At 72.5% G+C, this 56,163-nt stretch carries 55 protein-coding genes (2 of these 55 cut by a window edge); 14 read left to right on the top strand and 41 right to left on the bottom strand.

Annotation, left to right across the window (positions count from 1 at the left end):
• Together mqnP and ACFYNO_RS27510 are read right to left on the bottom strand one after the other, a co-directional pair.
• On the bottom strand, window positions 1-279 hold the 5' end (the start) of the coding sequence (mqnP, locus tag ACFYNO_RS27515) for a menaquinone biosynthesis prenyltransferase MqnP (protein ID WP_388018120.1). 633 nt of this gene lie to the left of the window's left edge; only the first 279 of its 912 coding nucleotides appear in the window; its start codon is at window positions 277-279; its stop codon lies beyond the left edge, outside the window.
• Between the two features lie 11 nt (window positions 280-290).
• On the bottom strand, window positions 291-1,748 hold the full coding sequence (locus ACFYNO_RS27510; RefSeq protein ID WP_388017995.1) for a menaquinone biosynthesis decarboxylase: 1,458 nt from the start codon (window positions 1,746-1,748) through the stop codon (window positions 291-293).
• Window positions 1,749-2,232: 484 nt separating this feature from the next.
• Between ACFYNO_RS27510 and ACFYNO_RS27505 the strand changes: the two genes are divergently transcribed.
• Both ACFYNO_RS27505 and ACFYNO_RS27500 read left to right on the top strand, forming a co-directional pair.
• Window positions 2,233-3,819, top strand: a complete 1,587-nt coding sequence (locus ACFYNO_RS27505) for an acyl-CoA carboxylase subunit beta (RefSeq protein ID WP_388017992.1) — start codon at window positions 2,233-2,235, stop codon at window positions 3,817-3,819.
• Window positions 3,820-3,893: 74 nt separating this feature from the next.
• Entirely contained in the window at window positions 3,894-4,097 is a 204-nt protein-coding gene (locus tag ACFYNO_RS27500; RefSeq protein ID WP_388017989.1) for an acyl-CoA carboxylase subunit epsilon, read from the top strand.
• A 52-nt stretch (window positions 4,098-4,149) separates the two neighbouring features.
• On the opposite strand, the gene ACFYNO_RS27495 is transcribed toward ACFYNO_RS27500, so the two are convergent.
• The 7 genes from ACFYNO_RS27495 to hemL form a co-directional block, all read right to left on the bottom strand.
• The gene (locus ACFYNO_RS27495) at window positions 4,150-4,560 is read right to left on the bottom strand and encodes a hypothetical protein (protein WP_388017986.1); all 411 of its coding nucleotides are present in this window, start codon (window positions 4,558-4,560) and stop codon (window positions 4,150-4,152) included.
• 145 nt (window positions 4,561-4,705) lie between these two features.
• Window positions 4,706-5,860 (bottom strand): c-type cytochrome biogenesis protein CcsB, encoded by a 1,155-nt coding sequence (gene ccsB, locus ACFYNO_RS27490; RefSeq protein ID WP_388017983.1) that lies wholly within the window; start codon window positions 5,858-5,860, stop codon window positions 4,706-4,708.
• Between the two features lie 3 nt (window positions 5,861-5,863).
• On the bottom strand, window positions 5,864-7,603 hold the full coding sequence (locus ACFYNO_RS27485) for a cytochrome c biogenesis protein ResB (RefSeq protein ID WP_388017980.1): 1,740 nt from the start codon (window positions 7,601-7,603) through the stop codon (window positions 5,864-5,866).
• Window positions 7,604-7,605: 2 nt separating this feature from the next.
• Window positions 7,606-8,370 (bottom strand): cytochrome c biogenesis CcdA family protein, encoded by a 765-nt coding sequence (locus ACFYNO_RS27480; protein ID WP_388017977.1) that lies wholly within the window; start codon window positions 8,368-8,370, stop codon window positions 7,606-7,608.
• Complete coding sequence (locus ACFYNO_RS27475) at window positions 8,367-8,975, bottom strand: TlpA family protein disulfide reductase (protein ID WP_388017974.1); 609 nt, start codon at window positions 8,973-8,975, stop codon at window positions 8,367-8,369. The genes ACFYNO_RS27480 and ACFYNO_RS27475 overlap by 4 nt, the downstream gene beginning before the upstream one ends.
• A 110-nt stretch (window positions 8,976-9,085) precedes the next feature.
• Window positions 9,086-9,763, bottom strand: coding sequence for a histidine phosphatase family protein (locus ACFYNO_RS27470; RefSeq protein ID WP_388017971.1), 678 nt, complete (start codon window positions 9,761-9,763; stop codon window positions 9,086-9,088).
• A gap of 23 nt (window positions 9,764-9,786) precedes the next feature.
• On the bottom strand, window positions 9,787-11,112 hold the full coding sequence (gene hemL, locus ACFYNO_RS27465; RefSeq protein ID WP_388017968.1) for a glutamate-1-semialdehyde 2,1-aminomutase: 1,326 nt from the start codon (window positions 11,110-11,112) through the stop codon (window positions 9,787-9,789).
• Window positions 11,113-11,498: 386 nt separating this feature from the next.
• Between hemL and ACFYNO_RS27460 the strand changes: the two genes are divergently transcribed.
• Window positions 11,499-11,981 (top strand): hypothetical protein, encoded by a 483-nt coding sequence (locus ACFYNO_RS27460; protein ID WP_388017965.1) that lies wholly within the window; start codon window positions 11,499-11,501, stop codon window positions 11,979-11,981.
• A gap of 63 nt (window positions 11,982-12,044) precedes the next feature.
• Here the strand turns inward: ACFYNO_RS27460 and ACFYNO_RS27455 are convergent, their stop codons facing one another.
• From ACFYNO_RS27455 to ACFYNO_RS27395, 13 genes are all read right to left on the bottom strand, one after another.
• On the bottom strand, window positions 12,045-13,130 hold the full coding sequence (locus ACFYNO_RS27455; protein WP_388017962.1) for an aspartate-semialdehyde dehydrogenase: 1,086 nt from the start codon (window positions 13,128-13,130) through the stop codon (window positions 12,045-12,047).
• A 23-nt stretch (window positions 13,131-13,153) separates the two neighbouring features.
• Window positions 13,154-14,542 (bottom strand): methylaspartate mutase, encoded by a 1,389-nt coding sequence (locus tag ACFYNO_RS27450; protein WP_388017959.1) that lies wholly within the window; start codon window positions 14,540-14,542, stop codon window positions 13,154-13,156.
• Window positions 14,539-15,786 (bottom strand): hypothetical protein, encoded by a 1,248-nt coding sequence (locus tag ACFYNO_RS27445; RefSeq protein WP_388017956.1) that lies wholly within the window; start codon window positions 15,784-15,786, stop codon window positions 14,539-14,541. The genes ACFYNO_RS27450 and ACFYNO_RS27445 overlap by 4 nt, the downstream gene beginning before the upstream one ends.
• Window positions 15,783-16,985, bottom strand: a complete 1,203-nt coding sequence (locus ACFYNO_RS27440; RefSeq protein ID WP_388017953.1) for a fatty acid desaturase — start codon at window positions 16,983-16,985, stop codon at window positions 15,783-15,785. Before ACFYNO_RS27440 ends, ACFYNO_RS27445 begins: the two co-directional genes overlap by 4 nt.
• The gene (locus ACFYNO_RS27435) at window positions 16,982-18,388 is read right to left on the bottom strand and encodes an aspartate aminotransferase family protein (protein ID WP_388017950.1); all 1,407 of its coding nucleotides are present in this window, start codon (window positions 18,386-18,388) and stop codon (window positions 16,982-16,984) included. The genes ACFYNO_RS27440 and ACFYNO_RS27435 overlap by 4 nt, the downstream gene beginning before the upstream one ends.
• Window positions 18,385-19,695 carry a SidA/IucD/PvdA family monooxygenase gene (locus tag ACFYNO_RS27430; RefSeq protein WP_388017947.1) on the bottom strand — a complete coding sequence of 437 codons (1,311 nt, stop codon included), beginning with the start codon at window positions 19,693-19,695 and terminating at the stop codon, window positions 18,385-18,387. The genes ACFYNO_RS27435 and ACFYNO_RS27430 overlap by 4 nt, the downstream gene beginning before the upstream one ends.
• A gap of 8 nt (window positions 19,696-19,703) precedes the next feature.
• Window positions 19,704-20,996: an acetyl-CoA carboxylase biotin carboxylase subunit family protein gene (locus ACFYNO_RS27425; protein ID WP_388017944.1), complete on the bottom strand. Its 1,293-nt coding sequence runs from the start codon at window positions 20,994-20,996 to the stop codon at window positions 19,704-19,706.
• A 70-nt stretch (window positions 20,997-21,066) separates the two neighbouring features.
• The gene (locus ACFYNO_RS27420) at window positions 21,067-21,579 is read right to left on the bottom strand and encodes a methylaspartate mutase (protein WP_388017941.1); all 513 of its coding nucleotides are present in this window, start codon (window positions 21,577-21,579) and stop codon (window positions 21,067-21,069) included.
• Window positions 21,560-22,804, bottom strand: coding sequence for an acetyl-CoA carboxylase biotin carboxylase subunit family protein (locus ACFYNO_RS27415; RefSeq protein ID WP_388017938.1), 1,245 nt, complete (start codon window positions 22,802-22,804; stop codon window positions 21,560-21,562). The genes ACFYNO_RS27420 and ACFYNO_RS27415 overlap by 20 nt, the downstream gene beginning before the upstream one ends.
• Window positions 22,770-24,137, bottom strand: coding sequence for an MFS transporter (locus ACFYNO_RS27410; RefSeq protein ID WP_388017935.1), 1,368 nt, complete (start codon window positions 24,135-24,137; stop codon window positions 22,770-22,772). The genes ACFYNO_RS27415 and ACFYNO_RS27410 overlap by 35 nt, the downstream gene beginning before the upstream one ends.
• A 695-nt stretch (window positions 24,138-24,832) precedes the next feature.
• A complete protein-coding gene (gene ahcY, locus ACFYNO_RS27405; RefSeq protein WP_388018117.1) occupies window positions 24,833-26,266 on the bottom strand; it encodes an adenosylhomocysteinase in 1,434 nt (477 codons plus the stop codon).
• Window positions 26,267-26,664: 398 nt separating this feature from the next.
• Window positions 26,665-28,323, bottom strand: coding sequence for an RICIN domain-containing protein (locus tag ACFYNO_RS27400; RefSeq protein ID WP_388017932.1), 1,659 nt, complete (start codon window positions 28,321-28,323; stop codon window positions 26,665-26,667).
• A 192-nt stretch (window positions 28,324-28,515) separates the two neighbouring features.
• A complete protein-coding gene (locus ACFYNO_RS27395) occupies window positions 28,516-28,755 on the bottom strand; it encodes a chaplin (protein ID WP_388017929.1) in 240 nt (79 codons plus the stop codon).
• Between the two features lie 251 nt (window positions 28,756-29,006).
• On the opposite strand from ACFYNO_RS27395, the gene ACFYNO_RS27390 reads away from it, so the two are divergent.
• The 3 genes from ACFYNO_RS27390 (at window position 29,007) to ACFYNO_RS27380 (ending at window position 30,010) form a co-directional block, all read left to right on the top strand.
• The gene (locus tag ACFYNO_RS27390) at window positions 29,007-29,249 is read left to right on the top strand and encodes a chaplin (protein WP_388017926.1); all 243 of its coding nucleotides are present in this window, start codon (window positions 29,007-29,009) and stop codon (window positions 29,247-29,249) included.
• A gap of 33 nt (window positions 29,250-29,282) precedes the next feature.
• The gene (locus ACFYNO_RS27385; protein ID WP_388017923.1) at window positions 29,283-29,549 is read left to right on the top strand and encodes a chaplin; all 267 of its coding nucleotides are present in this window, start codon (window positions 29,283-29,285) and stop codon (window positions 29,547-29,549) included.
• A gap of 92 nt (window positions 29,550-29,641) precedes the next feature.
• A complete protein-coding gene (locus ACFYNO_RS27380; protein ID WP_388017920.1) occupies window positions 29,642-30,010 on the top strand; it encodes a hypothetical protein in 369 nt (122 codons plus the stop codon).
• A gap of 81 nt (window positions 30,011-30,091) precedes the next feature.
• Here the strand turns inward: ACFYNO_RS27380 and ACFYNO_RS27375 are convergent, their stop codons facing one another.
• Window positions 30,092-30,775, bottom strand: coding sequence for a hypothetical protein (locus ACFYNO_RS27375; protein WP_388017917.1), 684 nt, complete (start codon window positions 30,773-30,775; stop codon window positions 30,092-30,094).
• A gap of 399 nt (window positions 30,776-31,174) precedes the next feature.
• Here ACFYNO_RS27375 and ACFYNO_RS27370 point away from each other — a divergent pair, with 399 nt between their 5' ends.
• The 3 genes from ACFYNO_RS27370 (at window position 31,175) to ACFYNO_RS27360 (ending at window position 32,356) form a co-directional block, all read left to right on the top strand.
• Entirely contained in the window at window positions 31,175-31,513 is a 339-nt protein-coding gene (locus ACFYNO_RS27370; protein WP_388017914.1) for a rodlet layer protein, read from the top strand.
• 84 nt (window positions 31,514-31,597) lie between these two features.
• On the top strand, window positions 31,598-31,936 hold the full coding sequence (locus ACFYNO_RS27365) for a rodlet layer protein (protein WP_170304936.1): 339 nt from the start codon (window positions 31,598-31,600) through the stop codon (window positions 31,934-31,936).
• A 141-nt stretch (window positions 31,937-32,077) separates the two neighbouring features.
• A complete protein-coding gene (locus tag ACFYNO_RS27360) occupies window positions 32,078-32,356 on the top strand; it encodes a hypothetical protein (protein WP_388017911.1) in 279 nt (92 codons plus the stop codon).
• Between the two features lie 80 nt (window positions 32,357-32,436).
• Here the strand turns inward: ACFYNO_RS27360 and hemB are convergent, their stop codons facing one another.
• The 6 genes from hemB to ACFYNO_RS27330 form a co-directional block, all read right to left on the bottom strand.
• The gene (gene hemB, locus ACFYNO_RS27355; RefSeq protein ID WP_388017908.1) at window positions 32,437-33,408 is read right to left on the bottom strand and encodes a porphobilinogen synthase; all 972 of its coding nucleotides are present in this window, start codon (window positions 33,406-33,408) and stop codon (window positions 32,437-32,439) included.
• Window positions 33,409-33,437: 29 nt separating this feature from the next.
• Window positions 33,438-35,090 (bottom strand): uroporphyrinogen-III synthase, encoded by a 1,653-nt coding sequence (locus tag ACFYNO_RS27350; RefSeq protein ID WP_388017905.1) that lies wholly within the window; start codon window positions 35,088-35,090, stop codon window positions 33,438-33,440.
• A complete protein-coding gene (gene hemC / locus ACFYNO_RS27345) occupies window positions 35,090-36,097 on the bottom strand; it encodes a hydroxymethylbilane synthase (RefSeq protein ID WP_388017902.1) in 1,008 nt (335 codons plus the stop codon). Before hemC ends, ACFYNO_RS27350 begins: the two co-directional genes overlap by 1 nt.
• A 41-nt stretch (window positions 36,098-36,138) precedes the next feature.
• On the bottom strand, window positions 36,139-37,485 hold the full coding sequence (locus ACFYNO_RS27340) for a glutamyl-tRNA reductase (protein WP_388017899.1): 1,347 nt from the start codon (window positions 37,483-37,485) through the stop codon (window positions 36,139-36,141).
• Window positions 37,482-38,288, bottom strand: coding sequence for a redox-sensing transcriptional repressor Rex (locus ACFYNO_RS27335; protein WP_388017896.1), 807 nt, complete (start codon window positions 38,286-38,288; stop codon window positions 37,482-37,484). The genes ACFYNO_RS27340 and ACFYNO_RS27335 overlap by 4 nt, the downstream gene beginning before the upstream one ends.
• 283 nt (window positions 38,289-38,571) lie before the next feature.
• Window positions 38,572-38,853, bottom strand: coding sequence for a glutaredoxin family protein (locus tag ACFYNO_RS27330; RefSeq protein WP_388017893.1), 282 nt, complete (start codon window positions 38,851-38,853; stop codon window positions 38,572-38,574).
• Window positions 38,854-38,999: 146 nt separating this feature from the next.
• Between ACFYNO_RS27330 and ACFYNO_RS27325 the strand changes: the two genes are divergently transcribed.
• The 3 genes from ACFYNO_RS27325 to ACFYNO_RS27315 all read left to right on the top strand — a co-directional run bounded on the left by ACFYNO_RS27325 (window position 39,000) and on the right by ACFYNO_RS27315 (window position 42,796).
• Window positions 39,000-39,932 (top strand): HAD family hydrolase, encoded by a 933-nt coding sequence (locus ACFYNO_RS27325; protein ID WP_388017890.1) that lies wholly within the window; start codon window positions 39,000-39,002, stop codon window positions 39,930-39,932.
• 546 nt (window positions 39,933-40,478) lie between these two features.
• Complete coding sequence (locus tag ACFYNO_RS27320) at window positions 40,479-41,255, top strand: ECF subfamily RNA polymerase sigma factor, BldN family (protein WP_388018114.1); 777 nt, start codon at window positions 40,479-40,481, stop codon at window positions 41,253-41,255.
• A gap of 251 nt (window positions 41,256-41,506) precedes the next feature.
• Window positions 41,507-42,796: a DUF5667 domain-containing protein gene (locus ACFYNO_RS27315; protein ID WP_388017887.1), complete on the top strand. Its 1,290-nt coding sequence runs from the start codon at window positions 41,507-41,509 to the stop codon at window positions 42,794-42,796.
• A 63-nt stretch (window positions 42,797-42,859) separates the two neighbouring features.
• Here ACFYNO_RS27315 and ACFYNO_RS27310 read toward each other — a convergent pair whose 3' ends face one another.
• The 7 genes from ACFYNO_RS27310 to proC all read right to left on the bottom strand — a co-directional run bounded on the left by ACFYNO_RS27310 (window position 42,860) and on the right by proC (window position 49,165).
• Entirely contained in the window at window positions 42,860-43,861 is a 1,002-nt protein-coding gene (locus ACFYNO_RS27310; RefSeq protein ID WP_388017884.1) for a lysophospholipid acyltransferase family protein, read from the bottom strand.
• A gap of 6 nt (window positions 43,862-43,867) precedes the next feature.
• On the bottom strand, window positions 43,868-44,944 hold the full coding sequence (locus tag ACFYNO_RS27305; RefSeq protein WP_388018111.1) for an NAD-dependent epimerase/dehydratase family protein: 1,077 nt from the start codon (window positions 44,942-44,944) through the stop codon (window positions 43,868-43,870).
• A 180-nt stretch (window positions 44,945-45,124) separates the two neighbouring features.
• A complete protein-coding gene (locus ACFYNO_RS27300) occupies window positions 45,125-45,223 on the bottom strand; it encodes a 30S ribosomal protein bS22 (RefSeq protein ID WP_003948845.1) in 99 nt (32 codons plus the stop codon).
• 121 nt (window positions 45,224-45,344) lie between these two features.
• Window positions 45,345-45,554: a helix-turn-helix domain-containing protein gene (locus ACFYNO_RS27295; RefSeq protein WP_101381292.1), complete on the bottom strand. Its 210-nt coding sequence runs from the start codon at window positions 45,552-45,554 to the stop codon at window positions 45,345-45,347.
• Between the two features lie 209 nt (window positions 45,555-45,763).
• Window positions 45,764-46,972, bottom strand: coding sequence for an acetoin utilization protein AcuC (locus ACFYNO_RS27290; protein ID WP_388017881.1), 1,209 nt, complete (start codon window positions 46,970-46,972; stop codon window positions 45,764-45,766).
• Window positions 46,944-48,188: an MFS transporter gene (locus tag ACFYNO_RS27285; protein WP_388017878.1), complete on the bottom strand. Its 1,245-nt coding sequence runs from the start codon at window positions 48,186-48,188 to the stop codon at window positions 46,944-46,946. The genes ACFYNO_RS27290 and ACFYNO_RS27285 overlap by 29 nt, the downstream gene beginning before the upstream one ends.
• 149 nt (window positions 48,189-48,337) lie before the next feature.
• Window positions 48,338-49,165: a pyrroline-5-carboxylate reductase gene (proC, locus tag ACFYNO_RS27280; RefSeq protein WP_388017875.1), complete on the bottom strand. Its 828-nt coding sequence runs from the start codon at window positions 49,163-49,165 to the stop codon at window positions 48,338-48,340.
• Window positions 49,166-49,347: 182 nt separating this feature from the next.
• Between proC and ACFYNO_RS27275 the strand changes: the two genes are divergently transcribed.
• Both ACFYNO_RS27275 and ACFYNO_RS27270 read left to right on the top strand, forming a co-directional pair.
• Complete coding sequence (locus ACFYNO_RS27275; RefSeq protein ID WP_388017872.1) at window positions 49,348-49,794, top strand: hypothetical protein; 447 nt, start codon at window positions 49,348-49,350, stop codon at window positions 49,792-49,794.
• Window positions 49,795-49,897: 103 nt separating this feature from the next.
• Complete coding sequence (locus tag ACFYNO_RS27270; protein ID WP_388017869.1) at window positions 49,898-51,184, top strand: hypothetical protein; 1,287 nt, start codon at window positions 49,898-49,900, stop codon at window positions 51,182-51,184.
• Between the two features lies 1 nt (window position 51,185).
• Here ACFYNO_RS27270 and ACFYNO_RS27265 read toward each other — a convergent pair whose 3' ends face one another.
• The 5 genes from ACFYNO_RS27265 to ACFYNO_RS27245 form a co-directional block, all read right to left on the bottom strand.
• Window positions 51,186-51,680: a hypothetical protein gene (locus ACFYNO_RS27265; protein WP_388017866.1), complete on the bottom strand. Its 495-nt coding sequence runs from the start codon at window positions 51,678-51,680 to the stop codon at window positions 51,186-51,188.
• A gap of 17 nt (window positions 51,681-51,697) precedes the next feature.
• Window positions 51,698-53,542, bottom strand: coding sequence for a dihydroxy-acid dehydratase (ilvD, locus tag ACFYNO_RS27260; RefSeq protein ID WP_388017863.1), 1,845 nt, complete (start codon window positions 53,540-53,542; stop codon window positions 51,698-51,700).
• 91 nt (window positions 53,543-53,633) lie between these two features.
• Complete coding sequence (locus ACFYNO_RS27255; RefSeq protein WP_388017860.1) at window positions 53,634-54,398, bottom strand: class I SAM-dependent methyltransferase; 765 nt, start codon at window positions 54,396-54,398, stop codon at window positions 53,634-53,636.
• Window positions 54,399-54,427: 29 nt separating this feature from the next.
• Complete coding sequence (locus tag ACFYNO_RS27250; RefSeq protein ID WP_388018108.1) at window positions 54,428-55,234, bottom strand: sugar phosphate isomerase/epimerase family protein; 807 nt, start codon at window positions 55,232-55,234, stop codon at window positions 54,428-54,430.
• Window positions 55,235-55,371: 137 nt separating this feature from the next.
• Window positions 55,372-56,163: the 3' portion of a Ppx/GppA family phosphatase gene (locus ACFYNO_RS27245; protein WP_388017857.1), read on the bottom strand. It continues 144 nt past the right edge of the window; the window shows 792 of its 936 coding nt (coding positions 145-936); the start codon falls outside the window, past its right edge — the gene reads right to left on this strand; its stop codon occupies window positions 55,372-55,374.

Genomic DNA, 56,163 nt, shown 5'->3' with positions numbered 1-56,163 from the left:
GACCAGCTCGCGGCCCGCGGTGCGCGGGTTCCGGGCGTCCAGCTCGCGGTCGATGATCCGGTTGGCGGCCATCGCGAAGGTGCGCATGCCGACCATGGCGATGGTGACGAGCAGCAGCTCGCTCCAGTGGATCCGCTTGTCGGCCAGGAACATCGCGGTGAAGGAGGCGATGTAGGCGAACGGGAGGGCGAAGACCGAGTGCTCGATCATCACCAGGCGGAGGAACGACGACACACCCCCGCTTCCGCGGGGCGACTGACCTTCGCCCTCTACGCCCAGCGTGTCGGTGCTCACAGCCCGTATTCCTTCCAGCGCTTCGTCACCAGCTCCGCGGTCGCCGGGTCCGAGGTGATCATCTCGGGCCACCCGCCGTCGCGGGTGTAGCCCTCCTCCGGGAGCTTACGGGTCGCGTCGATGCCCGCCTTGCCCCCCCAGAACTTCTGGTAGGAGGCGTGGTCCAGGTGGTCCACCGGCCCCTCGACCACGCTCAGGTCACGGCTGTAGTCCACGTTGCCCAGCGCCCGCCAGGCGACCTCCTGGTAGTCGTGCACGTCGCAGTCCGCGTCCACCACCACGATCAGCTTGGTGAGCGACATCATGTGTGCGCCCCAGATCGCGTGCATCACCTTCTGCGCGTGCTTGGGGTACTTCTTGTCGATCGAGACGATCACGCAGTTGTGGAAGCCGCCGGCCTCCGGCAGGTCGTAGTCCACGATGTCCGGCACGATCACCTTGAGCAGCGGCAGGAAGAACCGCTCGGTGAACTTGCCCAGCGGGCCGTCCTCGGTCGGCGGGCGGCCGACCACGATGGACTGCAGCAGCGGCCGGCGGCGCATGGTGACGCAGTCGATGGTGAGCGCGGGGAAGGGCTCCTGCGGGGTGTAGAAGCCGGTGTGGTCGCCGAACGGCCCCTCCGGCAGCAGCGCGTCCGGCTCCAGCCAGCCCTCCAGCACCACCTCGGCATCGGCCGGCACCTGGAGCGGCACGGTGCGGCAGTCCACCATCCGCACCCGCTCGCCGGCCACGAAGCCGGCGAACAGGTACTCGTCGATGTCGCCGGGCAGCGGCGCGGTGGCCGCGTAGGTCACCACCGGCGGGCAGCCGAAGGCGATCGCGACCGGCAGCTTCTCGCCGCGCCGGGCGGCCACCGCGGCGTGGTTGCGGCTGTCCTTGTGGATCTGCCAGTGCATGCCGATGGTCCGCTTGTCGTGCCGCTGAAGCCGGTAGAGGCCCAGGTTGCGCACGCCGGTGTCCGGGTCCTTGGTGTGGGTCAGGCCCAGGTTGAAGAAGGAGCCGCCGTCCTGCGGCCAGGTGAAGAGGGCGGGCAGCCGGTCCAGGTCCACGTCCTCGCCGGTCAGCACCACCTCCTGCACCGGGGCCTCGGCGCTCTTCACCTTGCGCGGCGGCACGTGGGTCATCGAGGCGAGCTTGCCGAAGGCGTCCCGCACACCGGTGAAGCCGTGCGGCAGCTCGGGCCTGAGCAGGCCGGCGATCTTCTCCGCGATGTCCTGCGGCGACTTCAGGCCGAGCGCCTTGGCGAGGCGCCGCTCGGTGCCGAAGACGTTCATCGCCAGCGGCATCGAGGCGCCCTTGACGTTCTCGAAGAGCAGCGCCGGGCCCTTGGCCTTCTGCACCCGGTCGACGATCTCCCCGATCTCCAGGTGGGGGTCGACCTCCGCCTTGATGCGCTTGAGGTCGCCTTCGCGTTCCAGGGCCCGCAGGAAGGAGCGGAGATCGTCGTATGCCATGGCAGCAGTATCGGGCACGCCGCCGTCCGGCCCCGCCGCACCCCGCCCGGAGCGGGCGCGCGGGCGGACCGGGGGGTGCCCGCCGGGGCTTTTGGCGTATCCCTACGATTGCCACCGTGTGAACAGCCGCTCGACCGCGGTTCGTGGCCGGATCACCGGCCTCCGGGCGAACTGCCCGATTTCGGGCCGTTCGAGGGTGGCCGCACTGGCCCTGAGCTGCGCAATCGACCCCGCCCGTGCCCCTGTGGCGGCCCCCGGCCGCCGCAGGGGCACCGAGGCCGGGGAGCACCCCCCGCCTCACCCCGCACAGGCCTCCGGAGCTGCATTTCTGTAGCTCTTCGACAGCTAATGCCCACCGACCTTGTACGGAATCAACGCCGAATCGCAGTGGCCCCGCCTCGTAATGTCGTAGGGGAAGAAGGAAATCGCAGCCGGGGCCAACACCGACGCCGACTGCTCGCGCGCTCACAGCTGGGAGTTCGAGATGACGGTGTTGCGGGAGGCTGCCGCGGGGGAGCCCGCTGACGCGCGCGGACGGGTGGCCGAACTGCTCGAACTGCGCGAGCAGGTGCGGCGCGGCCCGAGCGACAAGGCCACCGAGGCCCAGCACGCCAAGGGCAAGCTGACCGCCCGGGAGCGGATCGAGCTGCTGCTGGACGAGGGGTCCTTCCACGAGGTGGAGCCGCTGCGGCGGCACCGCGCCCAGGGCTTCGGCCTGGAGGGCAAGAAGCCGCACACCGACGGTGTGATCACCGGGTGGGGCACCGTGCACGGCCGGACGGTCTTCACCTACGCGCACGACTTCCGGATCTTCGGCGGCGCGCTGGGCGAGGCCCACGCGCAGAAGATCCACAAGATCATGGACATGGCCATCGCGGCCGGTGCCCCCCTGGTCTCGCTCAACGACGGCGCCGGCGCCCGCATCCAGGAGGGCGTCACCGCCCTGGCCGGCTACGGCGGCATCTTCCAGCGCAACACCAAGGCCTCCGGCGTCATCCCGCAGATCTCCGTCATGCTCGGCCCCTGCGCCGGCGGCGCCGCCTACAGCCCGGCGCTCACCGACTTCGTCTTCATGGTCCGCGAGACCTCCCAGATGTTCATCACCGGCCCCGACGTCGTCCAGGCCGTCACCGGCGAGCAGATCAGCCAGAACGGCCTCGGCGGCGCCGACGTCCACTCCGCCGTCTCCGGCGTCGCCCACTTCGCCTACGACGACGAGCAGTCCTGCATCGAAGAGGTCCGCTACCTGCTCTCGATGCTCCCGCAGAACAACCGCGAGATGCCGCCGGCCACCCCGGGCGACGACCCGGTGGAGCGGCGCAACGACGTACTGCTGGACCTGGTGCCGGCCGACGGCAACCGGCCCTACGACATGCGCAAGGTGATCGAGGAGGTCGTCGACCACGGCGAGTACCTGGAGATCCACGAGCGCTGGGCCACCAACGTCATCGTGGCGCTGGCCCGGATCGACGGCCACGTGGTCGGCCTGATCGCCAACCAGCCGCAGTCGCTGGCCGGCGTGCTCGACATCAATGCCTCGGAAAAGGCCGCCCGCTTCGTGCAGATGTGCGACGCCTTCAACATCCCGCTGGTCACCCTGCTGGACGTGCCGGGCTTCCTGCCCGGCGTGGACCAGGAGCACGGCGGGATCATCCGGCACGGCGCCAAGCTGCTCTACGCCTACTGCAACGCCACCGTCCCGCGGATCTCGCTGATCCTGCGCAAGGCCTACGGCGGCGCCTACATCGTGATGGACTCCCAGTCGATCGGCGCCGACCTCACCTACGCCTGGCCCACCAACGAGATCGCCGTGATGGGCGCCGAGGGCGCGGCCAACGTGATCTTCCGCCGCGACATCAACGGCGCCGAGGACCCCGAGGCGATGCGCGCGCAGAAGATCAAGGAGTACAAGAGCGAGCTGATGCACCCCTACTACGCCGCCGAGCGCGGCCTGGTGGACGACGTCATCGACCCCGCCGAGACCCGCGCCGTCCTGGCCGCGGCGCTCGCCATGCTCCGCACCAAGCACGCCGACCTGCCCTCTCGCAAGCACGGCAACCCCCCGATGTGACGGGCCGCACCGCGAGCGGACCGCGGTGCGCCCCCGCCACCACTCCCCCGACCGTCCCAGCCCAGGAGTACCCGATGACCGAACCGCTCGTCCGCGTCACCCGCGGCAGCCTGACCGACGAAGAGCTGGCCGCCCTCACGGCGGTCCTGATGGCCCGTGCGGCCGTGGCCCAGCAGGCCACCGCCGCGCCGGTCCGGCTCGAGCCGATCGCCCGCTGGCAGCGCCTGGAGCGCCGCCCGGCCTACCACTCGCCGTTCAGCTGGCAGCAGGCGGCCTGACGCCGCACCAGCCCTATCGGCCGCGTCGCGGGAGCCGCCTGGACCACTCGGATCAGGCGGCGACCAGCGGTGCGGCCGAGGAGCGTCCGGCGTGCATCAGGTCCAGGTGGGCGGCGAGCAGCTGCGGGTCCTGATCCAGCCAGAGCCGCAGCGCGGCGCCGAGCATGGCGCTGCCCGAGCCGAGCCGCACGCCGGTGGCGCCGGCCACCGCGTTGGCGGCGGGCTGCAGCAGGTCGGCCAGCGGGCCGGGCAGCCAGACGGTCAGCGCGCAGGGCGCGGGCTCGGTCAGCGCGGCCAGCAGCAGGTAGGCCCTGGCCTGGCCGTGCAGGGTGGGCAGGATGTCCAGCAGCCCGTCGGAGACCACCTCGGAGAGGTCGCTGCGGTGCCCCTGGGCCAGTCGGCGCAGCAGCGCCCGCTGTGCGACGGTGATCCGAACCGTCAGCATGATCTCCTCGCTGTCCACGGCGCGGCCTCCCTCCTCCTCGCGTATCCGCTCGACCGCTGTCACACCTGCCCAGTCGGGCAGCTCTCACACCGCACTGTGCCGGTTGTCACGCGGGTGGCGGACCGTACTGCCGTGGCCCGCCACCGGATTGACGGAGCGTCGGTCACCCCACGCCGGCGTAGGAGTGCTTGCCGGTGATGAAGATGTTGACGCCGTAGTAGTTGAACAGGAAGCAGGCGAAGGCCAGCAGGGCCAGGTAGCCCGCCTTCCGGCCCTTCCAGCCCGCGGTGGCCCGGGCGTGCAGGTAGGCCGCGTAGACCACCCAGGTGATGAAGGACCAGGTCTCCTTCGGGTCCCACTCCCAGTACTTGCCCCAGGCCGCCTCGGCCCAGATCGCGCCCGCGATGATGGTGAAGGTCCACAGCGGGAAGACCATCGCGTTGATCCGGTAGGAGAGCTTGTCCAGGGTCGCGGTGGCGGGCAGCCGCTCGAAGACCGAGGCGGGGATCCGGAACGGCCCGTTGGCCAGGCCCTCCGCCTTGCGCTTGTCGTAGGACTCGCGGCCCAGGTAGAGCGCGGTGGTGGCGAAGGCCGCGTAGAAGGCGCCGCCGCAGATGATCGCGGCGGTGACGTGGATCGCCAGCCAGTACGAGTGCAGCGCCGGGACCAGCTGCTCGGAGTCGGTGTAGAGCACGCTGGTGGCCAGGCCCAGGGTCAGGCAGGCGGCCAGCACGGCGGGCAGGCCGAGCCAGCGGACCGGCTTGCCGATCGCCAGCAGCACCAGGTAGGAGCCGACCATGGTGAGCGCGAAGGCGCAGGAGAACTCGTACATGTTCCCCCACGGCGGCCGCATCACGGACAGGCCGCGGGCGACCACGCCGCCCAGGTTGAGCAGGAAGCCGAGGGCGGTGAGCGAGATGGCGATCCGGCCGAACAGGTCGGCCCGCTCGCTGGTGCCGGCGGCGCCGGGGCCGTCCGCCTCCGGCTCGCCCTCGCCGCGGCCGCTGGTGACCACGGTGGCGCCCTCACCGGCCAGCGCGGTGCGGGTCAGCGTGGTGGTGCCGCCGTCGCCGGCGGCGACCAGCACGGTGACCTTCTTGGCCTTGGCCTGGGCCACCGCCTCGGGGCGGCCGGCCGCGGCGACCTCGGCCAGCGAGGCCTGGGCGGCCGAGCGGCGGGCCACGGCGCCCTTGCTGCCGAAGGTCCACTCGAGCATGTGGGCGAACATGGCCAGCGCGTACACGCCCATGGCCGACCAGATGCACTTGTTGGAGAGGTCCGCCAGGTGGGGATTGACCCCGGAGGCGAGGAAGGACACCGTCTACTCCTTGGGTTCGTCGGCGGGGGCGGTCTCGGGGGCGGCCGCGTCCTGCGCCTCGGGTTCGGTCGGGTCGTCCGGCTCGTCCGTGGCCGGGGCGTCGTCGGGCTCGTCCGCGGCCGGGGCGTCGTCCTGCAGGTCCACCGCCAGCTCGGCCAGCTCCTCGGCGATCCGGGCGGACTCGCTGCGGGCCAGGCCGGCCAGCTCGACCAGGGTGCGGCCCTCGGGGCCGGCCACCGCGCGGACCCAGATCCGGCGGCGCTGCACGAAGAGCGAGCCGATCAGGCCGGCGATCGCCAGCACGGCGCCGGTCAGCGCGACCGAGTTGCCGGGGCGGTGCGAGACGGTGAAGGTGGCCCACTGCTTGTAGCCGTCGAAGGTGAGCGAGCCGTAGCCGTCCGGCAGCTCCCAGAGCTGGCCCGGCTGCAGCTTCACCCGGGCGATCTGGCCGTCCTGCTGGAGCTGGGTCAGGTGGGTCAGGTCCAGCTGGTAGACGTTCTGCGGGGCGCCGGAGTCGGTGCCCAGGTCGCCGGCGTAGCCGGTCAGCACCAGGGCCGGGGAGGCGTCGCCCGGGAAGAGCGAGCGCGGGCCCATGGTCGGGCTGAAGTTGTCCGGCGCGGTGGGCAGGAAGAAGCCCTGGAAGCCGAGCTGGACCTTCTTGCCGTCCTTCTGGCCGTAGTCGCCGACCTTGACCACTCCGGTGGAGGTGAGGTTGGCGTCCTGCGGCAGGAACGGCACCGCGTCGTGGTAGACCACCTTTCCGGTGGCGTCCTTGACGGTGATCACCGGGGCGTAGCCGTGGCCGATCAGGAAGACCTTGCTGCCGCCGATCTCCAGCGGCTGGTTGACCTGGATCGCACCGTTGGTCAGCTTGGAGCTGTCCGCGCCCTGCCAGTAGCGCACGTGCGCGGTGAACTCCCGGGCCTCGCCGATCTGGTCGCCGGTGGTCTGGTACCTGGCGGTGAAGCCGTCCAGCTTGAACCCGAACGGGTCGAGGTCGTCGGCGGTGTAGAAGGCCGAGCCGGAGAAGTCGTCCAGCTGGGTCATGGTGTTGGTGTAGCCGCCGCCCTCGACCACCAGCTTGCCGCCCTGGCCGCTGGCCAGGCTGGCCCAGGCGAAGCCGGCCAGCAGGGCGAAGAGCGAGAGGTGGAAGAGCAGGTTGCCGACCTCGCGCAGGTAGCCCTTCTCCGCCGCCACCGCGCCGCCGGACAGGTGCGCGCGGAACCGCCGCCGGCGCAGCAGCCGCTGCGCGGCGGCCAGCGCCTGCTCCGGGTCGGCCTCGGTGTGCCAGGCCGCGTAGACCGGCATCCGGGTCAGGTTGGCGGGCGCCGCCGGCGGCTTGGCCCGCAGCACCCCGACGAACTGCCAGGTGCGCGGCACGATGCAGCCGGCCAGCGAGATGAAGAGCAGGATGTAGATCGCGGAGAACCAGACCGAGCTGTAGACGTCGAACAGCTGGAGCTTCTCGTAGAGCGGCGTGACGCTCTTGTGCGCGGCCTTCCAGGTCTGCACCTTGAAGGCGTTCTCGCTGGTCTGCGGGATCAGCGAGCCGGGGATGGCGGCCAGCGAGAGCAGGAAGAGCAGCACCAGCGCGACCCGCATCGAGGTCAGCTGGCGCCAGGTCCAGCGCAGCCAGCCCCAGAGCCCTATGCCGACCGGGGCGTCCGCCTCGGTCGGGGCGGTGGTGAGCCGCTCGGCGGCTTCCTCCTCGGGCTGCTCGGTGCGCAGCTCGGTGTCACTCACGGTCAGATTCCGATCTCGCTGCTCGGGGCCAAGTACTGCAGCTGGTTGACCAGGTAGTCCCAGCCGCCGGTGACCAGCAGCACACCGACGGCCACCAGCATCGCGCCGCCGATCCGCATCACCCACTGGTAGTGGCGCTTGATGAAGCCGAAGGCGCCGATCGCCTTGCGGAAGGCGAGCGCGGCCAGCACGAAGGGCAGGCCGAGGCCCACACAGTAGACCGCCATCAGGAACGCCCCGCGTCCGGCGCTGGCCTGGTTGATGGACAGCGCCTGGAGGGAGGCCAGGGTCGGGCCGATGCACGGGGTCCAGCCCACGCCGAAGACCACGCCGAGCGCGGGCGCGCCGAGCAGGCCGATGGTGGGCCGGCGGTGGCTGCGCACCTCCCGGGTGGAGAAGCCGGGCAGCAGGCCGGCGAAGGCCAGGCCCATCAGGATGGTGAGGATGCCCAGCACCAGGCTGATGGTGTGCCGGTACTGCAGCAGGGTGCTGCCGAAGTAGCCGAAGAGGGCGCCGCCGGAGACGAAGACGGCGGTGAAGCCGAGCACGAAGAGCAGCGCGCCGAGCAGCATCCGGCCGCGCCGGCGGCCGTCGGCGTCGGCCAGGTCGGCGGCCGAGAAGCCGGTCACGTAGGAGAGGTAGCCGGGCACCAGCGGCAGCACGCAGGGCGAGAAGAAGGAGACCAGGCCGGCGGCCACGGCCACCGGGACGGCGAGCAGCAGCGGGCCGCTGAGCACCGTCTGGTTCTGCCCCGCGGCGAGGATCACGGCTGCTCCGCGACGACCGGCGCGATCAGCTGGTCCAGCTCGTCCGGGGTGAGGCCCTTCATCGCCCGGGCGGCCACCCGGCCCTGGCGGTCGATCACCATGGTGGTCGGGATCGACTGCGGGTTGAGGCTGCCCTTGGGGAACTTGAGGATCTGGGTGCCGTCCGGGTCGTAGATGCTCGGGTACTGGATCCCGTTGACGTCCTCGAACCGCTTGGCGTTGGTCGGGTCGGTGTCCCGGGTGTTGATCCCGAGGAACTGCACGCCCTGGCCCTGGTACTTCTCGTAGGCCTGTTCCAGGCCCTTGGCCTCGGCCCGGCAGGGCGAGCACCAGGAGCCCCAGATGTTGACCACCACGATCTTGCCCTGGTAGTCGGAGAGCGTTACCGGCTTGCCCTCCAGGTCCTTGCCGCCGATCGCCGGCGCGGCCTTGCGGGAGGCCAGCGGGACGGTGTCCAGTCCGCCCTTGCCGATGACGAAGCCCGCCTGGGCGTCACCGCTGCCGCCGCTGCCCCCGGAGGCCGTCGAGCCGCAGCCGGCGAGGGTGAGGGCGGCGGCCGCGGCGGTCAGCGCGGCGGCCGTGCGGAGGCGAGGCGTACCAGACATGTGAAAAGTTTCGCATGGCACTTCTGGCCGGTTCAGGGGGGTCCGCCCTCGTGTGTCGGACCCCCGCTGAACTGGGGGTGTAAGGCCTTTCTAAAGCCCCGCGCCGGTGGTTAGGCCCCGAAGCTCTTCGCCACCGGCGCGTCGCCCTTGCGGCCCTTGCCGGTCAGGTGCGCGGGCAGCAGGTCGCGGGCCGGCTCCTGGTAGCCGATCGAGACCAGCCGGTCGCCCTCGTAGGTGAAGCTGGTGAGCGAGGCCAGCGAGCACTGCCGCTTGCGCGGATCGTGCCAGAGCCGGCGCTTCTCGGCGAACGAGCGGGCGATCCAGATCGGCGACTGGTGGCTGACCGCCACCGCCTCGTGGCCGCGGGCCGCGTCCCGGGCGGTGGCCAGCGCGGCCATCATCCGCACCGCGAGGTCGATGTACGGCTCGCCCCAGGACGGGCGGAACGGGTTGGTCAGGTACTTCCAGGCGGAGGGGTTCTTCAGCGCGCCGTCGCCGACGCCGAAGACCTTGCCCTCGAAGACGTTGCCGGCCTCGATCAGCCGCTCGTCCACGGCCACGTCCAGGCCGTGCACCTTGCCGATCGGGGCGGCGGTCTCCTGGGCGCGCTCCAGCGGGGAGGCGACCACGTGGGTGATGTCCCGGTCGGCCAGGTGCTCGGCCACCCGGTCGGCCATCTCCCGGCCCAGCTCGGAGAGGTGGTAGCCGGGGAGCCGGCCGTAGAGCACGCCCTCGGGGTTGTGCACCTCGCCGTGGCGCATCAGGTGCACCACCGTGATGTCGGTCATCTGACGTCCTCTCGGTTCTCGGTTCAGTGCTGCGCGGTGGCGCGGGCGGCGGCCTGGGCGGCGGCCGGCAGTGCGGCGGCGATCCGCTCGATCGCCTTCTCGTCGTGCGCGGCCGAGACGAACCAGGACTCGAAGGCGGACGGCGGCAGGTAGACGCCGTCGGCCAGCAGGCTGTGGAAGAAGGCGGTGAACCGGAAGGACTCCTGGGTCTTCGCCGTGGCGTAGTCGGTGACCGGCTGCTCGGTGAAGAAGACCGAGAACATGTTTCCGGCGCGCTGCAGCCGGTGCGCCACGCCCTCCTTGGCCAGCGCCTCGGCGACCAGGCCGGAGACGGTGTCGGCCACCCGGTCGAGGGTGGTGTAGACCTCGTCGGTGCAGTGGCGCAGCTGGGCCAGGCCGGCGGCGGTGGCGATCGGGTTCCCGGAGAGGGTGCCGGCCTGGTAGACCGGGCCGGCCGGGGCCAGCTGGGCCATCACGTCGGCCCGGCCGCCGAAGGCCGCGGCGGGAAAGCCGCCGCCCATCACCTTGCCGAAGGTCAGCAGGTCCGGCGCCCAGCCCTCCTGGGCGGCCTCCAGGCCGTACCAGCCGGCCTTGGAGACGCGGAAGCCGGTCATCACCTCGTCGGAGATGAAGAGGGCGCCGTTGGCCCGGCAGAGCCGCGCCAGGCCCGCGTTGAAGCCCGCGGCCGGCGGCACCACGCCCATGTTGCCGGGGGAGGCCTCGGTGATCACCGCGGCGATCTCGCCGGGGTGCCGGGCGAAGGCCTGCTCGACGGCGGCCAGGTCGTTGTAGGGCAGCACGATGGTGTCGCCGGCCTGGGCACCGGTGACGCCCGGGGTATCGGGCAGCGCGAAGGTGGCGAGGCCGGAGCCGGCGGCGGCCAGCAGGGCGTCGACGTGCCCGTGGTAGCAGCCCGCGAACTTGACCACCTTGGCCCGGCCGGTGAAGCCGCGGGCCAGCCGGATCGCGGACATGGTCGCCTCGGTGCCGGAGGAGACCAGCCGGACCTGCTCGACCGGGGCGACCCGGGCGACGATCTCCTCGGCCAGCTCCACCTCGCCCTCGCCGGGGGTACCGAAGGAGGTGCCGCGGACCACGGCGCGCTGCACGGCCTCCAGCACCGCGGGGTGGGCGTGGCCGAGGATCATCGGTCCCCAGGAGCAGACCAGGTCCACGTACTCGCGCCCGTCGGCGTCGGTCAGGTAGGGGCCGCTGCCGGACACCATGAACCGCGGGGTGCCGCCGACCGCCCGGAAGGCGCGCACCGGGGAGTTGACCCCGCCGGGGGTCACCGCCGACGCGCGGTCGAAGAGCGCTTGGGACTGAGGGGCTTCATAGGGGTAGCTCACGAGGCCCCATCCTCTCAAACCGGCTCCGGTCTCAAATCGTGTCCTTTACCTCTGCATGTCGGAGCCGATCATCTGGAACGATGATCCGTGTGCGGCCACGGGTAGATTCATCCCGCACACTGGATGTCACGAACCCCGGGCCCCCGGTCCCGGGTGACCCGGCGGGATCCGGTCGGCATGTCCGGATTCGGTCGCACGAAGGCGGCACAACGGGAAAATGGGGCCTCCGGCGGGACACCGGCGGCCCGGGGGTCTGTCGGTTCCGGCGAATTCCGGTGAGGATGGTCCGAGTGTCCGAGGAGCAGGACGGCTTCGAGCAGGCCGCGGGGGCACACCGCAAGGCGGCTCGTGCGGGAAGGGGAAGGCGGGGTGAAGGTCGCGTGGGGGTGACGTACAAGTACTTCGGGGCTCCCGACCGCGCCACCGCCGCCCGGGTCCCCACCGCGCTGGGCCCCGGCGGTCTCGGCCTGGACGCCGGCGAGCTGGGCTCGCTCGGCCGGCTCGGCGACCTGATGGAGACCAGCGGCTCGCCGAACGGACACCTCTCCACCAAGATCAAGCCGGAGACGATGAGCGCGATGGTGCTCACCGGCATCCAGGGCGTCCCGCTGCACCAGGTCCCGCCGCTCGAACTGGTCGTGCTGCACCCCGACTACGCCGTCGTCCAGCTCCCGCCCACGGTGGTCGAGCCGCTCCGCAAGGCCGACGAGACCGAGCTCGGCGCCGCCGCCTTCATCTGGTCCACCGTGCCGGACCGCCGCGGCCCGCGGGACGCCTTCGTCATCTACTCGATGCTGCACGAGTGGCAGGACTTCGCGAACCGGCTGCACGACGCGGGGCACCAGCTGTACTGCCTGGTCTGGCCCTGAGCACACCGACGGCGCGGCCCTCCCCGAGCGGGGAGGGCCGCGCCGCGTTTCCGGCAGGGGCGGTCAGCGCCGGGCTGCCACCGGGCGGCCACCGACCACCAGGAGCTCGGCGAGCTGCACGGTGTTCAGTGCCGCGCCCTTGCGGAGGTTGTCGTTGCTGATGAAGAGGATCAGGCCACGGTTCCCCTCCACGCTCTGGTCCTGCCGGATCCGGCCGACATAGCTCGGGTCCTGGCCGGCCGCCTGCAGCGGGTTGGGGATCTCGCTCAGCTCCACGCCGGGCGCCACCCGGAGCAGCTCCGTGGCCTGCTCGACCGACAGCGGGTTGGCGAACTCGGCGTGCACCGACAGGGAGTGGCCGGTGAAGACCGGGACCCGGACGCAGGTGCCGGCCACCCTCAGCTCCGGCAGGCCGAGGATCTTGCGGCTCTCATGGCGGAGCTTCTGCTCCTCGTCGGTCTCCTGCGATCCGTCCTCGACCAACGCGCCGATGAACGGGATCAGGTTGTAGGCGATGGTGCGGGGGAACTTCTCCCCCGCGGAGAACTCCACCGCCCGCCCGTCCAGCGCGAGTTCGGCACCTGCACCGGCGCCCTCGGCGGCCTGGCGGGCGAGTTCGCCCAGGCCTTCAACACCTCCGCCCGACACCGCCTGGTAGCTGCTGACGGTCAGTCGGACCAGCCCGGCCGCGTCGTGCAGCGGCTTCAGTACCGGCATCGCCGCCATGGTGGTGCAGTTGGGGTTGGCGATGATGCCCTTGGCGGCGTCCTTCACCGCCTCCGGGTTCACCTCGCTGACCACCAGCGGAACTTCGGGATCCGACCGGAACGCCGAGGAGTTGTCGATCACGGTCGCCCCGGCGGCGGCGAACTTCGGCGCGAGCGCCCGTGAAGTCCCTCCGCCCGCCGAGAAGATGACGATGTCCAGGCCGCTCGGGTCAGCGGTGGCGGCGTCCTCGACGACCACCTCCGCCCCCTTCCAGTCCAGCACCTTGCCCGCCGAGCGGGCGGAGGCGAAGTACCGGATCTCCGCGACCGGGAACTCGCGCTCCACCAGCAAATTGCGGATCACGGTGCCGACCAGGCCGGTGGCTCCGACGATTCCGATTCTGACACCGCCGGGAACAGCGCTCTCGCTGGCTGCGGACACCGGGGGCTCCTTTCGGGTTGAGCTCAACGGGGTTGAGACGTAGGGCGGAAGCGGTCCAGCAGGCGGGGCTCGCGCGGCTCCGCCATGTAGTTGATGTCACCGACGATGCCGTCGAGCGTCCGGCCCGCGCCGGTCCGGGTGTCCAGGAAGGCATCGTTGGCGGCCCTGGTGGCCGCCGAGAACGGCAGGCCGCCGAAGCCGGCGAACCGGATCGCGCCCTCGCCGTCCCGGCAGGGCATCACCTCGGCCCGGGCGAACCGGCTGGCCGCGAACGGCACGTCCAGCCGCCCGTCCTCGAAGGCCGCGCCGATCGCGGCGACCAGGTCGGAGCCGCCCGACAGCGGTTCGACCAGCTCGCGCACCTCCCGCTCGATCAGCTCCGCCTCGGCCTCGACCCGCTCCTCGTCGACTGGGAACCCGGCCGCGTGCGCGAAGCCGGACCGGACCAGCCGCATGCCCTCGCTGTTCTCGGCCGCGGTCGGGATGCCCCGGGCCTCGGCCGGCGACTTGCTGACCACCTTGGCGACCCCGCCCAGCGCGGCGGTCAGGCCGCCGTAGACGATCAGCTCGGCGGCCCGGTCGGGCTCGCGCGGGAAGACGCCCATGAACTGGTGCAGCACGGTGTGGACCCGAACTCCTGACGGGCCATCAGATGTGTCCAGGTACCTGGCCGCCAGCCGCGGGATGGCCCGCAGCGCGGCCAGGTCCTGCCAGAGGTGGCCGCCCTGCGGATAGGAGACCGAGATGCAGCGCACGCCCTGCTCGGCCGCCAGCACCGCCTCCAGCAGGGTGGTGGCGATGGTGATCGAGGGCGGCATCAGCACCGCCGTCAGGGTGCCGAACAGCTCCCGGTCGATGGTCAGTCCGGCCGCCGTCACCTCCCCCGCCATCCGGTCCACCTGCTGCCAGGTGCGCAGCGACTCGGTGATCGGCACGTCCTTGGAGTACGGCACGTTGTAGCCGATCCCGCCGCCCTCGTAGGAGGTGTAGCCGGAGGCCACGGCGGTGTCGAACAGCTGGCGGCCGTCCGGCGAGCCGTGCCGGACCTGGAGCGGGGCGCGGACGCTCTCGTTGAGCTCCCGCCCCCGCTCCCAGCCCTGGGTGATCAGCGGGTAGCCGTTCAGCCGGCCCGGATCGGCCGCCAGCGCCCGGCGGACGCTGTCGAACTGCAGCAGCCGGGTGTGCGAGTCGATGGTGACGGTCAGGACCTCCGGCTGCGCCCCGGCCTCCAGCGCGAGCAACAGCTCGCGCATCGCGGCGTGGTCGCCCACCCCGCACCGGGGCTGGACCAGCGGCTGCCCCGACTCCTCGGCCCGCGCCAGCAGTTCGGCGACGGTCGGCTTGCCGAGCGAGGCCGCGTAGCGGATCGACTCGTCCAGGTCCGGCAGGACCGCGAGGTTGACCGTGCTCAAGCCGTCACCGCTGACCCGCCCAGCAGCAGCGAGCTCTGCTCGGACCGGTGCTTGGCGCCCCGGAACCGTTCGCCCTCGGCCGCTCCGGCCCCGTGGTGCTCGGCGTGCAGGGCGCGGACGGTGTCGTCCAGCCGGTCCAGCGGCAGCAGCCGGCGCTCGGCCGCGCCGTCCGGTCCGACCACCGAGACCAGCCCGAGGCCGGACAGCGCCTCGGTCTTGACGCCCAGTCGGGTCAGCGCCTCGTCCACCCCGCGCTGGGTGCCGGTGAAGGCCAGCACGGTGCCGGCCTCGAACTCGACCGGCACCACGTCGAAGGCCGCGGCCCGCAGCTCGGCCAGGGCCGTGTCCAAGGAGCCTTCCTGGCCCAGCACCCCCTCGAACCGGTGCAGTTGGGCCTTGCGGTCGCCGACCACCACGGTCCGCCCGGATTCCTCCGTGCCGACCACGGTGCCCTCGGTGGCCGTCCGGCCGGCCTCGCCGCCGGGCCCCTGCAGAGCCCGGCAGACGATGGCCACCCCGTACGCCCGCCCGGCGGCGACCGAGCCGCCGTGCAGCACCTTGGCGCCGCCCGCCGACATCTGGGCGCACTGGTCGTAGCTGAGGTGGGTCATCAGCACGGCCTCGGGCACCTGGTAGGGATCGGCGGTGTAGACGCCGGGCACGTCCGAGTAGATCTCGCAGTGCCCGGCACCGAGCGCGCCCGCCAGGGCGACCGCGGTCAGGTCGGAGCTGTTGCGGCCGAGCATGGTGATCCGCCCGTCCGGGCGGACGGCCTGGCCGCCGGCCACCACGACCACCTGGTGCTCCGCCAGGGCGTCGAGCAGCGGCCGCGGGTCGATCGAGCGGATCGCGGCCCGGGTGGCGTTGTCGTCGCTGAGGATGCCGAGCTGCGGCGCCCACAGGTCGATCGCCGAGTGGCCCTCGGCGTGCAGGGCCGCGCGCAGGAACCCGGCGCTGACCATCTCGGCCGTCGCCAGCAGCTCGTCCTGCACCTCGGGGCTGAGGTCGGGGTCGATCGCCAGGGCGGCCTCCAGCAGGCGCCCGGTGGTGCCGGACATCCCGCTGACCACGGCGACCACCCGGTGGGTCGCCGCACGCCGGCCGAGGTAGCCGGCCACCGCGCGGTAGTCGGCCGGACCGGTGAAGGAGGAGCCGCCGAACTTGACCACCAGGACGGGGCGCCCGGCGCCGCCGTCCCCCTCCGGGAGGGGGCTCGACGGCACCGCGGCGGTAGCGGTGCTCACCTGGCGTTCACCAGTTCCTCCTCGGACTTGACGAGCTCCCACGAGGACTCCTCCTCCTCGCTGAGGATGGTGAAGACCCGGTCGATCGCCACGCCCAGGCCCCACACGTCGGTGTAGGCGGGCCAGCCGGGGTGCCCGGCGTCGATGTCCTGCTGGCGCGCGTAGGCGGCCTGCAGCCACTTGAAGGTGGAGGGCTTGCGGTGGTGGAAGTCGTGCTGGGAGAGGTCGCCCGGCACCACCAGGATGCGGGCCGGCAAGTGGTAGAACGCCAGCCGCAGGGTCCACCGGGTCCAGGCGCCGACCGCGGCGAGGCCGAGGCCCTTGGCGGGCAGCTCGTCGCCGTTGAACCGGCCCCAGGAGTGCGAGACGTGGAAGGCACGGCCGCCCAGGCTCTCGTCCTTGGACTTGAACCAGGCGTGCTCGCTGAGGAACTCCAGCAGCGCGACGATCTGGTAGAGCGGGATCAGCGGCACCAGCACGGCCAGCGCGAACGGCACCCAGGCGCCCTGCCAGGCGACCAGGCCGACCACCGAGCCGAGGTAGACCAGCGCCATCACCCGGCGGTACACGGCCGAGCGCCACAGGTTCTGGGCCAGCCGGGTGGCCAGGAACTCCGCGTGGAAGAGCGGCGAGACGACCGTCCAGCCGAGCTTGCGCCAGAGCGCCGGCACGCTCATACCGGGCCGGAAGCCCAGCTTGAGCAGGTGCTGGATGGTCGGGTCCGCGATGGTCGCGAAGGTCTCCTTGCGGTGGTGCAGGTTGATGTGGTCCTCGTAGTACTGGTCCGCGTCCTCGGTGCAGACCAGCGTGGAGAGGACCTGGGCGATCTCCCGGTCGTACTTGATCTTGCCGGTGAACCGGGTGTGCATGCAGTGGTGCGCGATCACCGTGGAGCAGACCCGGGAGGCGGAGACCGTCAGCACCCAGCTCAGCGGCAGCAGGAGCAGCCACAGGGTCCAGCCCTGGTCGACGATCCACCAGGCGGAGCCGATGCCGGCCGCCAGCGCCAGGACGTCGGCGATCAGGTAGGTGGTGGTGTTGAACCGCACCAGCGGCTGCTGGTCGGGTTGCGCCTTACCGGTGATCCACGTCCACAGGTGCTGCGTCCAACCGGGGAACCGGTCGAACGACGCGCGGATCGCGGCGGACTGGTCCTGTGCTTCGGCTGACGCGGACGCCCGTTCTGCCATCATGGTCATGGTTTCGTCCCTTCGCTTGCGGCACCGGGCGAGTCGGTCCCGGGGGACCGCTCGCACTCCTTGGCTGTCTCGGTGACGGCCGCGCCGAAGATCTCCAGGGCCTCGGCGGCCTCGGCGCGGCTGAGGTTGAGCGCGGGCAGGAACCGGACGACCACGTCGTCCCGTCCCGCGAGTTCGAAGAGCAGGCCCCGCTCCAGCGAGGCCCTGCGGAGCCGGTCGGCCAGCTGTGCGGCCGTCCAGCCGTTGACCGGGACGACCTCGACCCCGAGCATCAGGCCCAGGCCGCGGACGTCCCCGAGGAAGGGGTGGCGCCGCTGGAGCTCCAGCAGGCCCTCCCGGAGGAAGCCGCCGACCTCCCGGACGTTCTCCAGCAGGCCCTCCTCGGCGACCACCCGCATGAGCTCGGCGCCGGCCGCGAAGGCGAGCTGGTTGCCGCGGAAGGTGCCGGTGTGGGCACCGGGCTTCCAGCCGTCCATCCGCTCGTTGTAGATGATCACCGAGGCGGGGTGGCCGCCGCCGATCGCCTTGGACGAGACCACCACGTCCGGCTCGATCCCGTACTGCTCGAAGCTGTACCAGGTGCCGGTCCGGCCGCAGCCCGACTGCACCTCGTCGATCACCAGCGGGATGTCCAACCGCCTGGTGATCTCCCGCAGTTGCTGGACGAACTCGAGCCGGGCCGGCACCACGCCGCCCTCGCCCTGGACCAGCTCCAGGATGACGGCGGCCGGCTTGCGCACGCCGCCGTTCGGGTCGTCCAGCACATTGGCCAGGTACTGCGCGCAGTTGATCTCGCAGCTCTCCGGCTTCAGCGCCAGCGGGCAGCGGAAGCAGGAGGAGTACGGGAAGAACGAGGCGCCCGGCAGCAGGTTCACCAGGTGCTCCTTGGAGGAGCGCAGGCCGGTGATCGCGATGGTGCTCTGGGTGCTGCCGTGGAACCCGCCGTGGAAGGCGATGACGTCGCCGCGGCCGGTGTAGGTCTTGCACAGCTTGATCGCGGCGTCCACCGCGTCGGCGCCGGTCGGGCCGCAGAAGTGCACCCGGGAGCGCTCTCCCATGTCGCCCGGCAGCAGCGACAGCAGCCGCCGGGTGAACTCCTGCTTGGCCTCGGTCGGGAAGTCCAGCAGGTGGGTGGAGACGTCGAGTTGGCGGTGCGCGGCGGCGACCTGCCCGGGGTGGGAGTGGCCCAGCGCCAGCACCCCGGCCCCGCAGAGGAAGTCCAGGAAGCGGTTGCCGTCCAGGTCCTCCAGGTAGGAGCCGCTGCCGCCGGCGATCGCGATCGGCACGTTGCGCGGGTAGGTGCGGGCCGAGGACTCGTTGGCCGCCTGCTCCGCCAGCAGCTTGCGCGAGAGCGGGCCGGGGAGCTCGGTCAGCACCGCGGCGCGGTTCTCCCGCCCGGTCACTCGGACACCTCGTCAGCGGAGTTGGCGAGCAGCTTGCCGGCGCCGCGGGCGACCGTCTCGGCCCGCAGCGAGAGCAGGCTGAAGGAACCGGCGTCGGCGATGCCGTGCGAGGACTCGTTGAGGTTGAAGAGGAAGAGCGGCGGGATCTCCCGGCCGTCGGCGGCCGAGACCAGGTAGTCGTGCGAGACCGCCACCGCACCGCGCTCGGTGTGCGCCAGCTGTCCGGCCACCGCGGACAGGATCGGCGGGTGCGGCTCCTGGCCGGGGCCGCCGCCGAAGTTGCGGAAGCCGGTGGCGAGCACCACCAGGTCGAACCGCTCGCGGTCCTCCTGGCCGTAGTGCCGCTCGCGGACCACCAGTTCGACGCCGTCGCCGGCCACCGCGGCCGCGGTGACCACCGAGTTGTTGCGGACGTGCACCTTCTGGGCGCCGTCGAGCTTCTGCTCGTACATCATCAGGTGCAGCTCGCGCAGCACGTCCATGTCGACCGCGGAGTAGTTGGTGAACCGCAGGTCGGCGTCCAGCTCGTCCTTGCTCTGCTGGGAGGCGTGGAAGTAGTAGTCCACGAACTCCGGCATGATGCTGGCCTCGCTGAACGGCGAGGTGTCCTTGAGCCGGTGGGCGAAGCCGCGGGTCAGGTTGACCACCTCGGCCTGCGGGAACCGCCGGGCCAGGTCCAGGGTGAGCTCCACCGAGCTCTGGCTGGCGCCGACCACCGCGATCCGGCCGGTGCGCAGCTCGCCGGCCAGGCGCTCCACCGTGCTCTTGTAGCGGGTGAGGTGGATGACCCGGTCGGACTCGACCGCGTCGAAGGGCGCCGGGACGAACGGGGTGCGGCCGTGTGCCACCACGACGGCGCGGGCCAGCTCGGTCCCGCCGCCGGCCACCGTCACCCGGTAGCCCTCGGTGCCGTCCGGCAGGGCGGCGAACTCCACGGCGGTGACCGGCGAGGAGGTGCGCACCCGCTCGGCGAAGTGCGAGCCGACCCAGGTGATGTACTGGTTGTACTCCTTGCGGAGCGGGAACTCCAGGCCGAGGTTCAGGTACTCCAGCAGCCGGCCCTGCTCGTGCAGGAAGTTGAGGAAGGTGTAGTGGCTGCGCGGGTTGCGCGGGGTCACCAGGTCGCGGACCGGGTTGTTCTGGATGTCGGAGCCGTCCAGCAGCATCTCGGGCTGCCAGACGACGGTGTCGCGGGCCTCCAGGAAGAGCGGGCTGATCTCCGGGTGCAGCTCCTCCAGGGCCACCGCCAGCGAGATGTTGGCGGGGCCGAAGCCGATGCCGATGAGGTCGTGGATCTGCTCGGTCATGGTCTCGCTCAGTTCTCGGTGACGGTGAACAGCTCGGTGCTGCGGCGGGCGGCCAGCTCGGTGGTCCGCTGCTGGACGGCCTCGGCGGCCTCCTGGGCGGCACCCGGCTCGAAGACCTCGATGACGCCGTTGCGGCCCAGGTAGGAGGTGGCGGCGCGGGAGGTGTCGCCGACCTTGCTGGTGACGTACCGGGCGATCTCCGGACCGTCCTGCGCGGGCACGTCGGCGATCGCGGTGATCGCGCCGGCCGGGGCCTTCAGGAAGCCGATCGCCCCGACGCCTTGCAGTTCGGCGGGGATCTCGGGCAGCCGGTCGATGGTCCGGCGGTAGGCCGCGATGTGCAGGTCGTACGGGTTGAAGCCGTAGACCCGGTCGATCAGGTCCATGATGCCGTCGCCACCGGGGCGGGCCGCGACCTCGACGACCTTCATCTCCTCGGAGCCGTTGAGCAGCACCTCGACGTGGGCGATGCCGCGGTCGATCAGCAGCGCCTCGCAGGCCCGCAGCGCCAGCTCGCGCAGCGCCGCGTTGCCGGTCTCCCGGCTGGGCACCAGCTGGCCGGTCTCGGTGAAGTAGGGCGCGCCGCCCTTGGCCTTGTCGGTGACGGCGAGCACGGCCCGCTGCCCCTCGTAGTTGATCACCTCGACGGAGACCTCGTGGGTGGAGGTGATGTACTCCTCCACCTGGTAGCGCCCGTCGGCGAAGTCGTAGGTCGGGGCGATCTCCAGCAGCGAGGCCCGGCAGTGGTCGAAGGCCGCGGCCAGCCCGTCCGGGCCGTCCACCTTGACCACCCCGACGCTGCCCGCGAAGTCGCGCGGCTTCAGCACCACCGGGAAGGTCAACTCCTTTACCACTTCCTGGAGTTCGTCCAGGGAGCCGAAGAGCCGGTGGCGCGCGCAGGGGATGCCGGCCTGCTCGAAGGCGGCCTTCATGGTGTGCTTGTCGCGGGCCAGCGCCAGCGACTCCTCGGCCAGCGTGGGCAGGCCGTAACGGGTCGCGATGGCCACCGCGACGTGCAGGTTGAGCTCCAGGACCGGCACGACCGCGTCCGGGGTCAGGCCGGTCTCCCGCTCGATCGCCTCGACCGCCGCCAGCGCCTCCTTGGCGTTGTACGGGTTGGCCGGCAGCACGTGGTCGAACATCCGGTTCGCGTTGACCACGGTCGACTCGACCATGCCGAACACCGGGCCCGGGTAGGTCCGCAGCGCCGAGACCACGGCGCGCTCGCGCAGCAGCGGGTCGGCTCCGAGCAGCAGCAGGTAGTGGTCCCGGTTGGCCCGGGCCCCACGGAGGTTGAACACCAGAACTCCTCAGTTCACGAATTTCTCTTGCCCACCGCCGCCTTGACGGCGGATCTGGCGCGGTTCGGGATCAGGCGACCGTCTCGAGACGGGCGGGGTGCAGCTCCGCCCGGGCCGCTTCGGCACGCAACTCCTCGAGCAGGCCGACGAGTTCGTCGACGTCCTGGAGCACGTGGTCGACGCCCAGGGCGAGCAGGGCGTCCCCCTCCCGGCCGGTCTTGGCGCTGCCGACCGAGAGGTTGCCGCCGACGATGACCGGGCAGTCCAGCAGGCCCTGGTCGCGGACGGCGCGCAGCGGGGCCAGGTCCTCGAGGGCGTGGCCGTTGATGGAGCCGATCACGACCGCGAGGGCGTCCCCGTTCTCGGCGTGGCAGTCGGCGAACTCGGAGACCGGGGTGCAGGGTCCGAGGTTGACCACCTGGTAGCCGAGCTGGCGCAGCTGGAAGGCGATCAGGTGGTTGGCCACCGCGTGCGAGTCGCTGGCCGCGACGCCGAGGATCACCTTGGCGGCTGGGCGGGCGGCTTCCCGGTCGGCGGTCGTCAGGGTGGTGGACGGCCTCAGGTCAGTGGGTATCGCGCTCATCGGATTGTTCCTCAGGGGTCTGGGGTTCGACACGTACGGAGGCGAAGAGGTCGCGCAGGAAGGCGTCGAGGGTGGCCGCGTCGGCGGGGCCGACGATGCCGGCCAGCGGGACGTCGGTGTCGGAGTAGCTGAGCACGGTCTTGATCGGCTCGCCCTCCGCCCGCTGGCTCCAGCGCCAGGCCAGCGGACTGGTCCGGAACCGCTCCTCGCCCGAGATCCGGCAGGTCTCGGTCCCGAGCCGGTGGCCCGGCCAGACGAACCAGCCGTAGCGCGACCCGGAGTCGTCGGGCCGCACCTCGGGGGCCCCGACCCCCTCGGCGGTGATCATCTGCAGGAACCGGGAGGGCATGTGCAGCCCGGTGGCCAGCTCGAAGGTGTCCACCACGTCGGCGCCGCCGAATCTCGCCCCGACCTCCAGGAAGACGAGGCCGTTCGGGGTCTCGATGCCCTCCAGGTGGAACAGGCTGGTGGTGATGCCGACCGCGGCGAGGCAGTCGGCGGTCCAGCCGAGCAGTTCCTCGGTCGGGTCGATCTGGACCGAGCCGAGCGGCAGCCCCTCGGCGTAGCCGAGACAGGTGTTGACGTACCGGCTGGCCCGCACCGCCACCGGCTCGCCGTTCACGACCAGGCCGTCCACGTGGACGATCGGGCCGCTGACGAACTCCTCGATCTCGAAGCCGGCCGCCTCGGTGCCCTCCGGCAGGCCGTGCCCGCGCACCGCCTCCAGGGCGTCCGCCGGCGTGGGGTACACCCGGACGTTCTCGCTCGCGGCGCCGTCCAGCGGCTTGAGCACCGTCTCGGCCTTCCACGGGAGTTCGGCCGGGTCGGCGGCCAGCGCCGCGGCCAGCGGCAGGAAGTGCGGCACCCGCACCCCCGCCGCGGCCGCCTTGGCCTTCATCACGACCTTGTCGCGGAACGGCAGGATCTGCTCCTCGGTCTCCCCCGCGACGCCCAGCGCGGCCCGCACCCGGGCGGCTGCGATCAGATCGAACTCGGAGAGGGCGATGACCAGTTCGGGCTTCGGCAGGCCCTCGACGGCGGCCAGCACCTCGGTCGCGGCATCGCCGGTGCCCGGCCGCTCGATCCTGGTGCAGCGCAGGTCCGCGGGCAGGTTGGCCAGCCGGTCGGCGGTGCCCACGTAGCTGACCTCGTGGGCGGTGTGGTCGATGCCGTCGGCGTAGCGGATGAGCTTATCGGTGATCCGGTGCAGAACCAGGATGCGCATGGTGGTACCTCAGCTGGATGAGAAGCGGAATCAGCAGGACGGCGATGCACACGGAGCCGACGGCGCTGCCGAGGGAGACGGTGCGGGGATCGTGCGCGGTGGCGAAGACGGTGACCAGCAGGCCCGCCACCGGCAGGGAGATCTGGTTCAGCAGGATGATGATCGCGATCGTCTTCGCGAAGTGCTCTCTCGGGATCCGCTTCACCCGCTCCATCCGGATGAAGACGTTGAAGAACCCGATGCTCCCGATCAACAGCGAGTAACTCACCGCGAACTCTGGAAAGTTGGCGGATTGGCTGATCCCGATCCCGCCCAGGCAGATCATCCCGTAGGAGATCGCCAGGGCCGCCATCGGATTGAGCCGCTTGGCCAGCTTCGGCACCACGAAGGAGGTCAGGATGCCGACCACGCCGGCCGCCGTGGTGAGCACGCCGAAGTACCGGTCCGACTTGTGGAAGGTGCCGCTGGTGATCGCCGCGCTGGTCGACATGCCGACGCCCACCATCAGGTTGACCGTCATGGTCAGGCCGGCCAGTCCGATGATGGCCGGCAGCGAGCGCAGCGTCCTGGCCCCGTCCAGCACTCCGGCGCCGATCGACCGCAGGGTGGTCGGCTCGCCCTCGCCGGCCACCACCTCGGCGCGCAGGTGCGGGCGGAGCACGAAGATGTTGAGCGTGGTCAGGGCGTAGACCGCGCCGATCACCAGCAGCATGTCCCTGGTCGGCAGCACCGCGGAGAGCAGCGCGGCCAGCACCGGGCCGAGCACCTCGCTGGTCTGCTCGGTGCCCTGCACGACTGACTGCGCACGCACCATCTGCTCCATCGGCACGAACCGCGGCAGCGAGCTCTCCAGTGCGATGTAGGACTGGGCGTTGGCCAGCGCCATGCCCGCGACCAGCACGCAGAGCACCGCGAACTGGCCGCCCGGCACCGCGTACATCAGGCCGAAGGCGGCCAGCGCGAGGGCCGCGCGGACGCCGTCGGAGCCGACGAAGAGGAAGTAGCCGCGGATCCGGTCCGCGAGCACCCCGGCGATCGGCATGAAGAGGATCCGGGGCAGCCACTCCACGAAGAAGATGAGACCGCTCTTCGAGGCGCTTCCGGTGATCTTGTAGGCGAGCAGCGGGATGGCGAACAGCAGGAACTGGTCGCCGAGTGCGGCGACGGCCCGTCCGCCCACGAACTGCGCGACGTGACGTGCGCTCAAGTAGCCGTTTTGCCTAGCTTGTTCGCCTGGCAACCCGGTCTCGCCGGGGTCGATCGGCGTGCTGGTCAGCACTCCGGTGCGCGCCCCGTCGTCGGCGGTCGAGCCGTCCCCCGTCTCGCGGTCCATGCTTCTCCTGTGGTGCGTGGTGCTCGGCCAAGGCAGCCGTGAGCGGCGGCCGGCCGGATGCCGGGCGCGCTCGTTGAGAAAAGTGAAATCAGTTAATGGAAAAGCGAGTTGAAAGTGGATGCGGGCAGCCGGAATCTGCCGGACGACGCCTCGCTCGGCCGCTCCGGTGCGGCGCGTGGATCGGCCGGCGTCCGACGCCGGGTCAGGGCGTGGCCGTCTCGGCCCAGCTGATGTCCGCGCTGCGGCCGCCGCTGCCGTCGGCTGCCCAGCGCTCTCCTGCCGGACCGCGGAGGCTCCGCCGCCCGTTGCGACAACGGCCCCGCGTGGGCCGCCTGTTGAATCGCGTCAGTCGCGTTCCATCTGAGAATCGGCCCCCTGCGTCGTCCCGTTGTGGTCCCTGAGAGTCCGCGACGCCACTGCCCGTTCCCCCGGACGGCCGCCGAACTCACACACGACCTCAACCTACTTGCATGTCAGGCTCGGATCAAGCGTCTTCTGCGTGTGACGTTTCACCAGATGAACTAAGCCGGACCGCAGATGAACCGCGCGGGTGCCCGACTGCCCGGATGCTTCACGGGTCGTCTCGGCAGGAACCATTTGCGCAGGCAGCGGGCCTGCCGGGGTGAAAAAGCGGTGGGCGAGGCGGTCGTCCGCCTCGCCCACCGCGAGTTTGAGCCTCAGTCAGCCCTTGAGCATCAGTAGCGGTAGTGCTCCGGCTTGTACGGGCCGGCCACGTCCACGTCGATGTAGTCGGCCTGCTCCTTGGTCAGCGTGGTGAGGTGCGCGCCCACCGCGTCCAGGTGCAGCCGCGCGACCTTCTCGTCCAGGTGCTTCGGCAGGACGTAGACGTCGCGGCCGTACTCACCGGTCTTGGTGTGCAGCTCGACCTGGGCGATCGTCTGGTTCGAGAACGAGGAGGACATCACGAAGCTGGGGTGCCCGGTGGCGTTGCCCAGGTTCAGCAGGCGGCCCTCGGAGAGCACGATCACCGCGTGGCCGTCCGGGAAGGTCCAGGTGTGGACCTGCGGCTTGATCTCGGTCTTCCGGATGCCCTCGATCTGCGCCAGGCCGGCCATGTCGATCTCGTTGTCGAAGTGGCCGACGTTGCCGACGATCGCGTGGTGCTTCATCTTGGCCAGGTCGGCGGCCATGATGATGTCCTTGTTGCCGGTGGTGGTGATGAAGATGTCGCCCTCTTCGACGACCTCGTCCAGGGTGACGACCTTCAGCCCGTCCATCGCCGCCTGCAGCGCGCAGATCGGGTCGATCTCGGTGACCACCACGCGGGCGCCCTGGCCGCGCAGCGACTCCACGGCGCCCTTGCCCACGTCGCCGTAGCCGAGCACGACCGCCAGCTTGCCGGCGATCATCACGTCGGTGGCGCGGTTGATGCCGTCGATCAGCGAGTGGCGGATGCCGTACTTGTTGTCGAACTTCGACTTGGTGACCGAGTCGTTGACGTTGATGCCCGGGAAGAGCAGCACGCCGTCCTTGGCCAGCTTGTAGAGCCGGCGGACACCGTTGGTGGTCTCCTCGGAGACGCCGACGATGGACTTCGCCATCTCGGTGTACTTGGCCGGGCTGGCCGCGACCGAGCGGCGCAGCGTCTCCAGGATGATGCCGTACTCCTCGGAGTCCTCCGGGCCGACGGCCGGAACGGCGCCCGCGGCCTCGTACTCCACGCCCAGGTGCACCAGCAGGGTGACGTCACCGCCGTCGTCGACGATCGAGTCCGGGCCGGAGCCGTCGGGCCACACCAGCAGCTGCTCGGTGCACCACCAGTACTCCTCCAGCGTCTCGCCCTTCCAGGCGTAGACGGCGCAGCCCTGCGGGTTCTCGATGGTGCCGTTCGGACCCACCACGACCGCCGCGGCGGCGTGGTCCTGGGTGGAGAAGATGTTGCAGGACACCCAGCGGACGTCCGCACCCAGGGCCACCAGGGTCTCGATGAGCACCGCGGTCTGGATGGTCATGTGCAGGGAGCCGGCGATCTTCTTGCCGCGCAGCGGCTGCTGCTCGGCGTACTCGCGACGCAGCGCCATCAGGCCCGGCATCTCGTGCTCGGCGAGCTCGATCTCCTTGCGGCCGAACGTGGCGAGCGACAGGTCGGCGACCTTGAAATCGTGCACCGATCCGGCGCTGTCTGCGGTAAGAGTGCTGCTCACGAGATCCCCTTCAACGGTCGAGCACGTGGTCAGTCGCGTCGGCCCCGGTGTTCTCCCGCGACCACGTGCGGCACGACGGTTCTGCTCTGCGATCTCCGCACGTGAAGCGCCCGGGGACTCGGCGGCCGCCGCTTTGGTGGGTGGCGGTTCGCGTGGTAATGATCGGACAGACCGTCACTAGCCGAGTCAGGCTACATCATCGCAACTGACAGCAGGAGTGCTTCCGAGCTGCTGCTGTGCCTCCTGGGACCGGTCCTCGACCGGTCCTCCAGCAGGTCCGCCGACCACCCTCCGAACACGTGCGCGAGCGCCGCTCCCGGAGTCGGGAACGGCGCTCGCGGGCCGGGCTCGGCGGCGCCCGGTCAGCCGTGCAGGTAGGTGATGCCGAGCTTGGTCAGCTGCCACTGCTGGGCGGGGGCGCCGGTGGCGGCGGCGAGTTCGACCAGCGGGTTGCCCTGGGCGTCGCGGTCGGCACTCGCGGTGGCGGCGAGTGCCGGGGCCTGGGTGTCGGCCAGGGTGTAGCTGCCGCTGCCGGACGGGGTGAGCAGCCAGTGCTGGTTGGCGCCGCCGTTGCAGGACCACTGCTCGAGCCGGGTGCCCGGGGTGGTGGCCGCGCCGGTCGCGTCCAGGCACATGGCCCGGTTGCCGCTGAAGTCCAGCTCGTAGGCACCGCCGGCCTTGGCCTCCAGCACGAAGGACTGGTTGAGGCTGCCGCCGGCCGGATAGGTGATCGCGGCCCGGCCGTTGGTGCTGTCGCCGTAGGTCCCGCCGCCGGCCAGGTCGAGCACCTGCCCGGTGGCCGCGTTGGTCAGCTGGTACCAGGCGCCGTCCTCGGGCACGTCACCGAACGGGCGGCCGGGGGTGAGCGGCATGACCGTGGTGCCGTCGGCCTGGTCCAGGGTGCAGTAGGCCTCCTGCTGGGCCGGCTCGCCGTAGAACTCGGCCAGGCAGCCGCCCTCGCCGTGGTAGCCGGCCACCCGCAGGTGGAAGGACTGCCGGATCTCGTTCTCGCAGAGCGAGAGGATGCCGATCGAGTAGTCGCAGCCGTTGCGGGTGTTCTCCGAGAGGTCGATCACATCGCCGTTGGTGTACTCGTACGGCGAGGTGGTCCACTCTGCGCAGACCTCGTGGCCGTAGGAGACCCGGCGCTGGTCCAGGAAGCGGATGCCCGGGACCTGCTCGGCGGCCTGCCGCAGCGCGTCGTCGAAGGTGGGGACCACCCAGTTGTGGCCCCAGGCCAGGTCCTCGGGGAAGGCCGGGCAGCCCTGGGCGACCTTGGTGGCGTAGTCGTTGCTGCGGATGTCCGGGGTGATCGGGGTGAAGTAGGACTGGAAGACCAGCTGGTAGTCGCCGTCGGCGTAGCCGGCCCGGCGCATGGTCTGCCGGACGTCGGTGAGCGCGGCGACCACCTTGGGGATCACCTTCGCGGCCCGCTGGGTGATCGCGGCACTGCCGATGGTGTCCCGGCAGCCCTGCGACTTGGGGATCGGGAAGTACTGGCCGAGGCAGCTCTCCATGATCCCGCTGAAGTCGAAGTCGTCGTTGGCGCCGATCGTCACCACGACCATCCTGACGTTGTACTGCGCCGCGGTCTTGGCGAGTTGGGCGTCCTGCTTGGGCTCGCCGAAGTCGCCGCTGCCGCCGCCGGTGGTCTGCGCCAGCACCGGGTCGCTGACCAGGTCGCCGGTCTGGGCGCCGGAGCAGGCCAGGTCGACGGCGGTGAGGCCGGACAGGCCGGTGTCGAAGATCTCCGACTGCGGGTGCCGGTGGCAGTAGTCGGTGGGGCCGTCGGTGCCGGCGAAGTAGCCGTCGCCGGTGTCGGTGCCGGCGCCCTCGCCGGAGATCGCGCTGTCGCCGAGCGAGACGATGGCGGGGGCGAGGCCGGCCCGGGCGGCGGCGGGGGCGGCGGGGGCAGCCGGGGCGGCGGCGGCCTGGGGGGCGGCGGTCAGACCCAGTGCGGCGGCCAGCGCGGTGGCGGCGAGCAGGGCGGCGGGGCTGCGGTGGGGGCGTCTCCTGGGCACGCAGGACTCCTTCGAGGGGGGCGGAGCGGTGCGGTGAGCGGAGTCACATGCTAGGTACTGACAAGTAATGCAACAAGGCTTCGGACCGCAAAAGTTGAGCACCCCTCAGGTCTGCGCGCCGCCGGACAGCACGGAGCCGCCGCCCGGACCGCCCCAGGAGGGGAGGCGGTGGGCGGCGGCTCCGTCGGGCAGTCAGCCCTCGTTGACGCAGGTGTTGCCGAAGGCCGGGTTCAGCAGGCCGATCACGTTCACGCTGTCGCCGCAGACGTTGACCGGGATGTGGATCGGGACCTGGATCGCGTTGCCGGAGGCGACACCCGGGGAACCGACCGCGGCGCCCTCGGCGCCAGCGCTGGCCATGGCGGAACCGGCACCCGCAGCCACGATGCCGACCACGGCGGCGCCGACAGCGGCAGCCTTCTTGACGCTCATATTGAGTCTCCTTGTTGCTGAGCACGATGCGTGCATGATCAGGAACGACGCCCCGTCGCACCGGTTCCGGTCGGGGCGCGCGAATCACCCGTTCGTACTAATCAGATGGCGCGACCCGGCGATCGGGTGATGTTTCACGCCGGTACCCGTTTCCGGTGGCCCGGCTCCTCGTTCTCGTTCCCGAAGCGCTTTCACGTACAGCTCGGGAATGACCCGGGAAACCGTCCCGGGGAATCAACGGAGGAAAACCCATGCGCAAGTTCTCGAAGACCCTGGTGCTCTCCGCCGCCGCGGCCGGCCTGCTGCTGGGCGGCGCCGGTGCCGCCGCCGCCAGCTCGGGCGCCGAGGGCGTCGCCGCCGGCTCCCCGGGCGTGCTCTCCGGGAACCTGATCCAGGTTCCGGTGCACGTCCCGGTCAACGTCTGCGGCGTCACCGTCGACGTGATCGGCGCCCTGAACCCGGCGTTCGGCAACACCTGCATCAACCACGGCTGATCCGCTCCCCCGTCAGACCCAGGAGGTCCCCCCATGAACGCGAAGAAGATCGCGATCCTCTCCACCGCGGCCCTCGGCCTGGCGCTCGGCAGCGCCGGCTCCGCGCTGGCCAGCGCCGGCGCGGAGGGCGTGGCCGCGCACTCCCCCGGCGTGCTCTCCGGCAACGCCGTCCAGGTCCCGGTGCACATCCCGATCAACCTCTGCGGCGACACCGTCAACGTGATCGGCCTGCTGAACCCGGCCTTCGGCAACACCTGCATCAACGCCGACGCTCACCCGCAGCCGTCCGACGACTGCTGAGAGCCTCCCGTGCGCTGCTGGCCCCCCGGACCGTGTCCGGGGGGCCAGCGCCGCATCCAGGCAGGCGTCAGTCACCAAGAGGGAGAACCGAGTTGACCACCTCCACCACCCACGCGCTGGCCGCGGCCGGGGCCGCCCTGCTGCTGGTCCCGGTGGCGGCCGGCGCCGCCGCGGCCGCCGCGCCCGCGTCCACCGCCGCCCTGCGGCCCACCCAGGTCGGCCCGGCGCTCGGCGCGCTGCACGGCACCACCGGCTACGTGCTCGGCCCCGTCAAGGACCTGCGGCTGGACCCGTTCGCCCAGTCCGCGGCCGACCCGCTGAACAACGCCCTGGCGGTGCAGCCGGACAACGGCGTGCCGCAGGTCTCCACCACCGCGGCCACCGGCTCGCTGAGCGGCGGCGGCGGCGCCAAGGACCTGCCGGTGGCCGGCCTGCTGCTCGGCGCCCTGCCGGGGCACTGAGCACCGGGCGCGCCGGCGCGGAGCAGACAGCACGGCGCAGGGCCCGGTGCGCGGCAGCGCACCGGGCCCTTCCGCACCGCCTCAGCCCTGGTCGCCCCGGGTCGCCTCGTCGGCCACCGCGGATCCGGTGGAGAGCAGGTTCTGCGCCGCCTGCAGCACCGTGGTGTTCTGCTGCGGGCCGCCCAGGCTGGCCTTGGCGCCGGGCACCGCGGAGACCGCGCCGGGCACCAGCCGCGGGTCCAGGTCGCCGGTGGTCAGCGAACCGTCCTTGAGCTGGCCGTCGGCCCCCTCGACGAAGGAGAGCGGGTGGCCGATGCCCACCGCCGGGCCGATCGCCTTCAGCGGGGCCTGCGGCGAGTCCAGGTCCAGGTTGCCGGGGCGGACCCCGTCGGCCACCGCGGGCAGCGGCAGCGCGGTCTCCAGGCTGGGGCCGACCCGGCTGAAGTTCAGCGGCGGCACCAGCTGGTCGGGCATCATCTCGTGCTTGCCCTGCTCGGCCGGGACCGGCGGCAGCACCGGGGAGGCGGGCAGCGCACCGTTCACGTCGCCGCCCAGCGGCAGCATCGGGGCGTGCTGGGTGACCGTCTCCAACGGCACCCGCAGCGGCACGGTCCTGGTCGCCAGCCCGTTCTCCAGCGCGGCCACCTGACCGGGGGTCATCGGGGTGGCCGGCGCGGCCTGGGCGGACTGGGCGGCCGCCTGGCCGGCGATCGCCGAGGCGCCGACCGCCAGCAGCAGGGCACCGCTCCGCTTGGACAGCTTCATCGTCTTCTCTGATCCCGTCTCGTGAGGCAGATGAGGGCAGGCACCCCGAACTGCCTCAACGATCCGGGGGCCCGGTAGTGGGCGTGCCGGTCCACCGCTTAGCCCGCGCGGAGTATTAGTACGACCACGGAACCGCCCGAACGGGCCGTCCGCCGGTTTTTCCGCCCCGCCTCGCGTAACTTTCCCGCCCGCCGTTCTTTGATATCGGTGTCGCCGCACCACGGTGGCCGGTTCGGACGCCCGATCGCCCGGCAGCCGGAGATCCTGCCGCTGGCGGTCCCATTCGAGAAGAGTCGTGCCCGAATAGGCCCCGCAATCCGCGGTGACCAGGGACCAGGGCAATTCGTTTCACACATTGCACCGAGACGCAGCGACGCAGTAACCGAGAGAGGAATTCCCATGATCAAGAAGACCCTGGCCGTCGCCGGCCTGGCCGCCGCCGCCCTCGGCGCGGCCGTTTCCCCCGCCATGGCGATCGGCAACGCGGACGGTTCCGCGGCCAGCCTGTCGGGCAACGGCGGCACCAACAACACCGGCACCTGGGGCGACCACAGCCCCAACTTCCACGTGCTGGACAACGCCAACATCTGCCTGCCGGAGATCCACCACGTCCAGGTCGGCCTCATCCCGGTCCAGGCGGACATCCCGGTCGGCAACCAGCAGCTGCACCAGGTCTGCAACGTCGGCCAGCCGACCCAGAGCAACGGCGACGGTGTCGCCTCGCACCTGATCGGCTGATCCAGCCGCTCCCCGCTCCACCCACCGCAGCCAGCGGTGTCCGTTCCCACCATCACCGAGCTACTGAGCTAGAGAGAGCACCTCATGCTGAAGAAGGTCTTCGCCACCGCCGGTCTGGCCACCGCCGCCATCGCGATGGCCAGCGCGCCCTCCTTCGCCATCGGCGACGCGGACGGCTCCGCCGCCTCGGTCCAGGGCGACGGTGGCACCAACGCCACCGGCACCCACGGCGACCACAGCCCGAACTTCCACACCCTGGACAACCCGAACATCTGCCTGCCCGAGGTGCACCACGTCCAGGTCGGCCTCATCCCGGTCCAGGTGGACGTCCCGGTCCTGAACCAGCAGAACCACCAGATCTGCAACGTGGGCCAGACCACCCAGAGCAACGGCGACGGCGCCCTGTCGCACCTGATCGGCTGATTCAGCCGCTCCCCGCACCACCCTGACCCTCCGGAGCAGTACCTGACCCGACGGAGCAGTACCCGAGCGGGGTTGGCGGAGCACTCCGGCCAGCCCCGCTCAGTCATTCGAGGAACGCGTTCCACCGAGAGGAGCAATCTCATGCAGAAGATGCTGGGTCGGGCCACCGCCGTTGCGGCCAGCGCCCTGATGATGGTCGGCCTGGGTGCCACCGCGGCCTCCGCCCACGTGGCGGTCGGCGGCGAGGGCGGCGGCGTGGTCACCGCGCACCACCCCTTCGCGGCGGGCTGGGGCGAGGGCTTCGCCTGCGCGGGCCACGTGCACACCATGGGCGAGAAGGCCTTCTGGGCGACCGATGACGCGGCGGGCGGCGAGGGCGGCGGCGAGGTCGCCATCGACGGCTGGCACCACCACGGCTGATCGGCCGCAAGACTGAGGGGGCGTCAGCCATATGGCTGACGCCCCCTCAACATGCCGTCAGGATCAGAGCATCGGCGGGCTCAGAGCATCCGGGCGGCCTCGACCGCCCAGTAGGTGAGGATCTGCTCGGCCCCGGCCCGGCGGATCGCCAGCAGGGTCTCCATGATGGTCCGCTCGCGCTCGATCCAGCCGTTCGCGGCGGCCGCCTCGACCATCGCGTACTCGCCGGAGATCTGGTAGGCCGCCACCGGCACCGGCGAGCGGTCGGCCACCTGGCGCAGGATGTCCAGGCAGGGCATGGCCGGCTTGACCATCACCAGGTCGGCGCCCTCGGCCAGGTCCAGCTCCAGCTCGCGCAGCGCCTCCCGGGCGTTCGCCGGATCCTGCTGGTAGGTCTTCCGGTCGCCCTGCAGCGAGGAGGCCACCGCCTCCCGGAACGGGCCGTAGAGCGCCGAGGCGTACTTGGCGGTGTAGGCCAGCACGGCGGTGTCCTGGTGACCGGACTCGTCCAGCGCCCGCCGGATCACCCCGACCTGACCGTCCATCATGCCGGACGGGCCGACCACGTGGACCCCGGCCTCGGCCTGCACCACGGCCATCTCGGCGTACCGGGCCAGGGTGGCGTCGTTGTCCACCGAGCCGTCCGCCGCCAGCACGCCGCAGTGGCCGTGGTCGGTGAACTCGTCCAGGCACAGGTCCGACATCACCACCAGCTGCTCGCCGACCTCGGCGACCACGTCGCGGATCGCCTGCTGCAGGATGCCGTCCGGGTCGGTGCCCGCGGAGCCGGTGGCGTCCTTGTGCTCCGGCACGCCGAAGAGCATGATCCCGCCGATGCCGGCCTCGGCCGCCTCCACCGACGCCTTGCGCAGCGTCTCCCGGGTGTGCTGGACCACGCCCGGCATCGAGCTGACCGGCACCGGCTCGCTGATCCCCTCCCGGACGAACACCGGCAGGATCAGCTGGGCCGGGTGCAGCCGGGTCTCGGCCACCAGGCGGCGCATCGCCGGGGTGGTCCGCAGCCGGCGGGGCCGGATGTCGGGGAACGTCATGACTCCTCCACGTGCTCTCTGTCCGCGGGTCAGCGCGCCTTGCGTCGGGAGCCGGGCCGCCGCTCGCTGGGGCGGTACACCGGCTCGCCGGCCGAGGTCGCGGCGTCCCGCCGGCCGGCCCCGAACTCCGCCAGCGCCTGGGCCAGCGCCGAGGCGGACGGCGCGGGCGCCATCACGTCGACCCGCAGGCCGTGCTCCTCGGCGGTCTTGGCGGTGGCCGGACCGATACAGGCGATGATAGTGACGTTGTGCGGCTTCCCGGCGATTCCGACCAGGTTCCGCACCGTGGAGGACGAGGTGAAGAGCACCGCGTCGAACCCGCCGCCCTTGATCGCCTCCCGGGTCTCGGCCGGCGGCGGCGAGGCGCGCACGGTCCGGTAGGCCGTCACGTCGTCCACCTCCCAGCCGAGTTCGACCAGGCCGGCCACCAGGGTCTCGGTGGCGATGTCGGCGCGCGGCAGCAGCACCCGGTCGATCGGGTCGAAGACCGGGTCGTACGGCGGCCAGTCCTCCAGCAGCCCGGCGGCCGACTGCTCGCCGGAGGGCACCAGGTCCGGCTTGACGCCGAAGTCCACCAGCGCCTGCGCGGTGGTCTCGCCCACCGCGGCGACCTTGATCCCGGCGAACGCCCGGGCGTCCAGGCCGTACTCCTCGAACTTCTCGCGGACCGCGCGGACCGCGTTGACCGAGGTGAAGGCGATCCACTCGTAGCGGCCGGTGACCAGGCCCTTGATCGCCCGCTCCATCTGCTGCGGGGTGCGCGGCGGCTCGACCGCGATGGTCGGCACCTCCTGCGGCACCGCGCCGTAGGACCGCAGCTGCTCGGAGAGGCCGTGCGCCTGCTCCTTGGTGCGCGGCACCAGCACGTTCCAGCCGAACAGCGGCTTGGTCTCGAACCAGGAGTGCGAGGAGCGGTGCGCCACCTGCTCGCCCACCACGGCTATCACCGAGGTGTTCGGGTCCACCGGCGCGGAGACCGGCGAGGGCAGCACCCGGGCGGCCTTCAGGTCGGCGGCGATCGCGCTCAGCGTGGAGGTGAAGGTGCGCTGCCGGGTGGTGGTGCCGGAGAGCGTGGCGCAGAGCTGGGCGTCCGGCTTGCGGCCGTGCGCCACCAGCGCGTTGCAGGTGGCGGGCAGCTGGCCCAGGGTGGTGCGGACCACCAGGGTGGTCTCCGGCGCGCCCAGGTCGACCAGGGCGCCGGCCAGCAGCGCCGAGCCGTCCACGAAGCGCACGTCGGCGCCGTTGCTGCCGCGCAGCGGCACGCCCGCGTAGGCCGGCACGCCGACCGACTGGGCGACGCCCGGGATCACCTCGAACGGCAGCCCGGCGCGGGCGCAGGCCAGCATCTCCTCGGCGGCCCGGCCGTCCAGGCCCGGGTCGCCGTCCACGGTGCGGACCACGTGCTTGCCGGACTGCAGGGCCTCGCCGATCAGCTTGCCGATCGCGGCCGGGTCGCTGCCGCCGATGTCCAGCGGGCCGCTCTCGCACTCGGCCGGGCTGTACAGCTGCACGCCCTCCGGGCAGTGGCTGCGCACGGCGGCGGCGGTCAGCGGGTCGGCGATCAGCAGGTCGGCGGTGGCCAGCACCTCGACCGCACGCAGCGTCAGCAGACCGGGGTCGCCGGGGCCGGCACCGAGGAAGGTGCAGCGTCCGGCCCGGTCGGCGGTGGCGGTGGGGCTCATCAGGCTCGCTCCCCGATCAGACCGGCCGCCCCGCCGTCGAGCAGCCGGGCCGCCAGCGCGTGGCCGAGGGCCCGCGCCGCCGACTCGGCCGGCTCACCGGACTCGAGCGGGCCAGTAGTGGACATCGTCAGCAGGGTGGCGCCGTCGGTGGTTCCGACCACGCCCTCCAGCCGCAGTTCGTTGCCGCCCGCCGGGCGGGCCAGCGCCGCCACCGGGGCGGAGCAGCCGGCCTCCAGCGCGGCCAGCAGGGCGCGCTCCGCGACCACCGCGGCCCGGGTCGGGGCGTGGTCCAGGGCGCCCAGGGCGGCGGCCAGTCCGGGGTCGTCGGCCCGGCACTCGAGCGCCAGCGCGCCCTGGCCGGGGGCCGGCAGCATCAGCTCGGGCGCCAGGTGCTGGCTGATCTCGGCGGACCGGCCGAGCCGGTTGAGGCCGGCGGTGGCCAGCACCACCGCGTCCAGCTCGCCGGAGTGCACGAAGCCGATCCGGGTGTCCACGTTGCCGCGGATCGGAACGGTCTCGATCTCGGCGCCGCGCTCCCGGGCCCAGGCGTTCAGCTGGGCCATCCGGCGCGGCGAGCCGGTGCCGATCCGGACCGGGCGGTCGGTGGTCTTCTCGACCAGCGCCTCCAGGTCCAGCTGCTCGCGGGCGACCAGGGCGTCCCGGGCGTCCTCGCGCTCCGGCACCGCGGCCAGCACCAGGCCCTCGGGGGCGGCTGTGGGCAGGTCCTTGAGCGAGTGCACGGCGAAGTCGATCCGGCCGGCCAGCAGCGCGTCGCGCAGCGCGGAGACGAAGACCCCGGTGCCGCCGATCTGGGCCAGGTGCTCCCGGGAGGTGTCGCCGTAGGTGGTGATCTCCACCAGTTCGACGGCGCGGCCGGTGACCCGGGTGACCTCGCGGGCGACCATGCCGGACTGCGCCATGGCCAGCGCGCTGCGCCGGGTGCCCAGCCGCAGCGGTATCGTTTCGGCATCCAACTGGCCCTGCTGCATGCTCAGTTGACCATTCATAGCGTTTTCGTCCCGGTCGTGCTGGTGGTCGAGAGGGTGGTTCATCGGGCCGCTCCGCCCGCGAGACTACCGCCGGTGGGCTGTGCCTGGGGCCCGACCGGCGTACCCGATACCGCGCGCACCGCGCCCGGGTCGAGGTCGAACAGCTCACGGAGCGCCTCCGCGTAGGAGGCGCCGCCCGGCTCGGCGGCCAGCTGCTTGACCCGCACCGTGGGCGCGTGCAGCAGCTTGTCGACCACCCGCCGGACGGTCTGCGCCACCTCGGCGCGGGACCGGTCGTCCAGGTCGGGCAGCCGGGACTCCAGGCGGGCCAGCTCGGCGCCGACCACCTCGGAGGCCATCGCCCGCAGCGCCACCACGGTGGGGGCGATCCGGGCGGCCCGCTGGGCGGCGCCGAAGGCGGCCACCTCCTCGGCGACGATCTCGGTGACCGCAGCCACGTCGCCCGCGCCCGGCCCGGCCGAGTCGGCCCGGGAGAGCGACTCCAGGTCGACCAGGTGGGCGCCCGGCAGTTCGTGCACCGCGTGGTCCACGTCCCGCGGCAGCGCCAGGTCGAGGAAGGCCAGCGGCGTGGCGGCGGTCCGCACGGCGAGCGCGGCGGCCACCTCGGCGGCCGGGATCACCACGCCGGGCGAGCCGGTGCAGGAGATCACCAGGTCCACGTCGGCCAGCGCCTGCGGCACCTTGGCCAGCGCCACGGTGCGGGCGCCCAGGGTGGCGGCCAGCCGCTCGGCCCGCTCGGGCGTGCGGTTGGCGATCAGCAGGTCGCTGACCCCGGCCCGGGAGAGCGTGGCGGCGGCCAGCGAGCTCATCGAGCCGGCGCCGACCACCAGGGCCCGCTTGCCGGCGATCTCGCCGGCCCCGGCGGCCACCTGCTCCAGGCCGAAGGTGACCAGCGACTGGCCGGCCTTGTCGATGCCGGTCTCGCTGTGCGCCCGCTTGCCGACCCGCAGGGCCTGCTGGAACAGCTCGTTGAGGCCCCGTCCGGCGGTGTGCTCGTCCTGGGCGAGGGCCAGCGAGTCGCGCAGCTGGCCGAGGATCTGGCCCTCGCCGACCACCATCGACTCCAGGCCGCAGGCGACCGAGAAGAGATGGTGCACCGCGCGGTCCTCGTAGTGCACGTAGAGGTGGGAGGTCAGCTCCTCCAGGTCCACCCCGCCGTGCTCGGCGAGCAGCCGGGAGAGCTCGGCGACGCCGGCGTGGAACTTGTCCACGTCCGCGTAGAGCTCGATCCGGTTGCAGGTGTTCAGCAGCGCCGCCTCGGAGACGGTGGGGGTGGCGGACGCGTCGTGCAGCAGCCGCGCGGGCGTGCCGCCGGTCAGGGCGGCGCGCTCCAGCACGGTGACGGGTGCGGTCAGGTGGCTCAGACCGACGACGAGCAGGCTCATGCCGGGAGCACCGCCTGCCGGTCGGTCTCGCCCTTGTCCTTGCCCCCGGCGGCGGCCCGGCGCAGCTTGGCGGCGGCAGCCCGCACCGGACCGGGCGCGCGCTCGCGCACCGGCTCCTCGGCGGGGCCCTCCTCCTCCGGCTCCTCGCCGGCCTTGCGCTGCTCGTGGAAGGCGAGGATCTGCAGCTCTATCGAGAGGTCGACCTTGCGCACGTCCACCCCGTCCGGGACGGTCAGCACGGTCGGCGCGAAGTTGAGGATGCTGGTCACCCCGGCCTCGACCAGCCGGTCGCAGACCTGCTGGGCGGCGCCCGGCGGGGTGGTGATGACACCGATGGAGACCTGCTGGCTCTCCACGATGGACTCCAGTTCGTCCATGTGCCGCACCGGGAGGCCGGCCGCCGTGCCGCCGACCACCGCCGGGTCGGCGTCCAGCAGGGCCGCCACCCGGAATCCGCGGGAGGCGAAGCCCCCGTAGTTGGCGAGCGCGTGGCCCAGGTTCCCGATCCCGACGATCACGACCGGCCAGTCCTGGGTGAGACCGAGCTCACGCGAGATCTGGTACACGAGGTACTCCACGTCGTACCCGACACCGCGGGTTCCGTAGGAGCCGAGGTAGGAGAAGTCCTTGCGCAGCTTCGCGGAGTTCACCCCGGCCGCGGCGGCCAGCTCCTCCGAGGAGACGGTCGGCACGGACCGCTCGGAGAGCGCGGTGAGCGCCCGCAGGTAGAGCGGGAGGCGGGCGACGGTGGCGTCCGGGATGCCGCGGGCACGGGTCTGACGTCCCACAGGGGTGCGGCGCATGGAGCCTCCGTCGGCAGGGGTGGGGGGCGGTGTCTGGGGAGTGGATCGGCCGATTGCCACGGTGCTCCTGTGGGTGAAGCTGGGCTTTGGCAGCCAGGCTATGCGTTTGTGAACGTGTGCACAAAGATGGTGTCCGTTTTGTCCGGCCACAGTGACGCGCATCACGCCGCATCCGGACTCCGAACGGCCGTCCGAGGGGAACCGGACGGCCTCCGGATGGTTCGGGCAAGCAGCACCAAAGCGGCGGGCGGCCGGACCCGGCCGCCCGCCCGCCGGCTCCTGGCTAGCGGCCGGTCAGCGCGGTCCGCAGCCGCTTCTCGTCGACCCGCCAGAAGTCGTGCTGGCGCCCGTCGATCAGCGTCACCGGGATCTGCTCCGCGTACGTGCGGTAGAGCTCCGGGTCCTGGGTGATGTCCCGCTCCTCGAAGCCGGACCCCAGCTCGGCCACCACCCGGGTGATCACCTCCCGCGCGTCGTCGCAGAGATGGCACCCGGGCTTGGCCAGCAGGGTGACGGTCCGGTCGGCGGGGTCGGCGCTCTTGGCGCGGCGCAGCAGTGGGCTCACCCGGCCATTGTGCGCCGCGACGGGGGCAGCCGGATGCCCGCCGCGACCTGGGAAAGGTTGCGTCGGTGGTGGGGCGGATCGAGGCTCGGCCCGGACGCCGTTCCTTGATCCGCCCCACCACTGACGCAACCTCTATGCTCGGTCCCATGGCCGCGCTGCGAAGGCTCACCCACCCCAGGCGTTCCCCCTCCGAGCGGGCCGCCCTGGCTGGCGAGGCCGCAGCCGACGCGGCCGAGCGTGCGCTCCGCGAGGCCGGCCCGGCGCTGGCGGAGGAGGAGCCGGAGGGGCCCGGGGGGCCGCCGGTGGACCACCCGCACGGCGCCGCCTTCTTCGACTGCGACAACACGATCCTGCAGGGCGCCGCCGTCTTCTACCTCGGCGTCGGCCTCTACCGCCGGAAGTTCTTCACCCGCCGCGACGTGGCCCGGTTCGCCTGGCAGCAGGCGATGTTCCGGCTGCGCGGCGCGGAGGACCCGGACCACATCGCCGACGCCCAGTCCACCGCGCTCTCGCTGGTGGCCGGCAAGCGGACCGCCGACCTGGAGGCGATCTGCGAGGAGATCTTCGAGGACATCGTGGCGGCCAAGGTCTGGCCGGGCACCCGGGCGCTGGTGCGGATGCACCTGGACGCCGGGCAGCGGGTCTGGCTGGTCACCGCGGCGCCGGTGGAGGTGGCCCGGATCATCGCCCGCCGGCTCGGCATGACCGGCGCGCTCGGCACCGTCTCCGAGGTCTCCGACGGCATGTACACCGGCCGGCTGGTCGGCGAGATGCTGCACGGGCCGGCCAAGGCCGAGGCGGTCCGGGCGCTCTCCCGGCGCGAGGGCCTGGACCTCGGGCGGTGCGCCGCCTACAGCGACTCGTCCAACGACATCCCGCTGCTCTCGCTGGTCGGACACCCGTTCGTGGTCAACCCCGACGGGCGGCTGCGCAAGTACGCCCGGGCGCACGGCTGGCGGGTGCAGGACTTCCGGACCGGCCGCAAGGCGGCCCGGATCGGCGTGCCCGCCGCGATCGGCGCGGGCGTGCTGGGCGGTGTCGCGGTGGCCGCGATGGCGCTGCGCCGGCGCCGGCGCTGACCCCCTCCCCCTTCCGGCGGCCGTCCAGCGCTGACCGGCCGTTCCTCCGGCCTGCCCCGAGCAGGCCTGCCGCGCCCGGGATCTGACGCGCCGTCCGCTCGTTCGACCGCTGACCGGATCTGATCGTTCGAACGCCCCGGAAACTCGGGGATTGGCGGTCCCACCGACTGGGAAACCGGCCGCCCGACCTCGGAATCGGTCACACTCAGCCGTCGAGCGGTCACCGATGCCACCTGCCGTCGCCGCTCATCCGGTCAGTTTCGGGTCAGATACCACGAGAAGTGGATGCCTATCGACCACTTCGGCCACACGGTGTAGCTGTCATTGCACAAAGCGTTATTCTCTCCTGGATGCACGCCCACCCCAGGTGTCCCCCCGACGGGGTGACGGGGAGTGTGCTCTCCGCGCAGGCGGAGGTGATCCGTCCACAGTTCTGCCTCTGGGAGTCCCGTGTACCCACCCGTCCGGAACGACGCGCCTGCTCCCTCCTGCCCGTCGGCCTCCGCCACCACGAGTCGTCCCGGGCCGGCCGCCGCCCTGCCCGCCCTGCGCAACCTGCGGCTGCTGCGCTCCCTGCTGCGCAGTCAGCTGGCCTTCCCGGTGCCCCAGTTGGCGCCGGCCGGCGGACCGGCGCTGCCCGGCCAGGCCGGCCTGGCGCTGCGCTCCGCGGCCACCGGCGCGGCCACCGCGCGCGGCCGGGGCAGCGGCCAGCCGCCCGGCCCCTCCGGCACCCGGGGCCGCTCCCGCGCGCTGCCGCACCAGGGCGGCGAGGCCGAGCAGAACCCGGTCATGGAGCTGGTCGAGCGGGCCCAGGCCGGCGAGAGCGAGGCCTTCGGGCGGCTCTACGACCACTACTGCGACACGGTCTACCGCTACATCTACTACCGGGTCGGCAGCCGGGCCACGGCCGAGGACCTGACCAGCGAGACCTTCCTGCGCGCGCTGCGCCGGATCGGCACCTTCACCTGGCAGGGCCGGGACTTCGGCGCCTGGCTGGTGACCATCGCCCGCAACCTGGTCGCCGACCACTTCAAGTCCAGCCGGTTCCGGCTGGAGGTGACCACCGGGGAGATGCTCGACTCCAACGAGTGCGAGCGCAGCCCCGAGGACTCGGTGCTGGAGTCGCTCTCCAACGCCGCCCTGCTGGACGCGGTGCGCCGGCTCAACCCGCAGCAGCAGGAGTGCGTGACCCTCCGGTTCCTGCAGGGGCTCTCGGTGGCGGAGACCGCCCGGATCATGGGCAAGAACGAGGGCGCGATCAAGACCCTGCAGTACCGCGCGGTCCGCACGCTGGCCCGGCTGCTGCCGCCGGACGCCAGGTAGGCCCGCGGCATGAACATAGCCGACGCCGGGTCACCCCGAAGACCGTTCCCACACGTCCGGGTGAGAATGCGGTCACATGATCACTCGTGCGTAACCGACCGCCGATTCCACTCGTTGCCCAGCGTGCAAACCCCCTCGGGCGGCGTGGTCAAGTCGGGCCGCGATCCCTCACCCGAAGGAGTGGATTTGGCCCGCCGTGGCAACCGTCCGGCAGGCCGGGGAGTCGACAACGACGAAGGGAGGTGTGGCCCGTGACGGCAAATGTGCTGGAGCACCGGCGGGCGAAGGCCTTCGCCGAGGCGCTGGAGGCCCACCGGACAGGACCGGCCGCGAGCAGCGCGCCACTGGGTGAGCTCGTGGACACCGCGACCGCGCTCGGCGCGCTCACCGTGCCCGGCCTGGACGCCGAGGTCCGGATGGTGCAGCGAGCCCAGCTGCTGGCCGCTTTCGAGCAGACGGTGGGCGGTGGCGGCCTGGCCGCCGTGCCCCGCCAGCGGGAGCACCGGCACCGCCGGATCGACCGGCTGGCGCGGCGCCGCTGGGGCCGGCGGTTCGCCATCACCGGCATGATCGCCGGGGTCACCGTGGGCAGCCTGGCCGGGGTGGCCGCGGCGAGCACCGGGGCGCTGCCCGGCGACCCGCTCTACGGCATGAAGCGCCACCTGGAGGGCCTGCGGCTGGACCTGGCCGACAACGACCAGGAGCGCGGCACCCTGCTGCTGGACCAGGCCTCCACCCGGCTGGCCGAGGCCCGCTCGCTGGTCGGCCGGACCAACGGCGGCCCGCTCAGCCCGGAGACGGTCAACCGGCTCGGCTCGGCGCTGCGCGACATGCACGCGGAGGCGGCCCGCGGCCGGGACCTGCTGCGCGCGGTCTACCAGGCGAACGGCTCGCTCGACCCGATGCGCAAGCTGGCCTCCTTCACCGAGGCCCAGGACGACCACTGGGCCGCCCTGCAGCCCCAACTGCCCACCCAGCTCACCCCGGTGGCGGGCCAGGTGGACCAGCTCTTCGGTGACCTGAACCAGGACGTCGGCCCGCTCCACCTGGACCAGGACAGCGCCGGCCACCCGGCCTCGCCGGTCCCGGCCGCCCCCTCCGGCAGCTCGGGCCGGACCGGCGGCAGCGCCTCCCCGGCCGGCGGCCGCGCCACCGTCCCGGCGCAGCAGGGCAGTCCGGACGAGCCGCTGGGCGGCACCGGCCGCCCGAGCGGTGCCGCGATGGTGCCGAGCCAGGGCGGCCCGGCCACCCCGGCCGGGGCCAACCCGGTCGGCGGCCTGGTCAACGGGCTCACCGGCAGCCTGACCGGCACCGGTGCCGGCGCGGCCCGGCCGGGGGCCGGCCAGGCCCCGGCGGCCTCGCCCGCGCCGGCCGGCGGCAGCGGCTCGGCGGCGCCCGGCGGCGACGCCAGCCCGTCCGCGACGCCGTCCGCCCCGGCGGACGGCCAGAGCAGCACCCCGGCGACCGGCGGGCTGAACCTGCCGCCGCTGATCCCGGGCCTGCTGCCGGGCCTCGGCCTCGACGGCAGCGGCGGGAACTGACGGTCCGGCGGACCGAGGGCCCGTCACCTCCGGGTGGCGGGCCCTCGGTCGGTCGGGCGGTGCTCAGAAGAAGACCGAGCGCCGTTCGACCAGCAGCTTGTAGAGGCTGTGCTGGATGGTCTCCCGCACCTCGTCGGTCAGGTTGAAGACCAGCATCGGGTCGTCCGCCGCCTCCGGCGCGTACCGGTCGGTGGCGATCGGCTCGCCGAACTGGATGGTCCACTTGGTCGGCAGCGGCACCGCGCCCAGCGGCCCGAGCCACGGGAAGGTCGGGGTGATCGGCAGGTAGGGCAGCCCGAGCAGCCGGGCCAGCGTCTTGGCGTTGCCCAGCATCGGGTAGGTCTCCTCGGCCCCGACGATGGCGCACGGCACGATCGGCACCCGGGCCCGCAGCGCCGAGGCGACGAACCCGCCGCGGCCGAACCGCTGCAGCTTGTACCGGTCGGCGAACGGCTTGCCGATCCCCTTGTAGCCCTCCGGCCACACCCCGACCACCTCGCCGCGCTCCAGCAGCGCCTGGGCGTCCTCGTTGCAGGCCAGGGTGTGCCCGGCCTTGCGGGCCAGCTCGCCGACCACCGGCAGCTCGAAGACCAGGTCGGCGGCGAGCATCCGCAGGTGCCGGCGGCCCGGGGTGTGGTCGTGGATCGCCACCTGGGTCATCAGCGCGTCCAGCGGCACCACCCCGGAGTGGTTGGCCACCACCAGCACCCCGCTGTCCGGCGGCAGGTGCTCGGCGCCGCGCACCTCGACCCGGAAGTACTTCTCGGCCAGCGGCCGCAGCGCGGTGAGGATGACCTCCTCGGTGAGCTCGCGGTCGAAGCCGAACTCGTCCACCTCGTACTCGCCGGTCAGCCGGCGGCGCAGGAAGGAGAGGCCGGCTGCGGCCTTCCCCTCCCAGCCCTCGCCGAGCAGCGAGTCCGCGGCCCGGCCGGTGCGGCCGGCCAGCAGCGCGCCGAGCGAGCCGGCCAGCCGGTCGGCCAGCCCACCCTCGTCGCGGCCGGTCCAGCTGGGCGCCGACTCGATCGGGATCACCTTGGCCTGCTCGGCCTCGCGGGCGGCGTTCATCCGGCCTCAGCTCCTCTTGCTCAGCAGGGTGGCGAGCCGGTCGGCGGCCGCGGCCAGCCGCTCCGGCGGCAGCAGGGCGCCGCGCTGCCCGGCGGCGAAGTCGGCGAAGGCCTCGGGGGTGGAGTAGGCCGGGCGGTAGCCGAACACCTCGCGCAGCGCGCTGGTGTCCACCACCCGACCGTGCGTCAGCAGGCCGACCTGCTCGGGCGCGAAGTCCATCGCCCGGGTCTGCCGGGCCAGCGAGGCGGCCCAGCCGAGGGCCGGCCGGAGCACCGGCAGGGTGGGCCGGCCGAGCCGGCGGGCGCACTGGGAGAGCAGCAGCACCCCGTCGCCCGCCACGTTGAAGGTGCCGCTGCGGTCCACCGGCCGGTCCGGCAGGCCGGCCACCGGCTCCAGCGCGGCCAGCCGCAGCACCTCCACCGCGTCGTCCTCGTGGACGAACTGCAGCCGGGGGTCGTGGCCGAGCGCGGTGGGCAGCACCGGCAGCGCGAAGTAGGAGGCCAGCGGGGTGTCGGCGCTGGGGCCGACCAGGTTGGCGAACCGCAGCACGGTGACGGCGACGTCGGGGCGGCGGCGGGCGAAGCCGCGCACGTAGCCCTCGATCTCGGCGGCGTCCTTGGCGAAGCCGTCGGCGGGCAGCGTCTTGGGCGGGGTGCGCTCGGTGAAGACGGCCGGGTCGCGCGGGGTGGAGCCGTAGACACCGGTGGTGGACTTCACCACCAGCCGGCGGACCAGCGCGGACTGCTGGCAGGCGCCGAGCAGCTGCATGCTGCCGATGACGTTGATCTCCTTGACCGCCGAGCGGGCGGTCGCGCCGGGGTTGGTGGCGCTGACGTTCAGGTGGACCACGGTGTCCACGTCGTGCTCGGCCAGCACCCGGGCGATCGCCGGGCGGCGCAGGTCGACGTGGCTGAAGACGTAGGGCGCGCGCGGCCCGTCCCCGGCCTCCCGGGGATCGGGCGCCTGCGGCGGCAGCACATCGGCGCCGACCACCAGGTCCACCCCGGGCTCGCGGCGGATCCGCTCGGCGAACCGGGCGCCGAGCTGCCGGGCCACGCCGGTGACCAGCACCACCTTGCCCACCCTGTCCGCCACCCTCCGCTCGGCCGCCCCGGGTACGGCGGCGCGTGGTTGCACCGTACCGCGTCGGTGGCCGGAAACCAGCGCTGCCCGCCCCGGGCCGTTTCCGGCCGGGACGGGCAGTGATGCACCTGGAGCAATGCTCCGCAGGTGTGACGGCAGACTCCCGCTCGCGCGGGGAGACTACTTCTTGTTGCGACGCTGAACGCGGGTCCGCTTCAGAAGCTTGCGGTGCTTCTTCTTGGCCATACGCTTGCGACGCTTCTTGATGACAGAGCCCACGGAACAACCCTCGCTCACTGAGACTTCCGCCCGTGAGAGACGGAGTCCATACGACTGACGGAGGGCCTAGCCTACCGTCTGGCCCGGCTCCCGAATAAATCGGGACGGGCAACGCCGCCGATCAGGCACTCTGCCGCCCGACGTAGGAGTCCTTCAGGTAGTCGTGGACCGCCTGTTCGGGCACTCGGAACGAGCGGCCGACCCGGATGGCGGGCAGCTCCTGGGAGTGCACCAAGCGGTAGACCGTCATCTTGGACACCCTCATGACCGAGGCGACTTCCGCCACGGTCAGGAAGTTGACCTCTTGCAGGGGGCGTTCGCCGGAACTCATGACCTCACCCGACCCTTTTCCGTGTGCAAGGCACCGGCTTCCCCTCCGGTGACTCGACCGACACACGCGTATCCCCAGAGTAGTTGCGCGTGGTACGAGTGGGAAGGGGGAGGAGGCGATTGCTTGTACGGTCAGAGATGCGTCCGTTGCAGTACGTAGCGCGTCGGCGCTCTGTAGCAGCTCGGCTGCGCTCCGTTCCCGCTCCGAGGTTAGGGCAGCAGGCCGTGCTGCGGGAAGACCGCCTTGCGGGTCGCGAGGATCGCCTGGTCGAGGCGGTCGGCCGGGTCGTAGCCCTGCTCGGCGAAGTCCCGGTAGCGCACGTCGGCGCCGTCCGTCATCCGCAAGGGGGCGCCCTGCCGGGTGTGCCGGTAGACCTCGGCGCGCCAGTCGGCGGGGGTCTCGGCGGTCGGCTCGATCGGGCGGCCGGCCGCGATCGCCACCAGGTGGGTCCAGGTCCTGGGGACCACCTCCACCACCGCGTAGCCGCCCCCGCCGAGCGCCACCCAGCGGCCCTCGCAGTGCTCGTGGGCCAGCTCGTGCAGGCTCTGCGCCACCGCGCGCTGGGCGTCCACGGTGACCAGCAGGTGGGCCAGCGGGTCCTCCAGGTGGGTGTCCGCGCCGTGCTGACTGACGATCACCTGCGGGCGGAAGGCGGCCAGCAGCTCCGGCACCACCGCGTGGTAGGCGCGCAGCCAGCCGGCGTCCGAGGTGCCGGCCGGCAGCGGCAGGTTGACGGCGGTGCCGGGGGCCGACGGGCCGCCGGTCTCGGTGGCCCAGCCGGTCTGCGGGAAGAGCGTGCTGGGGTGCTCGTGCACCGAGACGGTGAGCACCCGGGGGTCGTCCCAGAAGGCGGCCTGCACGCCGTCGCCGTGGTGCACGTCCACGTCCACGTAGGCGACCCGCTCGGCGCCCAGCTCCAGCAGCCGGGCGATGGCCAGCGCCGGGTCGTTGTAGACGCAGAAGCCGGAGGCCCGGTCCGGCATGGCGTGGTGCAGCCCGCCGGCGAAGTTGACGGCGTGCCGGGCCTGGCCGCGCCAGACCGCCTCGGCGGCGGCCACCGACTGGCCGGCGATCAGCGCGGAGGCGGTGTGGATGGCCGGGAAGGCCGGGTTGTCCTCGGTGCCCAGGCCGTGCCGCTCGTCCACCAGGCCCGGGTCGGCGGCGGCCCGGCGGACCGCGGCCAGGTACTCGGGGCGGTGCACCAGGCCGAGCGTGGACTCGCCGGCCGGCGGCGCGGCGGCCACCGTGACCCCGGGACCGCCGGCCAGGCCGAAGGACTCGACCAGGCGCATGGTGAGGGAGAGCCGGACCGGGTCCATCGGGTGCCGGTCGCTGAACCGGTAGGCGGTCTCGGCTTCGTCCCAGAACAGGCGCAGCTGGCAGGACTGGTCAGACTGGGCGGGCTGGGCTGACGGCATGGTCCAACGGTAGTGGCTGGTGCCGCGCGGGTGCGAAGTGCCTGCCGAGCGGCAGCACGGCCAGCACCAGCAGCAGCGGGGCGCCCAGCGCCCAGCGGTAGGAGCCGGCCCCGGCGATCGCCCCGACCAGCGGCGAACCGATCAGGAAGCCCACGTAGTTGAAGAGGTTGAGCCGGGCCACCGCGGCGTCCGAGTCGGCCGGGAAGAGCCGGCCGCCGGCCGCGAAGACCTGCGGGATGATCGCGCAGATGCCGGCGCCGAGCACGGTGAAGCCGGCGATGCCGACCCAGGCGGTCGGGGCCAGCGCGGCGATCAGGAAGCCGACCGAGGCCACCGCGGCGCCGGTGCGGACCACCGGGACGGCGCCGAACCGCTGCACCGCGCGGTCGCCCAGGGCCCGGCCGGCCAGCATCGCCACCATGTAGCCGGCGTAGCCGAAGGCGCCCAGGCCGTCGCCGCTGTGCAGGGTGCCGGTGAGGTACTTGGCGCTCCAGTTGGAGACGGTGGAGTCGGCGATGTAGGCGAAGGCCATCGCGGCGCAGAGCGGCAGCAGCGGGCGCCAGGGGATCGAGCGGGCGGCGGCGGCCGCGGCCTCCTGCACGGCGCTGCCCAGTTCGGCCGGGCCGGGCAGGAACCGGCCGGCCACCACCGCGGCCGGGGCCAGCACGGCGGCGGCGGCGCCGAACAGCACGATCAGCCGGCTGTGCGCGCCGGCCCCGGCCAGCAGCGCGCCGATGATCCCGCCGAGGCTGAAGGCGGCGTGGAAGCCGATCATGATGGACCGGCCGTAGCGGTGCTGCAGGCCGACGCCGAGCATGTTCATCGAGGCGTCCAGCGCGCCGACCAGCAGGCCGAAGGCGGCCAGCGCCAGCCCGAGGCTCCAGAGCTGGTGGCCGAGAGCGACCAGCACCAGGGTGAGGCAGACGGCGGGCTGGACCACCCGGAGCACGCCGCGCGCGGTGGTCCGCTTGACGATCTGCTCGGAGGCGATCGAGCCGGCCCCGGCCAGGATCGGCACGGCGGCCAGGAAGACGGTCAGCTGGGAGTCGCTGACGCCGTACTGCTTCTGGATGCCGGGGATCCGGGTGACCAGCAGGGCGAAGGTGGTGCCCTGCAGCAGGAAGCCGGCCAGCAGGGCCGTCCTGGCCCGGCGCAGCCGGTCGGCGGCCGGATCGGCCGCCCCGGACCCGGACGGCCTCGTGCTCAGTCCACTCACCCCGGGCACCTCGCTCACGTCGGGCGCAGTGGCCGACACGGGCGGCTACTGGCCGGTACGAAGATATTGGCGCGAGCGTAGGGGGTCGCGCCGGCTTTGGGGAGGGGCTGGACCCGGCTTTCTTGAGCCGGGCTCACCTCTGAGTCCGACTACTTCCCGCCGCTGGCCAGCTCCCGGGAGCGGTCCCGGGCCGCCTCCAGCGCGCCGAGCAGCGCCGCCCGCACCCCGTGGTTCTCCAGCTCCCGGATCGCCGCGATGGTGGTGCCGGCCGGCGAGGTGACCGCCTCCCGCAACTTCACCGGGTGCTCGCCGGAGTCCCGCAGCATCACCGAGGCGCCCACCGCCGACTGGACGATCAGGTCGTGCGCCACCTGCCGGGGCAGCCCGAGCAGGATGCCCGCGTCGGTCATCGCCTCCACCAGGTAGTAGAAGTAGGCCGGCCCCGAGCCGGAGAGCGCGGTGGCCGCGTCCTGCTGGCTCTCCGGCAGCCGCAGCGCCTGGCCGACCGACTGGAAGATCTCCTCGGCCTGCAGCAGGTGCTCCTCGGTGGCGTGCGAGCCGCCGGAGATCACGCTCATCCCCTCGTCCACCAGCACGGGCGTGTTGGGCATCACCCGGACCACCGGGGTGCCGGACGGCAGCCGGGCCTCGAACCAGCGGGTCGGGATGCCCGCGGCGGCCGAGATCACCAGCCGGCCGGGCGTGATGTGCGGGGCCAGCTCCTCCATCAGGGCGCCCATGTCCTGCGGCTTGACCGCCAGGATCAGGGTGTCGGCCAGCTTGGCGGCCTCCCGGTTGGAGACGGCCGCCACGCCGTAGCGCTCGGCCAGTTCGGCGGCCCGCTCCGCCCGCCGGGCGGTGACCATCACCTCGGTCGGCCGCTTGCCCGACCGCAGCAGCCCGGAGAGCAGCGCCTCGCCGATCTTGCCGGTGCCGAGGAAGGCGATCCGCTGGGGGTGGACGGCGCTGTCGGGCATGGCTCGGCTCCTCGTTCGACGGCGGTGCTGCCGGCCATCCTCGCACCCGGGCCGCCCGGTTTCGGGGAGGTGTCCAGCGGGCGGACAGCAGGTCCCGGGGGCGTCCCGTAGGGGACAGTGCCCGGGAGAATTCGGGGGCGGCGGTGCTGGCCCCGGGGCCCGGCGAGGAGCACCGTGGAGGCATGGGACACGGAGACCTGACGCCACGCGAGAGCCGCAACCTGGCCGTCGCCTCCGCCACCAACGGCCCGTGGCGCACCGCCGCGGCCGTGGGAGCGGTGGTCGGCGGTGCCACCCTGGCAGCCGAACTGATCGGCGGCCACTGGTCCACCACGGTCCTGGCCGGACCGGCCGGCTGGGCCCTGTTCTTCTTCTTCCTGATCGGCACCGTCGGCGGCCGGCTGCGCCGGGACACCGGCGACCGGCGGCTGCGGCGCTGGGCCGAGGAGCACCCCTGGCAGTCGGCGCTGCCCGCGACCGGCGCGCTGCTGGTGCTGAACACGCTGGCGCTCACGCTGCTCGGCGACTGGGGCGTCGTCGGCGCGGTCTTCGCCTCGCTGCTGCCGGCCGGCCTGCTGCTGCTGATCGCCGGGGTGGTGGGATCCGTGAAGTCGGCCCGCAAGGCCTGACCGGTGCTCAGCTGAGGAGGAATCACCACAGAACGCACACCGGTCGATCGCCGAACCCCCGCCCGGTGCCCGGCGTGTCGGGCGGCCTCTGCATACTGTGCGCGTGCCGATCACCGAAGACCCCGAGCCCCGCCCGTCCGGCGAGGAGCCGGACCCGTTCGAGAACCTCGTGCTGGACGAGGATTTCGTCCAGAGCGCGACCGTCAAGGAGGCCTCCGGGCGCTCCCGGATGCTCTCCGCCCGCTGGAAGCGCAAGCCTCCGGAGACCGAGACGGCCTGGCGCCCGCCGACCGAGATCCGCCGCAGCCGGTTCGGCCGGCGGGCGAAGCAGGTCGACCCCTGGGGCAACAAGCGCCGCTCCCGGCCGAGCTGGCACGCGCCGGTCTACGTGCTGCTCGCGGTCGGCGTGGTGCTGGCGGCGGTCAACGTCAACGGGCTGCACGACTGGTACCAGCGGAACTTCAACGGGGACGGGGGCGCGGACAGCGGTGTGGCGGCGGCTCCGCCGAGCCCGGTGGTGACGCAGGCGCCGGAGACGGCCCAGCCGACGGCGGCGCCGCCCACCCAGGACGTCCCGCAGACGCCCACCGTCGCGCATCCGTGGATCGGGTCGCCGGCGGAGAGCTGGCCGACCGGGTCGGCCGCGATCACGCTGCCGCAGGCCGGCGCGGTCGGCGCCTTCGACGCCGACCAGGTCGGACAGGACCTGGCGCTGGTGAAGAAGTACCTCGTGGCCTCGAACCTGGAGCCGGACGTGCTGAACGGCCAGACCGCCCAGCCCGTGCTGGACCTGCTGGAGAGCCGGGAGCGCCAGCGGCTGTCGAAGGCGATAGCCAACCCGACCAAGGACGAGGACGCGACCGACTGGTTCAGCCGGTTCGACCCGAAGACGTCGGAGCAGGCCGTACCGGACGTCCACCTGCAGGGCTGGGTCACGTTCAAGCCTGACGGCAAGAACGGCCTGCTGGTGCAGACCGACTACACCTTCGTGTACGCCCTGGCGGCCGGCCCGCAGAAGTTCGAGCCGACCCAGCAGCAGTTGGACACCGGCGGCTCGCCCTCCCCCACCGCCAACGCCCAGTCGGTCTCCTTCGTCCAGTCCGATCCGCTCGCGCTGGTCCAGCGCGAAGTGGTCCGCCGGATCCAGGACTTCGAGTTCTACGACCCGGACCGCTACCAGGTCGAGCCGAACCGCATCGAGCTGAGCCACTTCGAGAGTTCGACTGCCGGCAACTGGTGCGTGGGGGGCGTCGGCTGGCTGGAGCCCGAGTTCCCGGACGACAACCGCAACGGCCCGGAGCCGAGCCAGAGCGGTCCGACCGAGGACCCCTACAACCAGAGCCAGCCGCTGCGCACCGGCGGCGGCTGCGGTACGGCCTCCCGGCTCTGACCTACTTCCCCTTCTTCCCCCGCTTGTCCGGCCGCCCCGTCCGCGCAGCCCTGAGCTTCGCGGACCGGGCGGTCTCGCGTTCCCAGGCCGTGCGCCGGACCGACTCGCCGGGCGCCTCGACCAGGCTGCGGAAGAAGTACGCGGCGACCGCGCCGACGCAGCCGATCAGCCAGACCGCGCCGAGCGACTTGTCCTCGGCCATCCAGCCGGTCAGCGAGTCACGGCCCTCGGTGAGCACCTTCCAGGTCCGCATCGCCGCCAGGAAGGAGCAGATCGCGATGGCGGCGATCAGCAGGGTGTCCACCAGCCCGCCGGACTTGGACAGCTGCACCCCGCTGACCGCGAACCGCAGCACGAACGCCCCGGCCACCGTGGTGGCCAGGGCGCCGAGCGAGACCGCCACCCGGCGCAGCCAGTAGTCGCCGCCGCGGCTCACCCAGGTGGTGCCGAAGAAGCGGATGGGCTCGGGCGCGGGGCCGGTCTCGTTGTCGCTCACACCAGCGATTATCCAGCTCAGCCCAGCTTGCTGACGTCCCGCACCGCGCCCTTGTCGGCGGAGGTCGCCATCGCGGCGTAGGCCTTGAGCGCCTGGCTGACCTGGCGGTCGCGGTGCGCGGGGCGGTAGCCGCCGCTCTCCTCCAGCCGCAGCCGGCGCTCGTGCAGCTCCTCGAAGGAGACCTTGAGCTCGACCGAGCGGCCGGGGATGTCGATCGCGATGATGTCGCCGTCCTCGACCAGCGCGATGGTGCCGCCGGAGGCCGCCTCCGGGGAGACGTGGCCGATCGACAGGCCCGAGGTGCCGCCGGAGAACCGGCCGTCGGTGATCAGCGCGCAGGCCTTGCCCAGGCCGCGGCCCTTGAGGAAGGAGGTCGGGTAGAGCATCTCCTGCATGCCCGGGCCGCCCTTGGGGCCCTCGTAGCGGATGACCACCACGTCGCCCTCCTTGATCCGCTTGGCGAGGATCGCGTCCACGGCGTCCTCCTGCGACTCGACCACCACGGCGGGGCCGGAGAAGGTCCAGATCGACTCGTCCACGCCGGCCGTCTTCACGATGCAGCCGTCCTCGGCCAGGTTGCCGTAGAGCACGGCCAGGCCGCCCTCCACCGAGTAGGCGTGCGCCACGCCGCGGATGCAGCCGCCGGCCGCGTCGGTGTCCAGCGAGTCCCAGCGCTCGCTCTGCGAGAAGGCCTCGGCGCTGCGCACGCAGCCGGGGGCGGCGTGGAACAGCTCGACGGCCTCGGCGGAGGGCGAGCCGCCGCGGATGTCCCAGGTCTTCAGCCACTCGGCCAGCGAGTCGGAGTGCACGGTGTGCACCTCCTCGTTGAGCAGCCCGCCGCGGTAGAGCTCGCCGAGGATCGCCGGGATGCCGCCGGCCCGGTGCACGTCCTCCATGTAGTAGTTGCCGTTCGGGGCGACCTTGGAGAGGCACGGGACCTTGCGGGAGATGGCGTCGATGGCCCGCATGTCGAAGTCCAGCTCGGCCTCCTGGGCGGCGGCCAGCAGGTGCAGGATGGTGTTGGTGGAGCCGCCCATCGCGATGTCCAGCGCCATCGCGTTCTCGAACGCGGCGCGGGTGGCGACGTTGCGCGGCAGGACCGACTCGTCGTCCTGCTCGTAGTAGCGCTTGGTGATCTCCACGACGGTGCGGCCGGCCGCCTCGTAGAGCGCCCGGCGGGCGGTGTGGGTGGCCAGCACCGAGCCGTTGCCCGGCAGCGAGAGGCCGATCGCCTCGGTCAGGCAGTTCATCGAGTTGGCGGTGAACATGCCGGAGCAGGAGCCGCAGGTCGGGCAGGCGTTCTCCTCGATGATCGCGATGTCGGCGTCGGAGACGTTCTCGTTCACCGCGTCGGAGATCGCGTTGACCAGGTCGAGCCTGCGCACCGTGCCGTCGACCAGGGTGGCCTTGCCGGCCTCCATCGGGCCGCCGGAGACGAAGACCACCGGGATGTTGAGCCGCAGCGCGGCCATCAGCATGCCGGGGGTGATCTTGTCGCAGTTGGAGATGCAGATCAGCGCGTCGGCGCAGTGCGCGTTGACCATGTACTCGACGCTGTCCGCGATCAGGTCGCGGGAGGGCAGCGAGTAGAGCATGCCGCCGTGGCCCATCGCGATGCCGTCGTCGACCGCGATGGTGTTGAACTCACGCGGGATGCCGCCGGCCTGCTTGATCGCCTCGGAGACGATCCGGCCCACCGGCTGCAGGTGCGTGTGGCCGGGCACGAACTCGGTGAAGGAGTTGGCCACCGCGATGATCGGCTTGCCGAAGTCCTCCCGGGCTACACCGGCGGCGCGCAGAAGCGCGCGGGCGCCCGCCATGTTGCGACCGTGGGTGACCGTACGGGACCTCAGCTCGGGCACTGCCTTCTCCACTCCATCAGGCGGCTGGTGACTGACGAGCCTACGCCGCCGTCCCGGGGAACGGACGTACCGTCCGCATCCCGGTCAGGGCTCAGCGGGGGGTCACCGCCACCGTGAGGTCCACGGTGTAGGGCTCGACCACCCGGCCGTCCGGGAAGAGGCCGAGCAGCCACTCGCGGTCCTCGGCCAGCACCCGCTCGCGCAGCTCCGGCTCGGCGACCGCGAAGTAGGACTTGGAGCGCAGGTCGGTGATCACGTCCTCCACCGTGATCGTCCGCTCCCAGCGCAGCTGCTCCCGGGAGACGGCCAGCGGGTGCGCGGCGAGCGGCTCGGTGACGGCGTTCATCACCCCGTAGTAGTGGTATGAGGGGAGCGCGGCCGCGTGCCTGCGCTCCTGTTCGGCGAGCCAGTCCACCGAGCGGTCCTTGAGGTTCCAGAACAGCACCAGCGCGCCGCCCGGCCGCAGCACCCGGATCGCCTCGGGGACGGACTTCGCGGCGTCCGTCCAGTGGAAGGCCTGGGCGTAGGTGACCAGGTCGGCGCTGTCGTCGTGGCAGGGCAGCTCGTCGCCGACGCCCCTGACCACCGGGATCCACGGGCTGACGGCGTGCAGTTGGGCGGCCATCCCGCCGCTCGGCTCGACCGCGATCACCCGGGCGCCGCGCTCCGCCAGCAACCGGGTGGCGATGCCGGTGCCGGCGCCCACGTCCAGCACGTCCGCCCCGGCCAGCGGGCGGCCGGCCAGCCGCTCGATCGCCTCGAAGAGCTCCGGCGGGTAGGAGGGGCGGGCCCGGTCGTACTCGGCCGCGACGGCGCCGAAGGATTTCGCGTGGGCCTGGTGCTGATTGTCCGTCATGTCCGTGCTCCCGGAGGCTGGTGCTGGCCTCAGCGTACGCGCGAGCCGGTGGCCAGGTGGAGCCGGGTGAAGGCCAGCGCCTCGGCCAGGTCGGCCTCCCGTTCCGCGGGCGAACCGGAGCGCCGGGTGTTGACCTCCAGCACCACGTGGCCGTCGAAGCCGGTGCGGGCCAGCCGCTCCAGCAGCCCGGCGCAGGGCTGCTTGCCGCGGCCGGGGATCAGGTGCTCGTCCTTGCCGGAGCCGGAGCCGTCGGCCAGGTGCACGTGGGCCAGCCGGTCGCCCATCCGGTCGACCATCTCGAAGGCGTCGACCCGCGAGGTGGCCACGTGCGAGAGGTCCACCGTGAAGTGCCGGTAGGCCTCCTCGGTGACGTCCCAGCCGGGCGCGTAGGCCAGCACCTCGCGGTCCCGGTAGCGCCAGGGGTACATGTTCTCGACCGCGAACCGGACCGGCGTCTCGCCCGCCATCCGTTCGATGCCGAGCACGAACTCCTTCGCGTACTGCCGCTGCCAGCGGAACGGCGGGTGCACCACCACGGTGTCCGCGCCCAGCTTCTCGGCCGCCGCCCGGGCCCGCTTGAGCTTGGTCCACGGGTCGGTGGTCCAGACCCGCTGGGTGATCAGCAGGCAGGGCGCGTGCACGGCCAGGATCGGCACCCGATAGCGCTCGGAGAGCTCGCGCAGGGCCGGCAGGCTCTGGCTGACCGGGTCGTTCCAGACCATCACCTCGACGCCGTCGTAGCCGAGCTTGGCGGCCAGCTCGAAGGCGATCCGGGTGTTGTCGGGGTAGACCGAGGCGGTGGAGAGCGCCACCTTGTTGTCCGGGATGTGCAGCACCGGGTGGCTCGGCAGCACCAGCCGGTCGGTGGTCCGGAGCAGGGGGTCGCGCTTCTGCTGCTCCTTGCGCCGTCCGACCCGGCGCCGGGGCCGCCCGCTCTGCTCCTCCACGTCCATCAGGTTAAGCGAGGTCGGGCTCAACGAGTGGGGTCGAGCGAGTCCAGTCGGCGCAGGATGATGCCCTCGCGCAGCGCCCAGGGGCAGATGTCCAGCTCCTCCAGGCCGAACAGGTCCATCGCCGCGTCGGCCACCAGCGCGCCGGCCAGCAGCTGTCTGGAGCGCCCCTCGGAGACCCCGGGGATCCGGGACCGCTCGGCCGTGGTCATCGTGGCCAGCCGGGGCAACCAGGCGGCCAGCCCGGCGCGGTTGAGCTTGCGCGGCACCCGCGGCCCGGCCTCGGCGGGGGCCGCGCCGGTCATCCGGGCGAGCTGCTTGAAGGTCTTGGAGGTGGCCACCGCGTGGTCCGGCGGGCCCAGCCGGGCCACCTCGCCGACCACCGTGGCGATCTCGGCCCGGATATGCCGGCGCAGGTCGCGCACCTGCTCCGGGTCGGGCAGGTCGTGCGGCAGCCAGCCGGCGGTCAGCCGCCCGGCGCCGAGCGGCAGCGAGAAGGCGGTGTCCGGCTGCTCGTCGATGCCGGAGGCGATCTCCAGCGAGCCGCCGCCGATGTCCAGGTCGAGCAGCCGGCCGGAGGACCAGCCGAACCAGCGGCGCACCGCGAGGAAGGTGAGCCGGGCCTCGTCCTGCCCGGAGAGCACCTGCAGCTCGACCCCGGTCTCCTCGCGGATCCGGTTGAGCACCTCCTCGCCGTTGGCGGCCTCGCGCACGGCGGAGGTGGCGAACGGCAGCAGGTCCACCACGCCCTTGTCCTCGGCGACCCGCAGCGAGGAGGCGATGTGGTCGATCAGGCGGCACACGCCGTCCTCGCG

The organism is Kitasatospora sp. NPDC006697, assembly GCF_042869935.1.
In the GTDB taxonomy this organism is placed as follows: Bacteria; Actinomycetota; Actinomycetes; order Streptomycetales; family Streptomycetaceae; genus Kitasatospora.
This window is presented reverse-complemented; position numbering and strand designations above follow the sequence as displayed.

Coding starts and splice junctions, on each gene's coding strand:
- ACFYNO_RS27510 (WP_388017995.1), bottom strand. CDS start 1,748: ATGGCATACGACGATCTCCGCTCCTTCCTGCGGGCCCTGGAACGCGAA.
- ACFYNO_RS27505 (WP_388017992.1), top strand. CDS start 2,233: ATGACGGTGTTGCGGGAGGCTGCCGCGGGGGAGCCCGCTGACGCGCGC.
- ACFYNO_RS27500 (WP_388017989.1), top strand. CDS start 3,894: ATGACCGAACCGCTCGTCCGCGTCACCCGCGGCAGCCTGACCGACGAA.
- ACFYNO_RS27475 (WP_388017974.1), bottom strand. CDS start 8,975: ATGTCTGGTACGCCTCGCCTCCGCACGGCCGCCGCGCTGACCGCCGCG.
- ACFYNO_RS27470 (WP_388017971.1), bottom strand. CDS start 9,763: ATGACCGACATCACGGTGGTGCACCTGATGCGCCACGGCGAGGTGCAC.
- ACFYNO_RS27440 (WP_388017953.1), bottom strand. CDS start 16,985: ATGACCATGATGGCAGAACGGGCGTCCGCGTCAGCCGAAGCACAGGAC.
- ACFYNO_RS27430 (WP_388017947.1), bottom strand. CDS start 19,695: ATGACCGAGCAGATCCACGACCTCATCGGCATCGGCTTCGGCCCCGCC.
- ACFYNO_RS27420 (WP_388017941.1), bottom strand. CDS start 21,579: ATGAGCGCGATACCCACTGACCTGAGGCCGTCCACCACCCTGACGACC.
- ACFYNO_RS27415 (WP_388017938.1), bottom strand. CDS start 22,804: ATGCGCATCCTGGTTCTGCACCGGATCACCGATAAGCTCATCCGCTAC.
- ACFYNO_RS27410 (WP_388017935.1), bottom strand. CDS start 24,137: ATGGACCGCGAGACGGGGGACGGCTCGACCGCCGACGACGGGGCGCGC.
- ACFYNO_RS27395 (WP_388017929.1), bottom strand. CDS start 28,755: ATGAGCGTCAAGAAGGCTGCCGCTGTCGGCGCCGCCGTGGTCGGCATC.
- ACFYNO_RS27390 (WP_388017926.1), top strand. CDS start 29,007: ATGCGCAAGTTCTCGAAGACCCTGGTGCTCTCCGCCGCCGCGGCCGGC.
- ACFYNO_RS27385 (WP_388017923.1), top strand. CDS start 29,283: ATGAACGCGAAGAAGATCGCGATCCTCTCCACCGCGGCCCTCGGCCTG.
- ACFYNO_RS27375 (WP_388017917.1), bottom strand. CDS start 30,775: ATGAAGCTGTCCAAGCGGAGCGGTGCCCTGCTGCTGGCGGTCGGCGCC.
- ACFYNO_RS27370 (WP_388017914.1), top strand. CDS start 31,175: ATGATCAAGAAGACCCTGGCCGTCGCCGGCCTGGCCGCCGCCGCCCTC.
- ACFYNO_RS27365 (WP_170304936.1), top strand. CDS start 31,598: ATGCTGAAGAAGGTCTTCGCCACCGCCGGTCTGGCCACCGCCGCCATC.
- ACFYNO_RS27360 (WP_388017911.1), top strand. CDS start 32,078: ATGCAGAAGATGCTGGGTCGGGCCACCGCCGTTGCGGCCAGCGCCCTG.
- hemB (WP_388017908.1), bottom strand. CDS start 33,408: ATGACGTTCCCCGACATCCGGCCCCGCCGGCTGCGGACCACCCCGGCG.
- ACFYNO_RS27350 (WP_388017905.1), bottom strand. CDS start 35,090: ATGAGCCCCACCGCCACCGCCGACCGGGCCGGACGCTGCACCTTCCTC.
- hemC (WP_388017902.1), bottom strand. CDS start 36,097: ATGAATGGTCAACTGAGCATGCAGCAGGGCCAGTTGGATGCCGAAACG.
- ACFYNO_RS27340 (WP_388017899.1), bottom strand. CDS start 37,485: ATGAGCCTGCTCGTCGTCGGTCTGAGCCACCTGACCGCACCCGTCACC.
- ACFYNO_RS27335 (WP_388017896.1), bottom strand. CDS start 38,288: ATGCGCCGCACCCCTGTGGGACGTCAGACCCGTGCCCGCGGCATCCCG.
- ACFYNO_RS27325 (WP_388017890.1), top strand. CDS start 39,000: ATGGCCGCGCTGCGAAGGCTCACCCACCCCAGGCGTTCCCCCTCCGAG.
- ACFYNO_RS27310 (WP_388017884.1), bottom strand. CDS start 43,861: ATGAACGCCGCCCGCGAGGCCGAGCAGGCCAAGGTGATCCCGATCGAG.
- ACFYNO_RS27295 (WP_101381292.1), bottom strand. CDS start 45,554: ATGAGTTCCGGCGAACGCCCCCTGCAAGAGGTCAACTTCCTGACCGTG.
- ACFYNO_RS27290 (WP_388017881.1), bottom strand. CDS start 46,972: ATGCCGTCAGCCCAGCCCGCCCAGTCTGACCAGTCCTGCCAGCTGCGC.
- proC (WP_388017875.1), bottom strand. CDS start 49,165: ATGCCCGACAGCGCCGTCCACCCCCAGCGGATCGCCTTCCTCGGCACC.
- ACFYNO_RS27275 (WP_388017872.1), top strand. CDS start 49,348: ATGGGACACGGAGACCTGACGCCACGCGAGAGCCGCAACCTGGCCGTC.
- ACFYNO_RS27255 (WP_388017860.1), bottom strand. CDS start 54,398: ATGACGGACAATCAGCACCAGGCCCACGCGAAATCCTTCGGCGCCGTC.